The sequence below is a fragment of the Rhizobium esperanzae genome, assembly GCF_002204185.1.
Taxonomy (GTDB): domain Bacteria; phylum Pseudomonadota; class Alphaproteobacteria; order Rhizobiales; family Rhizobiaceae; genus Rhizobium; species Rhizobium esperanzae.
The window spans coordinates 168,827-224,652 of record NZ_MXPU01000010.1; the positions used below are offsets into that span (position 1 = coordinate 168,827).

58 protein-coding genes and 1 tRNA gene (2 of these 59 running past the window's edge) are annotated in these 55,826 nt (G+C 59.6%); 44 read left to right on the plus strand and 15 right to left on the minus strand.

Features of this window, described 5'->3' with window-relative positions:
* The 8 genes from B5E41_RS16745 to B5E41_RS16780 all read left to right on the plus strand — a co-directional run.
* Positions 1 to 729: the 3' portion of a CoA-acylating methylmalonate-semialdehyde dehydrogenase gene (locus tag B5E41_RS16745; protein ID WP_088395268.1), read on the plus strand. The gene continues 768 nt to the left of window position 1, outside the view; 729 of the gene's 1,497 nt are visible here — the last part of the coding sequence; its start codon lies off the left edge, out of view; its stop codon occupies positions 727 to 729.
* Between the two features lie 217 nt (positions 730 to 946).
* Positions 947 to 1,429, plus strand: a complete 483-nt coding sequence (gene rirA / locus B5E41_RS16750) for an iron-responsive transcriptional regulator RirA (protein ID WP_088395269.1) — start codon at positions 947 to 949, stop codon at positions 1,427 to 1,429.
* A gap of 334 nt (positions 1,430 to 1,763) precedes the next feature.
* Positions 1,764 to 3,359 (plus strand): ABC transporter substrate-binding protein, encoded by a 1,596-nt coding sequence (locus B5E41_RS16755; protein WP_088395270.1) that lies wholly within the window; start codon positions 1,764 to 1,766, stop codon positions 3,357 to 3,359.
* Between the two features lie 87 nt (positions 3,360 to 3,446).
* A complete protein-coding gene (locus B5E41_RS16760; RefSeq protein ID WP_088395271.1) occupies positions 3,447 to 4,451 on the plus strand; it encodes an ABC transporter permease subunit in 1,005 nt (334 codons plus the stop codon).
* A 9-nt stretch (positions 4,452 to 4,460) separates the two neighbouring features.
* Positions 4,461 to 5,351 (plus strand): ABC transporter permease subunit, encoded by an 891-nt coding sequence (locus B5E41_RS16765; protein WP_088395272.1) that lies wholly within the window; start codon positions 4,461 to 4,463, stop codon positions 5,349 to 5,351.
* Complete coding sequence (locus B5E41_RS16770; protein WP_088395273.1) at positions 5,351 to 6,367, plus strand: ABC transporter ATP-binding protein; 1,017 nt, start codon at positions 5,351 to 5,353, stop codon at positions 6,365 to 6,367. The genes B5E41_RS16765 and B5E41_RS16770 overlap by 1 nt, the downstream gene beginning before the upstream one ends.
* Complete coding sequence (locus B5E41_RS16775; protein ID WP_085858120.1) at positions 6,364 to 7,317, plus strand: peptide ABC transporter ATP-binding protein; 954 nt, start codon at positions 6,364 to 6,366, stop codon at positions 7,315 to 7,317. Before B5E41_RS16770 ends, B5E41_RS16775 begins: the two co-directional genes overlap by 4 nt.
* Before the next feature lie 25 nt (positions 7,318 to 7,342).
* Entirely contained in the window at positions 7,343 to 7,882 is a 540-nt protein-coding gene (locus B5E41_RS16780; RefSeq protein ID WP_088395274.1) for a gluconokinase, read from the plus strand.
* Here the strand turns inward: B5E41_RS16780 and B5E41_RS16785 are convergent.
* The 3 genes from B5E41_RS16785 to B5E41_RS16795 all read right to left on the minus strand — a co-directional run bounded on the left by B5E41_RS16785 (position 7,872) and on the right by B5E41_RS16795 (position 10,745).
* Entirely contained in the window at positions 7,872 to 9,119 is a 1,248-nt protein-coding gene (locus B5E41_RS16785) for an NAD(P)/FAD-dependent oxidoreductase (protein WP_088395275.1), read from the minus strand. The genes B5E41_RS16780 and B5E41_RS16785 overlap by 11 nt on opposite strands.
* A 73-nt stretch (positions 9,120 to 9,192) precedes the next feature.
* Positions 9,193 to 9,696 (minus strand): isoprenylcysteine carboxyl methyltransferase family protein, encoded by a 504-nt coding sequence (locus tag B5E41_RS16790; protein ID WP_088395276.1) that lies wholly within the window; start codon positions 9,694 to 9,696, stop codon positions 9,193 to 9,195.
* A complete protein-coding gene (locus tag B5E41_RS16795) occupies positions 9,693 to 10,745 on the minus strand; it encodes a type III polyketide synthase (protein ID WP_088395277.1) in 1,053 nt (350 codons plus the stop codon). The genes B5E41_RS16790 and B5E41_RS16795 overlap by 4 nt, the downstream gene beginning before the upstream one ends.
* Before the next feature lie 169 nt (positions 10,746 to 10,914).
* On the opposite strand from B5E41_RS16795, the gene B5E41_RS16800 reads away from it, so the two are divergent.
* The 3 genes from B5E41_RS16800 to B5E41_RS16810 are packed head-to-tail and all read left to right on the plus strand — an operon-like array spanning position 10,915 to position 12,898.
* Entirely contained in the window at positions 10,915 to 11,451 is a 537-nt protein-coding gene (locus tag B5E41_RS16800) for a tetratricopeptide repeat protein (protein WP_088395278.1), read from the plus strand.
* Positions 11,452 to 11,495: 44 nt separating this feature from the next.
* Positions 11,496 to 12,101 (plus strand): RNA polymerase sigma factor, encoded by a 606-nt coding sequence (locus B5E41_RS16805; RefSeq protein ID WP_088395279.1) that lies wholly within the window; start codon positions 11,496 to 11,498, stop codon positions 12,099 to 12,101.
* Entirely contained in the window at positions 12,098 to 12,898 is an 801-nt protein-coding gene (locus tag B5E41_RS16810; protein WP_088395280.1) for an anti-sigma factor family protein, read from the plus strand. Before B5E41_RS16805 ends, B5E41_RS16810 begins: the two co-directional genes overlap by 4 nt.
* Positions 12,899 to 12,926: 28 nt before the next feature.
* Here the strand turns inward: B5E41_RS16810 and B5E41_RS16815 are convergent, their stop codons facing one another.
* Positions 12,927 to 13,724, minus strand: coding sequence for a glycosyltransferase family 2 protein (locus B5E41_RS16815; RefSeq protein ID WP_088395281.1), 798 nt, complete (start codon positions 13,722 to 13,724; stop codon positions 12,927 to 12,929).
* A gap of 246 nt (positions 13,725 to 13,970) precedes the next feature.
* Between B5E41_RS16815 and rfbA the strand changes: the two genes are divergently transcribed.
* The 20 genes from rfbA to B5E41_RS16915 all read left to right on the plus strand — a co-directional run bounded on the left by rfbA (position 13,971) and on the right by B5E41_RS16915 (position 32,396).
* The gene (gene rfbA, locus B5E41_RS16820) at positions 13,971 to 14,882 is read left to right on the plus strand and encodes a glucose-1-phosphate thymidylyltransferase RfbA (RefSeq protein WP_012482745.1); all 912 of its coding nucleotides are present in this window, start codon (positions 13,971 to 13,973) and stop codon (positions 14,880 to 14,882) included.
* A gap of 22 nt (positions 14,883 to 14,904) precedes the next feature.
* Complete coding sequence (locus B5E41_RS16825) at positions 14,905 to 15,279, plus strand: sugar 3,4-ketoisomerase (protein WP_088395282.1); 375 nt, start codon at positions 14,905 to 14,907, stop codon at positions 15,277 to 15,279.
* Position 15,280: 1 nt separating this feature from the next.
* The gene (locus tag B5E41_RS16830; protein WP_088395283.1) at positions 15,281 to 16,387 is read left to right on the plus strand and encodes a DegT/DnrJ/EryC1/StrS family aminotransferase; all 1,107 of its coding nucleotides are present in this window, start codon (positions 15,281 to 15,283) and stop codon (positions 16,385 to 16,387) included.
* Complete coding sequence (locus B5E41_RS16835) at positions 16,384 to 17,259, plus strand: ABC transporter permease (RefSeq protein WP_088395284.1); 876 nt, start codon at positions 16,384 to 16,386, stop codon at positions 17,257 to 17,259. The genes B5E41_RS16830 and B5E41_RS16835 overlap by 4 nt, the downstream gene beginning before the upstream one ends.
* Positions 17,259 to 18,578 carry an ABC transporter ATP-binding protein gene (locus B5E41_RS16840; RefSeq protein WP_004677155.1) on the plus strand — a complete coding sequence of 440 codons (1,320 nt, stop codon included), beginning with the start codon at positions 17,259 to 17,261 and terminating at the stop codon, positions 18,576 to 18,578. Before B5E41_RS16835 ends, B5E41_RS16840 begins: the two co-directional genes overlap by 1 nt.
* Positions 18,575 to 19,555 carry an NAD-dependent 4,6-dehydratase LegB gene (locus B5E41_RS16845; RefSeq protein ID WP_088395285.1) on the plus strand — a complete coding sequence of 327 codons (981 nt, stop codon included), beginning with the start codon at positions 18,575 to 18,577 and terminating at the stop codon, positions 19,553 to 19,555. Before B5E41_RS16840 ends, B5E41_RS16845 begins: the two co-directional genes overlap by 4 nt.
* A complete protein-coding gene (locus B5E41_RS16850) occupies positions 19,548 to 20,261 on the plus strand; it encodes a nucleotidyltransferase family protein (RefSeq protein ID WP_088395286.1) in 714 nt (237 codons plus the stop codon). Before B5E41_RS16845 ends, B5E41_RS16850 begins: the two co-directional genes overlap by 8 nt.
* A complete protein-coding gene (locus B5E41_RS16855; RefSeq protein WP_088395287.1) occupies positions 20,254 to 21,099 on the plus strand; it encodes an NAD-dependent epimerase/dehydratase family protein in 846 nt (281 codons plus the stop codon). Before B5E41_RS16850 ends, B5E41_RS16855 begins: the two co-directional genes overlap by 8 nt.
* A 1-nt stretch (position 21,100) precedes the next feature.
* Positions 21,101 to 22,171 carry a radical SAM/SPASM domain-containing protein gene (locus B5E41_RS16860; RefSeq protein ID WP_088395288.1) on the plus strand — a complete coding sequence of 357 codons (1,071 nt, stop codon included), beginning with the start codon at positions 21,101 to 21,103 and terminating at the stop codon, positions 22,169 to 22,171.
* A 114-nt stretch (positions 22,172 to 22,285) separates the two neighbouring features.
* A complete protein-coding gene (locus B5E41_RS16865) occupies positions 22,286 to 23,302 on the plus strand; it encodes an N-acetylneuraminate synthase family protein (RefSeq protein WP_088395289.1) in 1,017 nt (338 codons plus the stop codon).
* A complete protein-coding gene (locus tag B5E41_RS16870; protein WP_088395290.1) occupies positions 23,299 to 23,976 on the plus strand; it encodes a cytidylyltransferase domain-containing protein in 678 nt (225 codons plus the stop codon). The genes B5E41_RS16865 and B5E41_RS16870 overlap by 4 nt, the downstream gene beginning before the upstream one ends.
* Positions 23,958 to 24,923: a PseG/SpsG family protein gene (locus B5E41_RS16875; protein ID WP_088395291.1), complete on the plus strand. Its 966-nt coding sequence runs from the start codon at positions 23,958 to 23,960 to the stop codon at positions 24,921 to 24,923. Before B5E41_RS16870 ends, B5E41_RS16875 begins: the two co-directional genes overlap by 19 nt.
* Positions 24,920 to 25,621: a WbqC family protein gene (locus B5E41_RS16880; protein WP_088395292.1), complete on the plus strand. Its 702-nt coding sequence runs from the start codon at positions 24,920 to 24,922 to the stop codon at positions 25,619 to 25,621. Before B5E41_RS16875 ends, B5E41_RS16880 begins: the two co-directional genes overlap by 4 nt.
* On the plus strand, positions 25,618 to 26,250 hold the full coding sequence (locus B5E41_RS16885; RefSeq protein ID WP_088395293.1) for a PIG-L deacetylase family protein: 633 nt from the start codon (positions 25,618 to 25,620) through the stop codon (positions 26,248 to 26,250). The genes B5E41_RS16880 and B5E41_RS16885 overlap by 4 nt, the downstream gene beginning before the upstream one ends.
* Positions 26,235 to 27,101 (plus strand): motility associated factor glycosyltransferase family protein, encoded by an 867-nt coding sequence (locus B5E41_RS16890; protein ID WP_176439420.1) that lies wholly within the window; start codon positions 26,235 to 26,237, stop codon positions 27,099 to 27,101. Before B5E41_RS16885 ends, B5E41_RS16890 begins: the two co-directional genes overlap by 16 nt.
* Positions 27,098 to 28,012 carry a TIGR04325 family methyltransferase gene (locus B5E41_RS16895; RefSeq protein ID WP_088395295.1) on the plus strand — a complete coding sequence of 305 codons (915 nt, stop codon included), beginning with the start codon at positions 27,098 to 27,100 and terminating at the stop codon, positions 28,010 to 28,012. The genes B5E41_RS16890 and B5E41_RS16895 overlap by 4 nt, the downstream gene beginning before the upstream one ends.
* Before the next feature lie 2 nt (positions 28,013 to 28,014).
* The gene (locus B5E41_RS16900; RefSeq protein ID WP_088395296.1) at positions 28,015 to 29,502 is read left to right on the plus strand and encodes a glycosyltransferase; all 1,488 of its coding nucleotides are present in this window, start codon (positions 28,015 to 28,017) and stop codon (positions 29,500 to 29,502) included.
* Positions 29,483 to 30,616 carry a CgeB family protein gene (locus B5E41_RS16905; RefSeq protein ID WP_088395297.1) on the plus strand — a complete coding sequence of 378 codons (1,134 nt, stop codon included), beginning with the start codon at positions 29,483 to 29,485 and terminating at the stop codon, positions 30,614 to 30,616. The genes B5E41_RS16900 and B5E41_RS16905 overlap by 20 nt, the downstream gene beginning before the upstream one ends.
* Complete coding sequence (locus B5E41_RS16910) at positions 30,616 to 31,428, plus strand: class I SAM-dependent methyltransferase (RefSeq protein ID WP_088395298.1); 813 nt, start codon at positions 30,616 to 30,618, stop codon at positions 31,426 to 31,428. Before B5E41_RS16905 ends, B5E41_RS16910 begins: the two co-directional genes overlap by 1 nt.
* The gene (locus tag B5E41_RS16915; RefSeq protein ID WP_088395299.1) at positions 31,425 to 32,396 is read left to right on the plus strand and encodes a glycosyltransferase family protein; all 972 of its coding nucleotides are present in this window, start codon (positions 31,425 to 31,427) and stop codon (positions 32,394 to 32,396) included. Before B5E41_RS16910 ends, B5E41_RS16915 begins: the two co-directional genes overlap by 4 nt.
* Positions 32,397 to 32,435: 39 nt before the next feature.
* Here the strand turns inward: B5E41_RS16915 and rfbB are convergent, their stop codons facing one another.
* The gene (gene rfbB / locus B5E41_RS16920; protein WP_088395300.1) at positions 32,436 to 33,491 is read right to left on the minus strand and encodes a dTDP-glucose 4,6-dehydratase; all 1,056 of its coding nucleotides are present in this window, start codon (positions 33,489 to 33,491) and stop codon (positions 32,436 to 32,438) included.
* A 184-nt stretch (positions 33,492 to 33,675) separates the two neighbouring features.
* On the opposite strand from rfbB, the gene gmd reads away from it, so the two are divergent.
* The 3 genes from gmd to B5E41_RS16935 all read left to right on the plus strand — a co-directional run bounded on the left by gmd (position 33,676) and on the right by B5E41_RS16935 (position 36,972).
* Positions 33,676 to 34,737 (plus strand): GDP-mannose 4,6-dehydratase, encoded by a 1,062-nt coding sequence (gmd, locus tag B5E41_RS16925; protein WP_064827000.1) that lies wholly within the window; start codon positions 33,676 to 33,678, stop codon positions 34,735 to 34,737.
* The gene (gene fcl, locus B5E41_RS16930; RefSeq protein WP_064800761.1) at positions 34,738 to 35,688 is read left to right on the plus strand and encodes a GDP-L-fucose synthase; all 951 of its coding nucleotides are present in this window, start codon (positions 34,738 to 34,740) and stop codon (positions 35,686 to 35,688) included.
* Between the two features lie 261 nt (positions 35,689 to 35,949).
* A complete protein-coding gene (locus tag B5E41_RS16935; RefSeq protein WP_088395301.1) occupies positions 35,950 to 36,972 on the plus strand; it encodes a class I SAM-dependent methyltransferase in 1,023 nt (340 codons plus the stop codon).
* 67 nt (positions 36,973 to 37,039) lie between these two features.
* Here the strand turns inward: B5E41_RS16935 and B5E41_RS16940 are convergent.
* Positions 37,040 to 37,113, minus strand: a tRNA-Gln gene (locus B5E41_RS16940).
* Between the two features lie 244 nt (positions 37,114 to 37,357).
* Here B5E41_RS16940 and B5E41_RS16945 point away from each other — a divergent pair.
* Genes B5E41_RS16945 through B5E41_RS16955 form a run of 3 tightly spaced genes read left to right on the plus strand, consistent with a single transcriptional unit; the run spans position 37,358 to position 40,052 of the window.
* A complete protein-coding gene (locus B5E41_RS16945; RefSeq protein ID WP_088395302.1) occupies positions 37,358 to 38,905 on the plus strand; it encodes a Ppx/GppA phosphatase family protein in 1,548 nt (515 codons plus the stop codon).
* A gap of 10 nt (positions 38,906 to 38,915) precedes the next feature.
* The gene (locus tag B5E41_RS16950) at positions 38,916 to 39,635 is read left to right on the plus strand and encodes an RlmE family RNA methyltransferase (RefSeq protein ID WP_064800779.1); all 720 of its coding nucleotides are present in this window, start codon (positions 38,916 to 38,918) and stop codon (positions 39,633 to 39,635) included.
* Between the two features lie 33 nt (positions 39,636 to 39,668).
* Positions 39,669 to 40,052, plus strand: coding sequence for a VOC family protein (locus tag B5E41_RS16955; RefSeq protein ID WP_088395303.1), 384 nt, complete (start codon positions 39,669 to 39,671; stop codon positions 40,050 to 40,052).
* Positions 40,053 to 40,056: 4 nt separating this feature from the next.
* On the opposite strand, the gene B5E41_RS16960 is transcribed toward B5E41_RS16955, so the two are convergent.
* Positions 40,057 to 41,481: a DHA2 family efflux MFS transporter permease subunit gene (locus B5E41_RS16960; protein WP_088395304.1), complete on the minus strand. Its 1,425-nt coding sequence runs from the start codon at positions 41,479 to 41,481 to the stop codon at positions 40,057 to 40,059.
* Positions 41,482 to 41,701: 220 nt separating this feature from the next.
* On the opposite strand from B5E41_RS16960, the gene B5E41_RS16965 reads away from it, so the two are divergent.
* The 3 genes from B5E41_RS16965 (at position 41,702) to B5E41_RS16975 (ending at position 45,016) form a co-directional block, all read left to right on the plus strand.
* A complete protein-coding gene (locus B5E41_RS16965; protein ID WP_088395327.1) occupies positions 41,702 to 42,694 on the plus strand; it encodes an MBL fold metallo-hydrolase in 993 nt (330 codons plus the stop codon).
* A gap of 280 nt (positions 42,695 to 42,974) precedes the next feature.
* Positions 42,975 to 44,459 carry an IMP dehydrogenase gene (gene guaB / locus B5E41_RS16970; RefSeq protein ID WP_088395305.1) on the plus strand — a complete coding sequence of 495 codons (1,485 nt, stop codon included), beginning with the start codon at positions 42,975 to 42,977 and terminating at the stop codon, positions 44,457 to 44,459.
* Positions 44,460 to 44,461: 2 nt separating this feature from the next.
* A complete protein-coding gene (locus B5E41_RS16975) occupies positions 44,462 to 45,016 on the plus strand; it encodes a hypothetical protein (protein ID WP_088395306.1) in 555 nt (184 codons plus the stop codon).
* Between the two features lie 8 nt (positions 45,017 to 45,024).
* Here the strand turns inward: B5E41_RS16975 and B5E41_RS16980 are convergent, their stop codons facing one another.
* Entirely contained in the window at positions 45,025 to 45,942 is a 918-nt protein-coding gene (locus tag B5E41_RS16980) for a LysR family transcriptional regulator (RefSeq protein ID WP_088395307.1), read from the minus strand.
* A gap of 92 nt (positions 45,943 to 46,034) precedes the next feature.
* On the opposite strand from B5E41_RS16980, the gene B5E41_RS16985 reads away from it, so the two are divergent.
* The 3 genes from B5E41_RS16985 (at position 46,035) to B5E41_RS16995 (ending at position 48,348) form a co-directional block, all read left to right on the plus strand.
* Positions 46,035 to 46,790, plus strand: a complete 756-nt coding sequence (locus B5E41_RS16985) for an SDR family oxidoreductase (RefSeq protein ID WP_088395308.1) — start codon at positions 46,035 to 46,037, stop codon at positions 46,788 to 46,790.
* A gap of 94 nt (positions 46,791 to 46,884) precedes the next feature.
* On the plus strand, positions 46,885 to 47,301 hold the full coding sequence (locus B5E41_RS16990; RefSeq protein WP_088395309.1) for an MAPEG family protein: 417 nt from the start codon (positions 46,885 to 46,887) through the stop codon (positions 47,299 to 47,301).
* Between the two features lie 405 nt (positions 47,302 to 47,706).
* Complete coding sequence (locus B5E41_RS16995; protein WP_088395310.1) at positions 47,707 to 48,348, plus strand: TetR family transcriptional regulator; 642 nt, start codon at positions 47,707 to 47,709, stop codon at positions 48,346 to 48,348.
* Positions 48,349 to 48,356: 8 nt separating this feature from the next.
* Here the strand turns inward: B5E41_RS16995 and B5E41_RS17000 are convergent, their stop codons facing one another.
* The gene (locus B5E41_RS17000) at positions 48,357 to 49,313 is read right to left on the minus strand and encodes a LysR substrate-binding domain-containing protein (protein ID WP_064800787.1); all 957 of its coding nucleotides are present in this window, start codon (positions 49,311 to 49,313) and stop codon (positions 48,357 to 48,359) included.
* 204 nt (positions 49,314 to 49,517) lie between these two features.
* Between B5E41_RS17000 and B5E41_RS17005 the strand changes: the two genes are divergently transcribed.
* Positions 49,518 to 49,817 (plus strand): YjiS-like domain-containing protein, encoded by a 300-nt coding sequence (locus B5E41_RS17005; RefSeq protein ID WP_088395311.1) that lies wholly within the window; start codon positions 49,518 to 49,520, stop codon positions 49,815 to 49,817.
* 85 nt (positions 49,818 to 49,902) lie between these two features.
* Here B5E41_RS17005 and B5E41_RS17010 read toward each other — a convergent pair whose 3' ends face one another.
* The 6 genes from B5E41_RS17010 to B5E41_RS17035 all read right to left on the minus strand — a co-directional run.
* Positions 49,903 to 50,772 (minus strand): DUF937 domain-containing protein, encoded by an 870-nt coding sequence (locus tag B5E41_RS17010; protein WP_088395312.1) that lies wholly within the window; start codon positions 50,770 to 50,772, stop codon positions 49,903 to 49,905.
* Positions 50,773 to 50,870: 98 nt separating this feature from the next.
* The gene (locus B5E41_RS17015; protein WP_088395313.1) at positions 50,871 to 52,244 is read right to left on the minus strand and encodes a glutamate--cysteine ligase; all 1,374 of its coding nucleotides are present in this window, start codon (positions 52,242 to 52,244) and stop codon (positions 50,871 to 50,873) included.
* A 146-nt stretch (positions 52,245 to 52,390) separates the two neighbouring features.
* Complete coding sequence (locus tag B5E41_RS17020; RefSeq protein ID WP_088395314.1) at positions 52,391 to 53,128, minus strand: 16S rRNA (uracil(1498)-N(3))-methyltransferase; 738 nt, start codon at positions 53,126 to 53,128, stop codon at positions 52,391 to 52,393.
* Between the two features lie 16 nt (positions 53,129 to 53,144).
* Complete coding sequence (locus tag B5E41_RS17025) at positions 53,145 to 54,644, minus strand: inorganic phosphate transporter (RefSeq protein WP_088395315.1); 1,500 nt, start codon at positions 54,642 to 54,644, stop codon at positions 53,145 to 53,147.
* Positions 54,645 to 54,706: 62 nt separating this feature from the next.
* Positions 54,707 to 55,216 carry an NUDIX hydrolase gene (locus B5E41_RS17030; RefSeq protein WP_088395316.1) on the minus strand — a complete coding sequence of 170 codons (510 nt, stop codon included), beginning with the start codon at positions 55,214 to 55,216 and terminating at the stop codon, positions 54,707 to 54,709.
* 357 nt (positions 55,217 to 55,573) lie between these two features.
* On the minus strand, positions 55,574 to 55,826 hold the 3' portion of the coding sequence (locus tag B5E41_RS17035) for a LysR family transcriptional regulator (RefSeq protein WP_088395317.1). The gene runs 644 nt beyond the window's last position; the window shows 253 of its 897 coding nt (coding positions 645-897); its start codon lies beyond the right edge, outside the window; its stop codon occupies positions 55,574 to 55,576.

Below are 55,826 nucleotides of genomic sequence, written 5' to 3' on the forward strand. Positions count from 1 at the left end.
ATGCCGGATGCCGACATGGACCAAGCCGTCAACGCGCTGATGGGCGCCGGCTACGGGTCGGCCGGCGAGCGCTGCATGGCGATCTCGGTTGCCGTCCCGGTCGGCGAGGAGACCGCCAACCGCCTGGTCGAGAAGCTGACGCCGAAGATCGAATCGCTGCGCATCGGCCCTTACACAGACGAGAAGGCCGACATGGGCCCGCTCGTCACCAAGGAAGCCTATAACCGTGTTCGCGGCTTGATCGACCGCGGCATCGAGGAAGGAGCCAAGCTCGTCGTCGACGGTCGCGACTTCAAGCTCCAAGGCTATGAAGACGGCTATTTCGTCGGCGGTTGCCTGTTCGATCACGTGACGCCCCAGATGGACATCTACAAGACCGAAATCTTCGGGCCTGTTCTCTCCGTCGTTCGCGCCCAGAACTATGAAGAAGCGCTGTCGCTGCCGATGAAGCACGAATACGGCAACGGCGTCGCGATCTACACCCGCGACGGCGACGCTGCCCGCGATTTCGCCTCGCGCGTCAATATCGGCATGATCGGCGTCAACGTTCCGATCCCGGTTCCGCTCGCCTACCACTCCTTCGGCGGCTGGAAGGCATCGAGCTTCGGCGACCTCAACCAGCACGGCACGGATTCGATCAAGTTCTGGACGAAGACCAAGACCGTCACCGCCCGCTGGCCTTCCGGCATCAAGAGCGGCGCAGAATTCGTCATGCCGACGATGAAGTAATCTGGACGATCACTCGACCTGCAATTCGGGGGCCCTGTGGCCCCCGTTTCATTTGAGCGTTGGCAGCCATTTTGGACTACAACCAGAAGACCACGGAGCAGGATTGACGTTGTGGCAAATGGCCTCATAAGCTGAATGCGAATTTCATATTTTGGAATTGTTCAAAACTGTCAAACCGCCTATATACGTCTGAACAGGCACGAGTCAGGAGATCGGCATGCGGTTGACGAAGCAGACCAACTATGCGGTTCGCATGTTGATGTATTGTGCTGCCAACGAAGGGCAGCTGAGCCGGATTCCGGAAATTGCCAAAGCCTACGGGGTTTCCGAACTCTTTCTTTTCAAGATCCTCCAGCCGCTGAACAAGGCCGGCCTGGTGGAGACGGTCCGCGGCCGCAACGGCGGCGTGCGCCTGGGCAAGCCGGCGGCCGAAATCACGCTCTTCGACGTTGTCCGGGTCACGGAAGACAATTTTGCCATGGCCGAATGCTTCGAGGATGATGGCATGGTCGAATGCCCGCTGGTCGACAGCTGTGGCTTGAACTCGGCGCTGCGCAAGGCGCTCAACGCCTTCTTCGGCGTGCTCTCGGAATATTCGATCGACGACCTCGTCAAGGCCCGTCCCCAGATCAATTTCCTCCTCGGTATCACCGGCGAGCACCACTACCGCAAGCCGGCGGCCGTTGCCCCCGCCGCCTGATTGCAAGAAACAGGTCTGACTTATGAACCCGCGGTTGCCTCGGCAATCGCGGTTTTTGTTTGCGGCGTCTGGTTGTGCTTAGGGATGCTGAAATGTCCAACATGCGCTGCTGAGAGGGCGCAATTATCCAAAATGCGACGAAATGCCGGACATTTTTGTCTGAAAATTTCCGAATGAGGCTGATTTTTGACGAAAAATTTCTAAAATTGTCCAGCTGGAAAAATTTTCTCCGTAGCCCGTTGCTTTCAGTAGATAAATGTCGTTCCATCGACCGTCGATCGGGATGCCTTTGTGGTCTCCAGACATCAAAAAAGAACAACCGGGAAACAATATTATGAAAAAGATCTCTGTCATGCTGGCAGCGACGGCCCTGATTTCGGTCATGGCGACGTCGGCCTGGTCCAAGACCCTTGTTTATTGCTCCGAGGGTTCGCCGGAAGGCTTCGACCCGAGCCTCTATACGGCAGGCACGACCTTCGACGCGTCCTCGCGCACCGTCTACAGCCGCCTCGTCGAATTCAAGCATGGCGGCACCGAGATCGAACCCGGTTTGGCCGACAGCTGGAGCGTTTCGGACGACGGCAAGGAATACACTTTCAAACTTCATCCCGGCGTCAAGTTCCATACCACCGACTTCTTCACGCCGACGCGCGATTTCAACGCCGACGACGTCGTCTTCTCCTTCGAGCGCCAGCTGAAGTCCGACAATCCGTGGAACAAGTATGTCGAGGGCGGTTCTTACGAATACGCCGCCGGCATGGGCTTCCCGGAACTGATCAAGTCGGTCGAGAAGGTCGATGACCTTACGGTGAAGTTCACGCTCAACCATCCCGAAGCGCCGTTCCTGGCCGACCTCGCCATGGACTTTGCTTCCATAATGTCGAAGGAATATGCCGACAAGCTTGCCGCGGACGGCAAGATGGCGCAGCTGAACCAGCAGCCGCTCGGCACCGGCCCCTACACCTTCGTCGCTTACCAGCCGGATGCCGTCATTCGTTACAAGGCGAACGAAACCTACTTCAAGGGCAAGGAAAAGATCGACGATCTGGTGTTCGCCATCACCTCCGACGCTGCGGTGCGTGCGCAGAAGCTGAAGGCCGGTGAGTGCCACCTGATCCCCTATCCGAACGCAGCCGATGTTCCGGAGCTGAAGAAGGATAAGAACCTGACGGTTCTCGAGCAGCCTGGCCTCAACGTCAGCTATCTCGCCTACAACACGCAGATGGCGCCGTTCGACGAGCCCGAAGTCCGCCGTGCGCTCAACATGGCGATCAACAAGCAGGCGATCGTCGACGCCGTCTTCCAGGGTGCGGCGACCGTTGCCAAGAACCCGATCCCGCCGACGATGTGGTCCTATAACGACGCCGTTCAGGACGAGAAATACGATCCGGATGCTGCCAAGAAGGCGCTCGCCGATGCCGGCGTCAAGGACCTCAGTATGAAGGTCTGGGCGATGCCTGTGTCGCGTCCCTACATGCTGAACGCACGCCGTGCCGCCGAACTGATCCAGGCGGATTTTGCCAAGATCGGCGTCAAGGTCGAGATCGTCACGCATGAATGGGCCGAATATCTGAAGCTTTCCTCCGACGTGAAGCGCGACGGCGCCGTCATCCTCGGCTGGACCGGCGACAACGGCGATCCCGACAACTTCATGGATACGCTGCTCGGCTGCGATGCCGTCGGCGGCAACAACCGCGCCCAGTGGTGCAACAAGGAATATGACGACCTGATGACCAAGGCCAAGCTGACCGCAGATGTCGGCGAGCGTACCAAGGCCTACGAGCAGGCGCAGCTGATCTTCAAGAAGGAAGCCCCCTGGGCGACTCTCGACCACTCGCTCGTCTTCGTTCCGATGAGCAAGAAGGTCTCGGGCTTCAAGATGGACCCGCTCGGCATTCACCGTTTCGACGGCGTCGACGTATCCGAATAACAAGAATAATGTAAAAATGCCCGGCAGAGCTGGGCACAGCCGGCGGTCAGGACCCTCCTGACCGCCGGAAACTATTGGACATCTGCCATGTTGCGCTTTTTCATCGGCCGCCTTGCGGTGCTGATCCCGACATTCCTCGGCGTTTCCCTGATTGCCTTCTCTTTCATCCGCCTGCTGCCCGGAGATCCCGTGATGCTGCTCTCGGGTGAACGCGTCATGGCGCCGGAGCGGCACGCCCAGATCATGCACGATCTCGGTTTCGACCGGCCCATGTATATGCAGTATTTCGATTATCTCGGAAAAGTGCTGCAGGGCGATCTCGGCACCTCGATCGTCACCAAGCGGCCGGTCCTCGGCGAATTCCTGACATTGTTTCCGGCAACGCTGGAACTGTCCTTCTGCGCCATCATCCTCGCCGTCTGTCTTGGCGTGCCCGCCGGCGTCTTTGCGGCCGTCAAGCGAGGCACGTGGTTCGATCAGAGCGTGATGGGTGTCGCCCTCGTCGGTTACTCCATGCCGATTTTCTGGTGGGGTCTGCTGCTCATCATCTTCTTCTCCGGCTATCTCGGCTGGACGCCGGTTTCCGGCCGTATCTCGCTGATGTATTTCTTCAAGCCGGTGACCGGATTCATGCTGATCGACAGCCTGCTGTCAGGTCAGAAGGGGGCCTTTTCCTCGGCCGTCAGCTATCTCATTCTGCCGACCATCGTGCTGGCGACCATCCCGCTCGCCGTGATCGCCCGCCAGACGCGCTCGGCCATGCTTGAGGTTCTCGGCGAGGACTATGTCCGCACCGCACGCTCGAAAGGTTTGAAGCCGCTGCGCGTCGTCGGCGTGCATGCGCTGCGCAATGCAATGATCCCCGTCATCACCACGATCGGCCTACAGATCGGTGTCCTTCTTGCCGGCGCCATCCTCACCGAGACGATCTTCTCCTGGCCGGGCATCGGCAAATGGATGGTCGATTCGGTGTTCAAGCGCGATTACGCGGTGGTGCAGGGCGGCCTTCTCCTGATCGCCGGCGTCATCATGCTGGTCAATCTGATTGTTGACGTCCTCTACGGCTTCATCAATCCGCGCATTCGTCACTAGGAGCGGTCCATGAGCACGGTCACCGTCAAAACCGGCCAGCCATCCGCTCTTGCGGAATTCTGGCATTATTTCTCCCGTAACAAGGGTGCCGTCATCGGCCTCGTTGTTTTCGTCATCATCCTCGTCGTTGCGATCTTTGCACCGGTTTTTGCGCCGCATGCGCCGAACGAGCAGAATCGAGAAGTGCTCTTGGCAGTGCCGGCCTGGATGGAAGGAGGCCACGCCTCCTTTCCGCTCGGAACGGATGCCGTCGGCCGCGATATCCTCTCGCGGCTGATCTACGGCGCGCGGTTCTCGCTCTTCATCGGCGTCGTGGTCGTCACGCTTTCAGTCATATGCGGCGTGCTGATCGGCCTCGTCGCCGGTTATTTCCGCGGCCGGATCGATACCGCCATCATGCGCCTGATGGACATCATCCTGGCCTTCCCGTCGCTGCTGCTCGCGCTCGTGCTGGTGGCGGTCCTGGGTCCCGGCCTTACCAATGCGATGATCGCGATTTCGCTGGTTAACCAGCCGCATTTCGTGCGGTTGACCCGCGCCTCGGTCATTTCCGAGCGTGAGAAGGAATATGTGATCGCCTCGCGCGTCGCCGGCGCGGGAACGCTGCGCTTGATGTTCAAGACGATCCTGCCGAACTGTCTCGGGCCGCTGATCGTGCAGGCGACGCTCGCCTTTTCGGCGGCGATCCTCGATGCCGCCGCCCTCGGCTTTCTCGGTATGGGCGCCCAGCCGCCGACACCCGAATGGGGCACCATGCTTGCCGAATCCCGCGAATTTATCTCGCGCGCTTGGTGGGTCGTAACGTTCCCGGGTCTTGCCATCCTCGTCACCGTTCTCGCCATCAACCTGATGGGCGATGGCCTGCGCGATGCGCTTGACCCCAAACTGAAGAGGTCGTGATGCCGCTCCTCGAAATCGAAAATCTGACTGTCGAGTTCCAGACGTCATCCGGTCTTTTCCGCGCCGTCGACGGCGTGTCGCTGTCCTGCGACAAGGGCGAGATCCTGTCGGTCGTCGGTGAATCCGGTTCGGGCAAATCCGTTGCCATGCTGGCCCTGATGGGCCTTCTGCCCTGGACCGCCAGGATCACCGCCGACCGCATGCAGTTCGACGGCCAGGATCTGCGCGGCATCTCCGCCCGCCGGCGCCGCCGGATCGTCGGCAAGGAGATGGCGATGATATTCCAGGAGCCGATGTCGAGCCTGAACCCGTGCTTCACGGTCGGCTTCCAGCTCGGCGAGACGCTACGCGTCCACATGGGCCTCAACCGGAAAGAGCGCCGCGAGCGGTCGATCGAGCTCCTGAGCCTCGTCGGCATTCCGGCGCCGGAGGACCGCCTGTCGAACTTCCCGCACCAGATGTCGGGCGGCATGAGCCAGCGCGTCATGATCGCCATGGCGCTCGCCTGCAATCCGAAGCTCCTCATCGCCGACGAGCCGACGACCGCGCTCGACGTGACGATCCAGGCGCAGATCCTCGATCTGCTCGTGCGCTTGCAGAAGGAGCAGGGCATGGCGCTGGTGCTGATCACTCATGACATGGGCGTCGTCGCCGAAACCGCCGAACGCGTGCAGGTACAATATGCCGGCCAGAAGGTCGAGGAGCAGCCGGTGAAGGCACTGTTCCGTGACCCGCATCATCCCTATACGGCAGCCCTGCTCGCCGCCCTGCCGGAGCGCGCTCAGGTCGGCCATCGTCTGCCTTCAATCGCCGGCGTCGTTCCCGGCCAGCACGGCCGCCCGACGGGCTGTCTCTTCGCCCCGCGCTGCGGCTATGCAACGGTCGAATGCGAGCGCGGTGTGGTGCGCCAGGGACCCGAACTCGGGCTGGCGTTGTGCAACTATCCTTTGAAGGACGGCAAACCGCTCGGGCACCGCGGCGTCATGGCCAATGAAACTGCAGGAGACCTGGTATGACAGGCGCTGTTCTCGAGGGCAGAGATCTCGCCCGTTTCTACACCGTCAACCGTGGTCTCTTCAAAGCCGACGCCACGGTCAAGGCGCTGAACGGCGTCAGCTTCAGCCTCCATTCCGGCAAGACGCTCGCCGTCGTCGGCGAATCCGGCTGCGGCAAGTCGACGCTCGCCCGTCTGGTCACGATGATCGAGGATCCGACGGCCGGCGAATTGCTGATCGACGGCAAGCCGGCGCGGGTCGGCGACCGCAGCCTGCGCAGCCAGGTGCAGATCGTTTTCCAGAATCCCTATGGCTCGCTCAACCCGCGCCAGAAGGTCGGTGCAATTCTGGACGAGCCGCTGAAGATCAATACCGATCTCGATGCCAGCGCCCGCCGCCGCAAGGTGGAGGAGATGATGGCCCGCGTCGGCCTGCGCCCGGAACATCACGGCCGCTATCCTCATATGTTCTCCGGCGGCCAACGCCAGCGCATCGCCATTGCCCGCGCGCTGATGCTGCGGCCGAAGGTGCTGGTGCTCGACGAACCGGTTTCGGCCCTTGACCTGTCGATCCAGGCGCAGGTGCTGAACTTGCTTATGGACCTGCAGAAGGAGATGGGTCTTGCCTATCTCTTCATCTCGCACGGCCTTTCCGTTGTCCACCACATTGCCGACGAGGTGATGGTGATGTATCTCGGCCGCCCGATCGAAACCGGTCCTGCCGCCGAAGTCTTCGCCCGACCGCGCCATCCCTATACGGCCGCCTTGCTGTCGGCGACCCCGATCGCCGATCCCGAGCGCGAGAAGAACCGCATCCGCCTGCAGGGTGAACTGCCGTCGCCGCTGAAGCCGCCGTCCGGCTGCCACTTCAATCCGCGCTGCTGGAAGGCGCAGGACTATTGTCGTCAGGTTTCTCCCGAATTAAGTGGAGAAGGCGCACAACAATACGCCTGTCATTTCCCGCTCGACTGAGCGGGAAGCCGCCGTGAGAGGAAACATGCAGGACGATCGGATCAACAGACCTCATGCGATCATTGTCATGGGGGTCAGCGGTTGTGGCAAATCCTCGGTCGGCGAGAAACTTGCTGAGGCCTTGCATCTGGCCTTCGTCGAAGGTGATGCGCTTCATCCGGCCGCCAATGTCGAGAAGATGTCGAAGGGCATTCCGCTGACCGACGAGGATCGGATGCCCTGGCTTGACCTGATCGGCAAACGGATGCAGGCCTCGCTGGAAAGAGGCGAGGGTATCATCGTCTCCTGTTCGGCGCTGAAACGTACCTATCGCGACAGGCTGAGGGCTGCTGCCGGCGGCAATCTGTTCTTCGTCTATCTCGAAGGATCCAAGGCGCTGCTGACGAAGCGCATGGGCGAGCGCAAGGGGCATTTCATGCCCATCTCGCTGCTCGAAAGTCAGCTGGCGACACTCGAGGTGCCGACAGGCGAACCCGGTGTCGTCACCGTCGATATCGACGATACGATCGACGGCATTGCGGCAACGGCCCTCAGCGGGCTCTCCACCCTCGGTGTCATGGCTTGAAGCGCTGCGGCGAGTAAGCCGAGATATCGATGAACGGCGTTTCGCCGCTGATGAGTTCCGCAAGCACGCGGCCGGTCACCGGCCCGAGCGTCAGTCCGTGATGGGCGTGGCCGAAGGCGAACCACAGGCCCTGATGGCGCGGCGCCTTGCCGATGATAGGCATCATGTCCGGCGTGCAGGGGCGCGCGCCCATCCATGGTTCGGGATCGAGCCTGCCTCCGAGAGGGAAGATCGTACGCGCCACGGCTTCGGCCCGGTCGAGCTGCACCGGCGTCTTCGGCGCGTCGAGCGTTGCGAACTCCGCCCCCGTCGTCAGGCGGATGCCGCGGCTCATCGGCGCCAGCAAATAGCCACGCTCGGCATCGAGGATCCAATTGTTGAGCACGGCATTGCCCTTGGCGGCATAATGCATGTGATAGCCGCGCTTGACGCCGAGCGGAAAGGAATAACCGAGCCGGCGCGTCGAGACGGCTGCCCAAGGGCCGAGCGCGAGGACCGCATCCTCGGCTTCGAGCGCGCCCTCGCTGGTCATGATCTTCCAGCCGGCGCCGAACTGGCCGAGCGAGGCGGCGTCGCCGGTGACGAAGCGGCCACCGAGGCTTTCGAAATAGCGGCGATAGGCCGATGTCAGCGCATGCGGATCGAGCACCGACCAGGGATCGCGCCAGCGGATGCCGCCGGCGAAACGGACGATCATATCGGGTTCCATGCGGGCGATATCGGCCGACGTCAGGCTGTCATAGGTCACGCCGAATTCATTCTGCCAAAGGGCGGCCTCCGCAAGGGCCTCGTCGCGTTTGGCCTCCGTCCGGAAGATCTTCATCCAGCCGTCCTTGCGGATCAGCGCCTGCGCCTGGGAGGCCTCGATCAGGTCCTTGTGCTCGGCAATCGAATTTTCGATCAGCGGCGCATAGGCACGGGTGATTGCCGCGTGTCGCCGCGCATTCGAATTCCACCAGTAACGGGCGAGAAAGGCGAGCTGGCTCGGCAGCGTTCTGAGATGATAATGCGCATCGATGCGGTTGTTGAGCGCATAACGCATGAGCAGCCCGAGCTGCTGGGGAAAGCCGTAAGGTGCCACCCCTTCGCGCTGGATCAGGCCGGCATTGCCGAAGGAGGTTTCGTTGCCCGGATCCTTGCGGTCGATCAGCATCACCTGCCGGCCGCGTCGCTGCAGATGGATGGCGGTGGACACCCCGACGATGCCGGCGCCGAGCACGATTGCGTTTTTCGTCATTCCCCCTGCATTCCGCTCTGTTATCGCAGTGAAAATGCCCCTGCCGATAGTGGCGTGCAAACGAAAATTCGCATCATTTCAAAATCATTGCGCTTTTTAGTGCGGCATTCTCGGCCTTTACGCGCACATGCAGGATCGCAGCGTTGAAAAGGGAAAAGACGATCGCATAGACGGGCAGGCCGAAGGTCAGCGGAAGGATGGCGATCTCGCCGACGACGACCACATAGTTCGGATGCCGCAGGAAACGGTAGGGGCCGGAGCTGACGAGCGGCACACCCGGCAAGATCACGATGCGTGTCGTCCAGCGATCCTTCAGCGTCGCCAGCACCCAGAGGCGCAGCGCCTGCAGCCCCATAAATATCGCCAACCAGAAGGGCTCGACCGGCCTGCCGGGCGCCAGCAGCCAGAGGCCAATGATCCAGGCCGCGTGCAGTGCCACCATCATGGGATAGTGCTCGGGCGCGACCTCTCTGGCACCTCTGGCACGAAGGGCGGCAGTGTTGCGCCGGGCAAGTACGAGCTCGCTCAGCCGCTGCAGCGTCACGAATGTCAGGAGCGCGATCGACGGCCACATCATGCCGCCCTCCGCAGCGTCACGCAGCTGGCCGAAAAACCCGGTCCCATGGCGATCATCGCCGCTCGCTCCGGCAGTCCGGCGCGGATTACCCGCTCCAGTACGAACAGCACGGTGGGCGAAGACATGTTGCCATATTCGGCAAGCACGCCTCGTTCGTGATCGAGCGTGCCGGGTGTCAGTGAAAGCGCGCTCTCCATTGCGGCCAGCACCTTCATGCCGCCGGGGTGGCAGATGAAACGGTCGATGTCTGCCAGTTCCAGCCCGTTTCGCGCCAGAATGGCCGTCACCGCCGGGGCGAGTTCCCGTTCGGCGAAGGGCGGCAAGGATTGCGCCAGCACGATGCCGAAGCCGCCATCGTCGATCTTCCAGCCCATGATGTCGAGCGTGTCCGGGAAGAGATGCTCGCCGGTTGATTCCACCTCGGCCAGCCCGCCTTCGCCGGCGCGGAGCACGCAGGCGGCCGCGCCGTCGCCGAACAGCGCCGTCGCGATGATGTTCGGCCGCGTCAGCTCGTCCAGCCGGAAGGCGAGCGTGCAAAGCTCGATCGAGACGAAAAGCACGACGGCGCCCGGCCGGCTGCGTGCCAGCCGCGCCGCGACGGCAAAGCCCGAGACGCCGGCGGCGCAGCCGAGCCCGAAGACCGGCACCCGCTCGATATCGGTTCTGAAGCCCATGCGGCGGGCAAGCTGCGCATCGAGGCTCGGCGTCGTAAAACCGGTGGAAGAGACGGTGACGATACAGTCGACATCACAGGCGCTGAGGTCCGCCCGGCGAAGTGCCGAGGCGGCCGCCTCGACGAAAAGGGCGCCCGCCACCTCTCCATAGGCCTGCATGCGGTCCTGCCAGCCATGCGTTTCGTCGAACCAGGCAAGCGGCCGCGCCGCATGGCGCTTGTTGATGCCGGCGCTGTCGAAGACGCGAGCTAAATGATGGAAATCCTCGAAACGGCCGGCAAACAGCCGGGCCGAGGCTTCGGCCGCCTGGTTTTGGAAGATGACATGTTCGGGCGTGGCGGTGGCGAGGCTGACGAGTCTGACGGTATCGGTCACGGAATTCTCCTTGTCGTTCCCGGCACAATGCTGAGAACACCCGGTCCCAATGATTTATTCGGCCTCGGGGACTTCACGAAGCAGTGATGGAGAAAATAGAGAGGCAGGCGAATAAAGCCCAGGGCAGCGGTGTTCTCTCCCCGCAACGTCACTCTCGAGGAGTTTTCCCATGACGATCACGACAGTCCGCATTGCTTCCGTCCTTCTCGGCGGCTGCCTTGCCGCTTCGCTCTTGTCCGGCCCGGTCTTTGCTGTCGGCAATGACAACAGCACGATGCCGACCTGCAAGAAGGGTGAGATCTACGACCAGAAGACCAAGAAATGCGTCAAGCAGCAGAGCGCCAATGTTTCGGACGAGAACCGTACCGACTATGCCTATTCGCTGGCCAAGGCCGGCCGTTATGAAGAGGCGCTTGCCATGCTCGATACGGTCAGGAACCAGAACAGCGCCGAGGTGTTGAACTATCGCGGTTACGCCACCCGCAAGCTCGGCCGCACCGACGAAGGCATCTCCTATTACCTGCAGTCGGTGAAGATGGATCCGCAATACGCCAAGGTCCGCGAATATCTCGGCGAAGCCTATGTCATCAAGGGCCGGCTCGATCTTGCCAGAGAGCAGCTGAACACGATCAAGACGATCTGCGGCACGGCTTGCGAGGAATATCAGGATCTGAACGCTGTCATCCTCGATCCATCGAAGATCTGAGAGTAGGCCACTGGCGGGAAATGGAGCCGGGAAAGGATATCCGAATGTCGGTCGCGGACGCTACATTTCCTGCCTATAGTCGCGCGAGAATGGAATCGCCGGTTTGTCAGGCGGTTCCAAGGGATGCAGGATCGGCGGAGGCGGCCATCGCGAGCGAAGCGGATATCAGGAGCGGTCTGACGGAAAACCTGGCCAGGCTCTGGCGTTATGGTCTCGTTCTCTCGCATCAGCGCGATGTCGCCGACGACCTGGTGCAGGCGACCTGCCTTCGCGCGCTCGAGCGCGCCGGCCAGTTCGTTCCCGGCACCCGGCTCGACCGCTGGCTGTTTTCGATCCTGCATTCGATCTGGCTGAACGAGATCCGCTCGCGCCGGGTGCGCCAGGGCCAGGGTTTCGTCGATGCCGGCGAGGCGCTGACGTTCGACGGCGCGCACGATACTGAAACGCATGTGATGGCGGGGCAGGTGCTGAAGCAGGTAGATGCATTGCCCGAGGCGCAGCGGACGGCCGTTTTCCTCGCCTATGTGGAAGGACTTTCCTATCGCGAAGTTGCAGGCATACTGGATATCCCGATCGGGACCGTGATGAGCCGGCTGGCAGCCGCCCGCGCCAGGCTTTCCGGCACCGGACCGGCAGGGGGACGGCAATGAGCACGAAACACACCATTCCCTCCGACGAGGACCTCACAGCCTTCATCGACGGCGAGCTGACCTCGGAAGAGACGGCCCGCATCGAGGCCATCGTCAAGGAAAACGAGAGCGTCGCCGAACGGCTGGAATTCCTGGCGCGCGCCAGTCTGCCGTTCGAGCAGGCTTTCGCTCCGCTCCTCTCCGAAGCCCCGCGGGAAAAACTGGAGGCGATGCTCGCTGCCATTCCTGCGCGCGAGGGCACAAGATCCGCCTCTGCGCCCGCCGCCACCCGCCGCCGCTTGCTCGGCGCGCTCGCCGCCTCGCTTGTGGCCGGCATCGCCATCGACCGCGCCGTCATCGTCATCGGCAAAGGTTTTTTGGCAAAGGACGAAAACAGCGAATGGCGCGCCGTGGTCGCCGACTATATCTCGCTCTATACCGCCGAAACGCTCGCCGGCCCCGTTCCCGGCAGGCAGGATCAGGCCGCCCAGCTCGCCAGTCTTGACGAGAAGCTCGGCCTGTCGCTCTCCCCGGAAGCCGTTTCGCTCCCGGGAGTCGATTTCAAACGCGCCCTGCTACTGCAATATGACGGTAGGGCGCTCGCCCAGATCGCCTATCTCGATCCCGAGACCGGCCCGATGGCACTCTGCATCGTGAAATCCGACGCGGGGCCGAAGGCGCCGGACCTTGAAAACCGCAAGGGAATGAATGTCGTCTACTGGTCGAATGCGACGCATGCGTTCATGCTGATCGGGCATGCTGCGGCGGACAGGATGACGGCGATTGCGGATGGGGTGCGGGGGAGGGTGGCGGTGTGACCGGCCGTTGGCGGCGGCTTTGAGCTGATCAGCCCTGCGATCGATTGCGCCTCAGGAACTGGCCTAGCCGGTTCACGATCTTAAAGGCCCAGAACATCGATATTGAGACCTTGAGGCCGTGGTCGGCAAGGGCGCGCAGCACCTCCTTGTTCTGACGCGATATATTTTGAACGTTCTTGTTCGTGGCGCCCCCTAAGCGCATTCTGACCAAGACTTGCGGGATATAGACTGTTCTGATCCGCGCGACTTCCAAGAATCGCATCATCAGCTCGACGTCGGCTGCAAGCCGATAACGCAGATCAAACCGCCCGAACCGTTCATAGATGGTGCGCCGAACATAGAATGTTGGATGCGGCGGGCACCACCCGCGCGCGAAGAAACCGGGTTTGAACGCACGGGATTTCCAGTAACGGACCTTGCGATCGATGTGCCGGTTGGAAACATAGACGAGATCACCATAGCAGCAGTCATATGCTTCATCATCCAGCGCGGCCGCCACGGTTCCGAGGGAGTCATTGCTCTCGAAAGTGTCGTCCGCATTCAAGAAGCCGATGATGTCGCCGCTCGCAAGACCAATCCCCTTGTTCATGGCCTCATAGATACCTCCGTCCACCTCGGAAAGCACACTGCGGTTCTCCGCCGGCGCCGAAGCGATAATGGCGAGCGTCGAATCTTGTGAGCCGCCATCAATGATGATGTGTTCGAAATTGCGGTAGGTTTGAGCGTCGATGGACCGCAAGGTATCAGCAATTGTCTGCTCGACATTCCAGCAAACGGTGATGAGGCTTATCCGGGGGGAGCTTGGATTGGCAGTATCTGCAGCCATCTAACGGTATCTTGCTCACATTTCAAAAGGCGATAGCACCAACCCGTATCAGACGGAAAGGCACTACCGCAATCGAGTACCGCAAGTTATCCTCGATCAACGCCTGATTGGTGAGCGGCGGCGGCTGCTCCTCTTGCTAAGTGCATTGCATGCGGCCCCATCTATCTGTAGTGAGCACTGTCGAATAGCGATATCACCACGATAAGCTCGTGAGTGCGCGTGGATTTACCGGTTGCAGGAGGTCTCTTGTCTTCGAATAAAAAACTGCGCAAGGGCATCTTGCTCGCCGGTGGCTCGGGCACCCGACTTCATCCGGCGACTCTCGCCATTTCGAAGCAACTTCTTCCGGTTTTCGACAAGCCGATGATCTACTATCCCCTGTCAACGCTGATGCTTGCAGGCATCCGGGATATCCTGATTATCTCCACGCCACAGGACACCCCACGTTTTGAACAGCTGCTGGGTGACGGCGCCCAATGGGGACTAAACCTCCAATATGCCGTGCAGGCCGCACCGGACGGAATTCCCCAGGCATTCTCGATCGGGAGGGAATTCATCGCGCGGGAGGCAACCGCTCTCGTACTGGGAGACAATATCTTCTACGGCAATCTCCTGACTCATGATTTATCCGGGGCTTCCGCGAGATCGGACGAAGCGACGATCTTCGCGTACAAAGTCCACGATCCCGAACGGTATGGGGTGGTGGAGTTTGACGGTGAGGGCAAAGTCCTCAGTCTGGAGGAAAAGCCGTCCAGGCCCCGCTCTTCTTACGCTGTGACGGGCTTATATTTCTACGACAATGACGTGGTTGACATTGCAGCCGGTTTGAAACCCTCGCCGCGCGGTGAAACCGAAATTACCGATATCAATCGGCATTATCTGTCGGCCGGCAGGCTGAATGTTGCCGTCTTGGGCAGAGGACATGCCTGGCTTGATACGGGCACGCACGATTCACTCCTTGAAGCCAGTCAGTTCATTGCCACCATCGAGCGGCGCCAGGGGCTGAAGATTGCCTGCCCCGAAGAAATCGCCTTTCATTTGGGATACATAGATGCCGAGCAGTTGCTAAGACTTGCGGCTCCACTTGAAAAGAGCTCTTACGGTCGATACCTCATCAGCCTGGTGCGGGAACCAGCTCCGCATTTCCCGCCCGGCTGACCCGCAAAACTGGAAACCAATCTTGTCTGCTTTTACTCTGCTTACGTTAAAGACGATGTCCGACGCACGAGGCGCGTTGACCGTCATGGACGGAATACTGCCATTTCCGGTCGTCCGGAGCTTCTGGATCTATGGTGCCGACGGACATAAACGCGGCGGCCATCGTCATCACAAGACTCGGCAGGCATTGGTGGCGATTTCGGGAAGCGTGATGGTTTTGATGGACGATGGAAAAGCCAGGGAAGAGATCACCTTGTCGTCACCGGACCAGTGCCTGCTGGTGGAGCCAAGGGACTGGCATGAAATGACCTTCGGTCCCGGTTCTATCCTGCTGGTTTTTGCCTCTCACGGGTACGATAAGGACGACTACATCGACACTCCCTACGAACGGCTCTGAGATGATTGAGTATGAAAGTCTTGCGCAAGCCAACCGCGCGCTGATGGAAGAGTTGGAGGCGGTTGCATCCCGTGTCATTCGTTCCGGATGGTACATACTTGGCAATGAGGTCTCCTCATTCGAAGCCGAATTCGCCGCCTTCGCGGAAAGCAAACATTGCATCAGCGTGGCCAATGGCCTGGATGCATTGATCCTGTCGATCGAAGCGCTCGAGCTGCCGAAAGGCAGCGAGATCATGGTTGCCTCCAACACCTATATAGCCACTATTCTGGCAATTCTTCGCGCGGGCCACAAACCCGTTCTGTTGGAGCCCGAGCGCGAAACCTTCAATATCGATCCGGAGCGCCTTCCGGCGGCGCTCACACGCAAGACGCAGGCAATCTGCGTGACGCATCTTTTCGGCAAAGCCTGTCGGATGACCGAGATCGCCGCGTTTGCAAGCGAGCACGGTCTCATGGTGATCGAGGATTGCGCGCAGTCGCACGGCGCGCGCTATGACGGCAAGCTGACCGGCACCTTTGGAATTGCCGGCTGTTTCAGCTTCTATCCGACCAAGAATCTTGGAGCTCTCGGAGATGCGGGCGCGATCGTCACCGATGATGACGAATTTGCAGATCGTTTGCGACACATGCGCAACTACGGCTCGAAGAAAAAATATGAGAACGTCTATATCGGTGTAAATTCCAGGCTTGATGAGATGCAAGCGGCATTCCTGCGGGTCAAGCTGCGTCACCTCGATGAGGTGACTGAACATAAGCGGGCACTGGCCGATATCTATTTTGCCAATCTGCCTGAATGGCTGGCGCAGCCGCTTCGTCGACCTGCCGAGTATGATGTGTTCCATATCTTCGGGATACGGCACCCGGCCCGCGACGAGTTGCGCCAGTGGCTGCTCGATAACGGGGTCAAGACCGAGGTGCATTATCCGATACCGCCGCATCGGCAGAAGGCCATGCAAGGCATTCTTTCCGGCGATTATCCCATTGCCGATGAACTGCATGCCACCGAGCTGAGCCTGCCTATTTCGGCCGGGCATAGAAAGGATGAGATCGAGCGCGTCTGCAGCCTTCTTGCGGCGCTCCCGGAAAAGCTGAAGTTGGCGGCATGACAGAGCACTTGAAGGGATCGACCTCCGCGCCCGAGGAGGTTTGGGACATCGTGATCAAGCCTTCGAAGGGCAATACACCGGATCTTGCGCTTGTCTGGCGATATCGCGACCTCATCTGGATGTTCTTCAAGCGGGATTTCACGACATTCTACAAGCAGACTGTTTTGGGGCCGGCCTGGTATATCATTCAACCATCGCTGACGGCGTTGACCTATTATGTCGTGTTCGGAAAAATAGCCAATCTTTCCACGGATGGCCTTCCGCCCTTCCTGTTCTACATGTCGGGCACGATCATCTGGAGCTATTTTTCCGTCTGCTTGGCCAATAACTCCGACGTCTTCTCGAAGAATTCCAATCTGTTTGGAAAGGTTTACTTTCCGAGACTAGTGGTGCCGGTATCCGTTGCAATGAGCGGCCTTGTCGCCTTTGCGATCCAGTTCCTGCTCTTGCTGACGGTTTCCATCGGGTTGAAAATTGCCAACCCCGATTTGGTCCTGAGCTATTGGTTCCTGCTTCTGACGCCATTGGTGCTGCTCTATATCGCAGTGCTGGGCATCGGTGCCGGGCTTGTCGTTTCGGCGCTAACGGTCCGTTTCCGCGATCTCGTCTACGCCGTCGGGTTCATGACGCAGTTGTGGATGTATGCTACGCCGATCGTGTACCCTTTCAGCCAGATTCCGGAACGGTATCATTGGTTTTACTATATCAATCCAATGACGACCCCCGTTCAAACCTTCCGCTGGGCGCTGTTTGATGCCCCCGCCTTGCCCGTCGGTCTCTGTCTTGCCAATCTCGCGGTGACTGTCGCAATCACCCTATGCGGGCTGGCGCTTTTTTCACGGGCGGAAGCCAACGCGATGGACACCGTCTGATGAACGATATCGTTATTCGAGCGGAGCACGTCAGCAAGCTCTATCGTCTCGGCGTGATCAATCACGGCACCCTTTATCGCGACCTTCAGAGCTGGTGGGCGAAGTGGCGCAATCTTCCGGATCCGAATGTTTCTGTGTCAGATTACGCGTCCGAGCGCGGCAAGCAATCCCGACTCAAAGGAGATCTCTTCCATGCGTTGGATGATGTCTCCTTCGAAGTTGGGCACGGCGAGATCGTTGGGATTATCGGCAGGAACGGGGCCGGAAAATCCACGCTGCTGAAGGTGATGTCGCGGATCACCATGCCCAATTCGGGTTTCATAGGAATAAGGGGCAGAATTGCCAGCCTGCTTGAGGTCGGCACCGGATTTCATCCGGAACTCACTGGCCGGGAGAACGTCTATCTCAACGGCGCCATCCTCGGCATGAGCCGTGCCGAGGTCAGGTCGAAATTCGATGAAATCGTCGAGTTTGCCGAGATTGGCGAATTCATCGATACGCCGGTGAAGCGGTATTCCTCCGGCATGTATGTGCGTCTGGCCTTCTCCGTCGCGGCCCATCTCGAACCGGAGATCCTCTTGGTCGATGAGGTGCTGGCCGTCGGCGACGTCAACTTCCAGAACAAATGCATGGGGCGGATGCAGGAAGTGACGAAGACCGGCCGAACGATCATCTTCGTCAGCCACAACATGACGGCGATCAGCAGCATCTGCCCGAAATCGATTTTGATGGCTGACGGCAAGGTCGCTGCAATGGGCGATACGGCAGATGTGATAAAGGCCTATCTCGATCGCCCTGAGTTCGGCGGCACGGCAAGTTACTCGGTCAATCCCGAGGATATCGACGGAAAGGCCGTCATATGTCGCGTTGCAGTATTGAACGAGAAGGACGAGATTTCCGAAACCGTGGAACTGTCGAAGGGTTTCTCCATCGAGGTCGAATACGAGTTGAGGGAACCTCTTTCCGGCCTCTCGGTCGGGATGCAGATCAAGATGGAGGACGGCTACACCACGCTCGTCAGCCTCTCCGATCCCGAGCTCGACGTCAGCCGCCTGGACGCCCGGCCTGCCGGTTACTATCGAGCCCGCGTGAAATTTCCCGGATATCTCCTCAACACCGGCACTTTTTACGTGCGATTGGGCATATCGAGTCGATTCTCGATATATTCCGTCGCCGAGGGTATTCGGTTTGACGTGGAGGATAATGTCGGAATTATCCAGATGCTCGGTCAACAGCGGAAGCCGTCGATTTCGGCGATACAGTTGCCTTGGGAGGTTGAGAAGGTCTTCCAGCGCGATTCTGAAGGTGTTTTGAAATGAAGAAGGCGCTTGTCACCGGAGCAGATGGGTTCATCGGCTCTCATCTTGTCGAGACGCTGGTGAGATCGGGTGTCGAAGTCCGCGCACTCTGCCAGTATAATTCGTTTTCCAGCTGGGGCTGGCTCGATCAGTCCGAATACCGCGGCAAGTTCGAGGTGATCCTCGGAGACGTCCGCGATCCCGCCCAGATGCGCTCCGTCGCCAAAGGTGTCGACACGATCTTTCACCTCGCCGCTCTGATCGCGATCCCCTATTCCTACCAGGCTCCCTCAAGCTACATCGATACCAATGTGCACGGGACCTTGAACGTTCTTCAAGGTGCGCTTGACGCCGGCGTCGGAAGAGTGATCCAGACCTCGACGAGTGAAGTCTACGGCACGGCGCGTTTTGTGCCGATCAGCGAAAGCCATCCTCTACAGGCGCAGTCGCCCTATTCGGCATCCAAGATCGGTGCCGATGCCATCGCTTACAGCTATCATTCGAGCTTCGATCTGCCGGTGACGATCGCACGGCCTTTCAACACCTATGGCCCGAGACAATCTGCCAGGGCAGTTATTCCGACAGTCATTTCCCAGCTTCTGAGCGGGCGGACGACGCTGAAGCTCGGCGCGCTTTCCCCGACACGGGATTTCAATTTCGTCCAGGACACCTGCGACGGCTTTCTGGCGCTCGCGGCTTGCGATGAGACCGTCGGCCGGACGGTCAATATCGGCTCCGGCAGCGAGATCTCGATCGGCGATACCGTTCGGCTGATCGCCGACATCATCGGTGTCAGCGTCGAGATCGAATGCGATGAACAGCGTTTGCGCCCGGCAAACAGCGAAGTGGAGCGTTTGTGCTGCGACAACAGCCTGATCAAGTCTCTCACGGGATTTTCGCCCAGCTATAGCTTGGAAGAAGGTCTGAAGGCGACTGTCGAATGGCTGCGTCAGCCGCAGAATCTGGCGAGATACAAGGCGGATATCTTCAATGTCTAGACGCGCGGTCATTCTGGCAGGCGGAATGGGAACGCGGCTGCGGCCTTACACCGTCGTGCTTCCAAAGCCGCTGATGCCGATCGGCGATTATCCTATTCTCGAGGTCATCATCCGTCAGCTGATAGCAGCTGGCTTCCAGCACATAACGCTTGCCGTCAACCACCAGGCCGAGTTGATCAAGGCGTTTTTCCAGGATGGCGACAAATGGGGCGTGCGCATCGATTATTCGCTCGAGGACGAACCGCTCGGCACCATGGGACCGCTGCGGCTGATCAAGGATCTGCCGGAGAATTTCCTTGTCATGAACGGGGACATTCTGACGGATCTGAACTATGCCGATTTTCATGACGCGCATGTCCGCGACGGGAATATATTCACGATTTCGTCCAAGACGCGCCAGCACCGCATCGATTACGGCGTGCTCGACACCGGCGAGAGCGGGCTGCTGACCGGCTTTCGAGAGAAGCCGACGGCCGAGTACAAGGTCAGCATGGGCGTCTATATGGTGTCGTCGGGAGCCGTCGAATACATACCTCAACGGGGCGCCTACGGCTTTGACCAATTGATGCTCGATCTTATGGCGGCCGGAAAGCCCGCCACTGTTCGAGATTTTGCGGGCTATTGGCTCGATATCGGACGTCCTGACGATTACGCCTTGGCGATCGAGCAGTTCGAATCCATGCAGTCCAGGTTCTTGAATGGTTGATGCGGTCGTCACCGGAGCTGGCGGTTTTCTCGGGAAGCGTCTGGCCGAAAGGCTCGAGCGGGACGGCTTCAATGTGCTTGCACTTGACCGGACGCATGGCGACATAAGCGAGGAGCGGATGTGGCAGGAGCTTCCCGCGGCCCATGCGCTGTTTCATCTGGCCGGCAGGACATTCGTTCCCGACAGTTGGACGCAAGGCCCGAGCTTCATGGCCGCCAATGTTCTCGGCACCCAGCATGCTCTGAACTGGTGCAAGCGGCACAAGGCGAAGCTCGTCTTCGCCAGCGCCTATGTGTACGGAGTGCCGGAGCGACTGCCGATCCAGGAAAGCGATCCGGTCAGGCCGAATAACCCTTATGCGCTGTCCAAGCATCTTGCCGAACAACTGTGTGAGTTCGCTGCCACACACGAGCAAATACCGGTCGTGGTCTTGCGGCTTTTCAACATATATGGGGCTGGGCAGCGCCCGGAGTTCCTGATACCGACGCTTCTGGACCGGATACGGGCGAAGCAGGACATTCAGGTCATGGACCTCAGCCCGCGGCGGGATTACGTCTTTGTTGACGATGTCCTGAGCGCCTTTGCCAAGGCCATAGACGTGCCGGAAGGTTACCACTGCATCAATATCGGCTCCGGCAAGTCGTATTCGGTGCAGGAAATAATCGATATCTTGCAAGAGGCCGCCGGCACTGCTCTACCTGTAGTGTCATCTTGCGCCGTTCGGCGGAATGAAATACCTGACGTGCGGGCCGATATTACACGGGCTCGCGCTGTTCTTGGATGGCGGCCGGAATGGGATCTGCCGGCCGGAATCCGCGAACTGATGAAGGAGTCGTAAATTGAACGAGCGTTACGTTCCGATCAACAAAGGCAACTACTCGATGGACACGGACGAGCGCGAAGCCGCGTTCGACAGATACCGTGGCGAGGGTTGGGAAGCCGAATACGCGGACTATCGTCGCAAGTGGTCGGAATATGCCCTGAACCAGCAGGTTTCGGATTATCCGCTGCTCGTCGATCTCGAGCTGGCGTCGATCTGCAATCTGCGCTGCCCGATGTGCTATACGATCAGCGACGAATTCAAGAAGAACGTCAACACGACCCGGATGGACTGGGACCTCTACTGCCGCATCATCGACGAGATCGGCGGCAAGGTTCCGGCGATCCGTCTATCGCTGCGCGGCGAAGCCACGCTGCACAAGCGCTTCGCCGACTGCGTGCGCTATGCCAAGGACCGCGGGATCAAGGAAGTCTCGACCCTCACGCATGGCTTCAAGCTCAACAGAGAGTATTTCGCCCAGCTCGTCGATGCTGGCATCGACTGGATCACCATTTCGATCGACGGCACCGGTGAGACCTACGAGAAGATCCGCAAGCCGATCAAGTTCGAGGCCCTGCTCGACAAGATCAAGGACATAAAGAAGTACAAGGAAGAGCGCGGTCTCCATCGCCCCGTTATCAAGGTGCAGGGTATCTGGCCGGCAATCCGCGAAAATCCGGATCTCTATTACGAGACCTTTGCGCCGCACGTGGATCTCGTCGCCTTCAATCCGCTGATCGATTACCTCGGCAACGATTCCGATATCGCCTATCTCGATAACTTCACATGCCCGCAGCAGTACCAGCGCCTGGTGATTGGTGCCGACGGATTGGTCATGAAGTGCTCGAACGACGAGGAGAACCGCGAGGTTATCGGGAATGCGAACACCGAAACCGTGCACCAGATCTGGCATGGGGAAAAAATGAACGCGGTGCGCGCTCTGCACAAGGAACCCCAAGGTTTCCTGAAGAGCGAGGTGTGCCGCAGGTGTTATCTGCCGAGACAGACCAATGACGAGACGGCCGAGATTTGCGGCCGGCAGGTCATTGTGCGGAATTACGTCGACCGGAACCAGGAAATCGGACAGTAATCGGCGGAATTCCACGCGCTACGGCCAGACGTCGCCAAGCCTATAGTTCAAGGGGCTGCGATCGCCGCGAGAGCGGGGCGGCTTTGCCGGTCGTGAATTACAGGGAGTAACAGGATGTTCCGGAATTACCGGCCTGATCGGTGCTATATCATCGCTGAGATCGGCGGAAACTTCACGACGTTTGATCAGGCAAGGCGCCTGATTGACGAGGCAAAGTCGGCGGGGGTGGATGCCGTCAAGCTCCAGACCTATCGCGCGGAGACCCTGTCGAGCCGCAACGCCATGTTCGATATGGAGAACACCGGCGTTACCTCGCAGTTCGAACTATTCCGCAAATACGAAATCGGTCACGAGCTTCACGAAGCGGTGTTTCGCTATGCCGAAGAGCACGGGCTGGACTGGTTCTCCTCGCCCTCGCACGAAACGGATGTCGATCTACTGGAGAAGTGTGGAGTCGGCGCCCACAAGGTGGGTTCGGACGACGCGGTCAACATTCCCTTTCTCCGTTATCTGGCAAAAACCGGCAAGCCGATAATCCTGTCGACGGGGATGTCGACGCTCGACGAAGTTCGGGGGTCCGTCGCCGCAATCAAGGAGGCCGGCAACGACAAGCTCATTTTGCTGCATGCCATCACGAGTTATCCGACGCATCCGGAAAATGTGAACCTGCGCGCAATGCAAACGATGATGGAAGCGTTTCCGGATCTCGACGTCGGTTATTCCGACCATACGCTGACCCCGGTCGCAAGCCTGTGCGCTGTCGCAATGGGCGCCCGGGTCATTGAGCGTCATTTCACCTATGACAAGGCCGCAGACGGCCCGGACCATATGCTTTCGGCCGATCCGGCGGAAATGAAATGGCTCGTCGACGCGATACGCGCCTTCGAGATCATGAAAGGCAGTGGCCGCAAGGAGCCGGCTGCGAGTGAAGCGACGACGAGGTTGAACAATCGCAAGAGCGTTGTCGTCAACCGACCGCTCAAGGCCGGCCATGTCATCTCCGTCGGCGACATTTCCGTCAAGCGGCCTGGAACAGGAATTGAACCGAAGCATTTCGACGCTCTCGCAGGACGGCGGGTCGCAAACGACCTCGATGCGGACGCGGTCCTCCAGTGGAGCGATCTGGCGTGACGCTTGGAATTATTATTCAGGCGCGGATGGGATCGACGCGGCTGCCGGGAAAAGTGCTTCGCGACATTTCCGGAAAGCCCCTGCTCGGACATGTCCTTGGTCGGCTTCAGATGTTGAAGCGCCCGGCCAAGGTTGTCGTTGCGACATCGTCCGCCAGCGAGAACGATGTTATCGAAGCCTGGTGCCTTGAGCACGGCGTCAGCTGCTTTCGCGGCGACGAAACCGATGTTCTCGATCGTTATTTTCAGTGCGCGAGATCGCTCGGGATGTCGGATATCGTGCGGTTGACCGCAGATAATCCTTTCACCGACATCGAGGAACTCGAGAGGCTGATCGATCTGCACCAAAAGCAGAGATTCGATTACACGCATGCCTTTGGCCAGTTGCCTATTGGCGTCGGCGCCGAGATATTTACCTTCGAAGCCCTGGCGCGCAGCCACCGCGAGGGGAAGCTGCCGCACCATCGCGAACACGTGAATGAATACTTCACCGATCGGCCCGAACTGTTCAAGATCGGTCGGCTCGATGTGCCCTCGGCCAAAATCTCTCCGCAGCTGCGCCTGACGGTGGATACCGAGGAAGATTGGAGCCGCGCCCGTGCACTCGCAGCGCAGGCGGGTGGGAATTGGCTCGGGACGGAAGAAGCGATCCGGCTATGTTCGTCTTCTGCATAGAAAGTTCACATGCACGCGGCATGGGTCATCTCTTTCGGTCGCTGACGCTCGCAGCGGAATTGCGCACCCGCGGTCATTCGGTCCGCTTTTTGGTGAACGATCATCCGAATTCCTTGAGAATCATCCGCGAGCGCGGTTTTGATGTGGCGCTTTATGATCTCGCCGCCGTGACGGGATGGGAGAAGGCTTTCCTCGAAGCCGCTGCTTCGTCTCCGATCTGGATCAACGATCGCCTTAACACCCAGCGGCTCCACAGCGAAACAATCAAAGGTTTGGGCGCCAAGCTCGTCACCTTTGATGATCGCGGCGATGGCGCGGAACTCGCCGACGTCAACATCTGCGCTCTCCTTTTTGAAAAGACCGAGGATCTGAGGGGCAAGGATGTTAGGCTGGGGGTGGAGTACATGATACTCAATCCTGAAATTGCGAGATATCGCAGAGTTCGGCAAGATCTTGCATCGATCCTCGTCACGCTCGGAGGCGCCGACACCTATGGCGTGACGGTTCGCGTCGCCAAATGGCTGAGCAGCAAGACTTTTCCTGTCACCATCGTCACGGGCCCGAGCTTCCAGCACATGGCGGAGCTTGAAGAGGTGGTCGCGACCGCCGCGCCGGATCGGTTCAGATTGCTGAACCAGGTGCCGTCGCTTGCGGCGGAGATGTACGGGCACGATCTGGCCATTACCGGTGGCGGCGTTACGCCCTTCGAAGCCTGCGCGGCCGGCCTGCCCTGCGTGGTGATCGCCAATGAACCTTTTGAAATCCCGGTCGGCCGGGCTCTTGAACAACTGGGGGCAGCGTTCTTCGCCGGACATCACTCGGAATTCGATCTCGGCATCCTGGAAAAGGCTATTCCCATCAGGCGCATGAGCGAGACTGCCATGACCAAGGTCGACCTTGGCGGGGTCGGCCGCGTCGCCGATTTGCTGGAAAGTTTGGCTGCATGACCATGACAGCGGTTATTCATCAGCCGGACTTCGCATCGTATCTCGGCTTTTTCCAGCGTTTCCTGAACGCCGACCTCTACATCGTTCTGGATCACGTTCAGTTCGTCCATGGCACGAGCAAAAGCTGGACGCACCGCGATAAGATAAAGACGGCGCAAGGCGATCGGTGGCTCACAGTCGGAATCAGGAAGCCGACTTTCGGCACGCCGATCAACGAGGTGGAATTGGCGCCGGGCAACGGATGGGCCGACCAGAACCTTTCCCTGCTTCGTGAAAACTATCGGAAGTCCGCCGGTTGGGGTGAGGTGTTCCCTCGCATCGAGGCTCTTTACGGCAAGCGGTTCGATCTGCTGGCCGATTTCAACATGCATTTCCTCGACGGCATCCTGGATATGCTTGAGATCACGATGCCGACAGTGCGGTCGAGCACCTTAAGCCCAGAGGGGCATAAGAACGAATTGCTTATCGAACTGCTGCGCAAGGTCGGAGCAACACGTTATCTCTCGGGTCTCGGGGCGCGCGGCTATATGCAGCCGGAACTATTCGAGGCAGCCGGAATCGAGATCGAATGGCAGCATTTCGTCCATCCGGTTTATCCACAGCCTTTCGGCGAATTCATGCCCTATCTCAGTATCCTCGACACACTGCTGAATTGTGGTATTGCAGGCACGCGTGATCTGCTCTGGAGTTGCAAATGAATATTCTCGCGATCGGTGCCCATTTTGACGACGTGGAGCTCGGCTGTGGCGGTGCCCTGGCGCGCCACGCGGCAAACGGCGACACGGTTTACGTCTATGTTGCAACCGTATCCGGCTTTTCCAATCAGTATGACCAGTCCGTGCGCAGCAGCCAGGTCGCCAGAGCCGAAGCGGATGCCGCGATGGAAATTCTCGGCGTCCACAAGATGTTTTGCGGCGAGTTCAAGACGCTGCAGATCGAATTTGTCGATCCGCTGAATATCGAGATCCTCAAGCTCGTACAGGATCTGAAAATCGACATGGTCTATACCCACTGGGTCGGCGACATCCACCATGACCATCTGGCCTTGTCGCGCGCATCGCTGCACAGCTGCCGTCACGTGCCGCGCCTCTTGATGTACCGCAGCAACTGGTATCATTCGACTGTGGATTTCAGGGGGAATTTCTACGTCGACATCACCTCTCACTGGGAGCAGAAGGAAAAAGCGATCCTTGCCCATGAATCCGAGATGGAACGCACAGGGCGGAAATGGGTGAGCTTCTTTCGCAATGAAGCCGAGAACGCCGGCCAGCGTATCGGTGTAAAATACGCCGAAGTCTTCGAGGTGGTGAAGTGGCTGCAGCCTTGAGGAAGATTTTGACCTTTGGCTCCATGCTGCTTCCCTACGGTGTGCATGAGCTGAAGCGCAGGCTTAAAAATCGTCACAAGTTATCTGCTGATGTCGCAAGATCATTGGCAGAAAATAGACAGCTTGCTGGTCTGCACGCGGGGCAGCGCTGTTTTATTCTAGGCAATGGCCCGAGCGTCAAGGGCTTGGATTTGTCGCGACTTCAAGGCCAAACCGTCATCACTGTTTCCAACGGCTATCTGCACTCCGATTTTGACAAGTTCCAGTCGCGTTATCATTGTGTTCCGCAAATTACCTACGGATTGATGACATCGGAGGACGTGGTCCGCTGGTTCGAGGAGATGCATTCGCATCTGGGAGGAGCAGAACTGTTCCTCAGTTCCACGGAAGCGGAGCTCGTTCGAAAACACAATCTGTTTCCAGGGCGACCAGTCCGGTATCTCATGCTGGGCGAAAGCTTCGACGAAAGACCATCAGTGGAAATCGTCGATATCTCCAAACCGGTGCCGCGTGTCGATTCAGTCCCGGTGATGGCCCTCATGATAGCGATGTATCTTGGTTTCAAAGAAATCATCCTGCTCGGCGTCGACCACGATCGCTTCCTGTCAGCAACCTATGAATACGCTTTCGACCTCAAGGTGCAAAAAGGAAAAGATTTCACCGTAAATGCGGACGGCACCCCGACAACGAACCGTCACGACGACTTTCAGCAGGCGGCGCGGCTGTGGCGACAATATAGAGCCATCGCAAATATCGCCCGAGCAAATGAAATCCGCATCTTCAATTCCACACCTGGTGGGGCACTGGACGAATTTGAGCGACGGCCGTTCCAAGCCTGGTTTGAAGAATGAGACGGCTTAAATTTGCGCTCCCGGGAATCCACTGTCTGCTTGAGGTGACGCGAGAATCGCCACAAGCGCGCGAACAGGAGATCAGGGCCGAATTCCGACGGCACAACATCACTTTCGACGGGCCTTACGATGACTGGCGTTCGGCAATGGCTGATTCAACCGGCTATGATGCGCCGGCCATTCTTGCAAAAGCCGTCGAAGCCACACGCGCAGTTGTTCAGGGCCGTGCCTCATATGAGCGGGACACTGTAATCTTCAAGGAAAGAAGCTACTCGCATCCGCTGCTTGCCTGGCTGCTCTATGTTGCATCCAGATCCGATGGTCGTTTGAGAGTGGTCGACTTTGGAGGCGCGCTCGGAAGCTCCTATTTCCAACACCGGTCAAAACTCGCTCATCTCGCGGAATTGAAATGGTGCGTCGTCGAGCAGCCTCATTTTGCAGAAGCAGGGCGAGCAGAATTTGAAGACGGGCCTCTGAGCTTTTCTCATAGCCTCGACGAAGCGATCGGTCTTATGAACCCTCACATCGTTCTGCTCTCGGGCGTGCTCCAGTATCTCGAATATCCTCATCAGCATCTTGAGAGCCTTCTTTCGAAAGGCGTCAAGTTCATCCTTGTTGACAGAACAACCGCGCAGTTCGATATCCCAGAAGCCCCTTTTGTGCAGCATGTGCCGGAACGCATCTATCGCGCGAGCTACCCCGTGTGGTTCTTGAACGCGCATGAATTGCAGGGCCGCTTCGCGAGGCATGGATACGAGGTGCTGGACAGTTTCCAGCCAGCTGGGACATTTGGAATAGCAACACCGCCGCCCTTGCAAGAATTGACGCGTTGGGGCATTGGCCTTACGCCAGCTCAGGGACAATACGAATGGTCGTATACTGGCTGGTTTCTTGAGAAGCCGGAAATCTAGCGATGCGCGTTAACGTCATTATCCCTGTCTTCAATCGTCTGGAACACACCCGGAAGGTGTTGGAGGCTCTGAGGAGACAAACTCTCGCGGACGCGCTGACGATCGTTGTTGTCAACGACGGTTCGACCGATGGAACGGCAGAATACCTGCAGTCGCAGGGCGATGTGGTCGAAATCCGAGGCGACGGCAATCTTTGGTGGGGGGGTGCCATCGAGGAGGGGCTGAAACACGTCCTTCCGTCTTGCAAGGCCGAAGATTATATCCTGTTTCTGAATAATGACACCTGGTTCGACGAAGATTATGTTGAAATTCTGGTGCAAACATCCAAGGCGAATGGCGAAGCCGCCGTCGGAAGCGTTATCCATGAAGAGGGGAAAGATCCACCTCTTGTGAGCATAGGACCTCGGATCAACATCAACAGGTTCGCGATTTGGGATCTCCTTTCGGAATTGAGCGAAGCGCAACAACGGTCGCCTGAGAGCCAATACCGCGTGGATGCATTGAGCGGTCGAGGTACTCTATATCCAGCCCTCTTGTTTCGGAAATATGGCGGTATGCGGCCACGCCTTTTGCCGCACTACATGGCCGATTATGAAATCGCGATGCGCTTTTCGCGCGCCGGAGTGCCTCTGATCGTCAGCACAAAAGCAATCGTCTATTCGCCGCCAGTATATGGAAACGACGTCTCCAGGCATTCATGGAAAAAACGATTGTTTGGCAGGCGCTCTCCTCACAACGTTTTTCAACGCTTGATCTTCTATTCGCTTGTCGGTTCACCGGTGCAGAGATTGGCCGCACCTTTCCGCATGGCCTATTTCTTTTACGCTCGTGTCCTTTTGGGAAGGATGACGACAAGCCTTAAAAAAATTGCCGTTTCCCTTGTGCGTGCAAGGCGGCTTAGCGAACTGAAACGTCACGGAGTAAGCGTTGGCCGCGATGTTGTGCTCTATGGCGCCCCTCTGTTGCAACGGCATCCTGACAGTGACATTCACGTCGGTGATCGCGTCGTCCTGTGTTCTGATTCCAGATTTACAGCGCTGGCTCTCAATCATCCGGTGAAGATAGCGACCATTCGCGCCGGATCGAAGATCAGCATTGGCGCAGACACTGGGATCAGTGGTGCAACCATCGTCTCGGCTGCACGGATTTCAATCGGCGCCGAAGTGCTGATGGGAGCCAACGTCACGATTTTCGACACCGACTTTCATCCGATACGCCCGGAAGGGCGCCGTCATTCGGATGCGGATATAAAAACTGCACCGGTGCACATTGGCGACAATGTGTTCATTGGCACCAACGCCCTGATCTTGCGTGGCACGGAAATAGGACGTGATAGCATTATCGCTGCGGGTGCGGTCGTCCGCGGAAATTTCCCCGAGGGGGCGATAATTGCCGGGAACCCGGCAAAGATTGTCGGTAGCGTCTATAGAACGTCCCAGCAACGTCCCGGTAGTCAAGCAGACGGTGAACATGAAAATAGCAATATTTGACACCTATTATGCGCGGTTTCTGAAGCAATTTTATGCGCGGCGGCCACAGCTCCGAAAATCGACTTCGCCAGAACAGACGAAAGCTCTTTTGGCCGCCGCATTCGGCACGTCCGATTTCTACTCGCGCCACCTGAAGGACCAGGGTTGCGACGTCATTGACATCATCGGCAATTGTGTCCCGCTTCAGTCCGCCTGGGCGCAAGAAAACAACGAGCCATTCAGCGCTTGGGCGATGAAACTGCCGCATCGGTTTTTCAGGCTGCCTTATGTTGGCGCACGCCTGGCGGCGCTCCCTGGCTTGCTGGAGGTCGCAATGGCCCGTGTTCGAGCATTCAAGCCAGATGTACTCTACTGTCAGGATCTCAGCTTCTTTCCGCCGCATGCCCTGATGGAGCTGAAGAAGACGGTGCCATTGATTGTCGGCCAGATCGCTTGTCCGCTGCCGCCGGGTGAGTTTCTGCGACCCTATGACCTTATTCTGACGTCTTTCCCCCATTTTGTATCCCGTTTTCATGAGATGGGGATAAAATCCGAATATTTCAGGATTGGCTTTGATACTCGGGTGCTCGATCTCCTTGGCGATATCAGGCGCGATGTGCCGGTGAGCTTCGTCGGCGGCATAAGCCGTCATCACGGCAAGGCCGTTCCCTTGCTCGAACATCTTGCCGATACCACGCCGATACAGTTTTTCGGCTACGGCGCGAAGACGCTCCCGCGCTCTTCTCCGATTCGCAAGCGTCACAATGGCGAAGTCTGGGGCCCGGATATGTATCGCGCGCTGGCGCGCAGCCGGATCACCGTCAACCGACACATCAATGTGGCCGAAAACAACGCCAATAACATGCGGCTCTATGAGGCGACCGGTGTCGGATCGCTGCTGATAACCGATAGGAAGGATAATCTCGGGGAGATTTTCGAGGTCGGCAAGGAAGTGGTTGCCTATTCCAGTGCTGAGGAAGCGGCAGAACTCGTCCGCTACTATATAGACCACCCCGACGAGGCCGATGCGATCGCGAAGGCTGGTCAGGCAAGGACGCTGAAGGACCACACCTACAAATCGAGAATGGAAGAATTGGTGCCGATCCTCGAACGATATCTGGAGAAACAGGGCTGATGTCGTTTCTGCGTACGAGTCTCAATCGCTTTCCAGGGGTGAAGAGCCAATTGAAGCGATTGCGTGAACGGCTGTTGCCGGCGACGTCGGTATCGTCCCGCTATGTCGAGATAGAGGTGGCTCGTCGAGACAGCGAGAGTTCGCGCCTTGCCGCATCTTGGAAAGCGAGTGATCTGCCCGCCCGTCAGAGAGCCCTCGTCGACCGCCAACTGAGGGAATACCGCAGCGGCGCTACCATTGACGTATTCGATGTTTTTACCGCCGCTTTGCGCAGCATCGACAATCTTCCGGCCAATGCTTCGCTGCTCGAAATCGGTTGTTCCAGCGGCTATTATTCCGAAGTGCTTGATGTGAGTGGCTTGCCGCTGCGTTATCGCGGCTGCGATTACTCCGACGCTTTCATCGATATGGCGCGCAGCATCTATCCCGGGCTGTCGTTCGACGTGGAGGATGCGACGCGGCTCAGCTATCAGGATGACGCTTTCGACGTCGTCGTCTCAGGATGTTGTCTGCTGCATATCCCCAATTATGACGCGGCGATCGCAGAGAGCGCCCGAGTTGCCAAGGAATACGTGATTTTTCACCGTACGCCTGTTGTCTATGGCGAGCCGACCAAGTATTTCCGCAAACAGGCCTATGGCGTCGAGACCATAGAAATCCATTTTTCCGAGCCGCAGCTATTGGACATGTTTCGGGTTCACGGCCTGCACGTCCTGGCGACGTTCACGCTAACCGAGAACGTGGATCCACACGACAGTCGCAAGGGCAATGCAATGCGCACCTATTTGTGCAGGAAACAAACCCAATCATGACGAACTATTTCTGTACCCTTTTCGACAACGGCTATCTCATCAAGGGAATGACCATGATGGAGAGCCTCGTCCAGTGGTGCCCCGGGGCGCATGTTTTTGTGCTTTGCATGGACCAGCAGACGCAGGAGATATTAACCGCTCTCAACAGGTCCTACATCACCTGCATTCCACTCGCCGATATCGAGACGCCGGAACTCCTGGAAGTCAAGAAATCGCGCGGCGTCGCCGAATATTGCTGGACCCTGTCTCCGTGTCTGCCGAGTTTCGTCCTGGCGCACCATCCGGAAATCGATTTCATCACCTATCTCGATTCCGATCTGCTGTTTTATTCACCGCTCAGGCCGATTTTCGACGAAATCGGCAATAGTTCCATCGCCATTATCGAACACCGTTTTGCTCCGCGGCTGCAGAATCGGGAAATTAACGGCCGTTTCTGTGTCGAATGGGTGAGTTTCCGGCGCGACGAAGAGGGAATGCGCTGCCTCACTCGCTGGCGCGAGCAGTGCATCGAATGGTGCTACTATCGCCTGGAAGACGGCAAGATGGGTGATCAGAAGTATTTGGACGAATGGCCGGATCTGTATCCGAATTGCCATATCATCGAGCATCCCGGAGCTGGGATCGCACCCTGGAACTACGAAAAGCTGCATTTTTCGCAGGATGCATCGGGCAGGATCGAGGTCGATGGTTCGCCTCTGATCTTCTATCACTTCCACCAGTTCCAGTTGCTGACCAATGGCATGTTCGATCGGTTGTCGGCTTTCTACACCGCCGTCTGCGAGGAACCTGAGGCTGCTTACAGGGTCTACGAACGCGCTCTGATGCAAGCCCTGAAGGCGATCAGAACGGTTTCTCCCGGCTTTTCCGGCGGCATTCGTCCCTTTTTCCGGGTTAAGGCGCGCAGATGGGTGCAACGCCATGTACCCCGGCCGGTCATAAGCTTCCTGCACCATTTCATCAGGTATTGACGTCCCGCCAGCGGGCGGAGCCTGCCTCTAACCAAGCTGTTATTGGTACTGCCGGTTGATCCACTGTCGATAGCTGCCGCTTGTGACGTTCTCTACCCAAGCATCGTTGGCGAGATACCATTCGACGGTCTTGCGAATGCCTGTCTCGAAGGTCTCACTAGGGCGCCAGTCCAGTTCCCTTTCTATCTTGGCCGCATCGATGGCGTAGCGGCGATCATGACCTGGCCGATCACGCACAAAGGAAATCTGGGCCTTGTAGCTCGCCCCGTTTGGCAGGGGCCTCAATTCGTCGAGAATTTCGCAGAGCGTATTGACGACCGACAGGTTCGTCAGCTCATTCCTGCCGCCGACATTGTAGGTTTCCCCGACTTTTCCTCTTTCCAGAACACGTCGAATGGCGCTGCAATGATCTTTGACGAACAGCCAATCGCGCACCTGCATCCCGTCTCCGTAGATCGGAATCTGTTTCCCTGAGAGGGCATTATGGATAACGAGCGGAATAAGCTTCTCGGGAAAATGATAGGGACCGTAATTGTTCGAACAGTTCGTCGTCAGAACGGGTAGGCCATAGGTGTGATGATAGGCGCGAACCAGATGGTCGCTTGCTGCCTTGCTCGCGGAATAAGGACTATTGGGTTCGTATTTGCGATGTTCGCTGAAAGCGGCCTCGTCGGGAGCAAGCGAACCATAGACTTCGTCCGTCGATACGTGAAGGAAGCGAAAGCTTTCCCGGAAGTCTTCATTCTGTGAGGCAAGAAATCCACGGATTGCCTCCAGCAGACGAAACGTGCCGACGATATTGGTCTGGATAAATTCTTCTGGGCCATGGATCGATCGATCGACATGACTTTCGGCAGCGAAATTCAGAATGGCGCGAGGCTGATGGGAACGGAGCAGTGCGTCGACAAGGTCGTAGTCCGCAATGCTGCCCTTGACGAAGACATGACGCGGATCACTCCAGATGGAGTTAAGGTTCTCAAGATTGCCGGCATAGGTGAGGGCATCGAGGTTGACGACCGGCTCATCGTGAAGCGCAAGCCAGTCGAGCACGAAATTCGCACCGATAAAGCCGGCGCCTCCCGTCACCAAGATCATGTTTTTCCCTTTGGACATCTGATAAATGGAAAGCTCTAGTCTCATTGCGCCAACCCGGCGTCAACCGAAGAGATCGACAATGCTGAATTTCGTTTGTCCCGGGTGTCGGTCACATTGGGGTTGCGCTGGTTCGGTCGTTTCCATAAACACCTCCCGAAGATTGCATCGAAAGACGACGTGAAAAATGACGAAAACCGCGCTTATTACTGGGGTAACTGGTCAGGACGGTGCCTATTTGGCCGAATTGCTTTTGAGCAAAGGCTATACAGTGCACGGCATCAAGCGGCGATCGTCGTCTTTCAACACCGGCCGCATCGAGCACATCTATCAGGATCCGCACGAAACTCATCCGCGCTTCATCCTCCACTATGGCGATATGATCGACTCGACCAACCTCCTGCGGATCGTGCAGCAGACACAGCCCGATGAAATCTACAACCTTGCCGCACAAAGCCATGTCGGCGTCAGTTTCGAAACGCCGGAATATACGGCGGATGCCGATGGTATCGGAACGTTGAGGTTGCTCGAAGCGATCCGCATCCTGGGTCTTGAGAAAAAAAGCCGATTCTACCAGGCATCGACATCAGAACTCTACGGCCTCGTGCAGCAAGTGCCGCAGAACGAGAAGACGCCGTTTTATCCGCGCTCTCCCTATGCCGCAGCCAAGCTCTATGCCTACTGGATCGTCGTGAATTATCGCGAGGCCTACGGCATGCACGCGTCGAACGGCATTCTGTTCAACCATGAAAGCCCGCTTCGCGGCGAGACCTTCGTTACGCGCAAGATCACGATGGCCGTGGCCGCCATCAGCCTAGGACTTCAAGACAAGCTCTTTTTGGGAAATCTTGATGCCCAGCGTGACTGGGGCCATGCGCGCGAATATGTCGAGGGCATGTGGCTCATGCTGCAGCAGGATAAGCCGGATGACTACGTCTTGGCGACGGGTGAGACGACGCGTGTCCGCCAGTTTGTCGAGTGGGCCTTCGCCGACGTCGGCATCACCTTGGAATGGAAGGGGTCCGGCGTCGACGAAAAGGGTTATGACTCTGCGTCCGGCGCTTGCCTTGTGGAAATCGATCCTCGATATTTTCGCCCGACGGAGGTCGATCTGCTGCTTGGCGACCCGACTAAGGCACGTCAGAATCTGGGCTGGCACCATAAGACGCCAGTTCGTGAGCTCGCCGCCGAGATGGTGCGCGAGGATATCAAGCACTGGAAGGCTCAGGGCGGCCGGAAAGAGGTCTGAGTGTACGACTTATCCAACAAGAAGATCTGGGTTGCCGGTCATCGTGGTATGGTCGGCAGTGCTCTTGTGCGCAGGCTTCAATCCGAAGATTGCACGGTCATCACGGCAACCCGCGCCGAGGTCGATTTGAAGCGGCAGGACCAGGTCGAGAAATTTGTTGAAGCAACCCGGCCTGACGCGATCATTCTCGCCGCTGCCAAGGTTGGCGGTATCCTTGCGAATGACAGCTATCCCGCAGAATTCATCTATGACAATCTGATTATCGAAACCAACCTCTTCGAAGCCGCCCATCGTGGTGGCGTAGACCGGCTTCTCTTCCTGGGCTCAAGCTGTATTTATCCGAAGCTCGCTCCACAGCCGATTCCCGAAGAGGCTCTGTTGACCGGGCCGCTCGAGCCGACCAACGAATGGTACGCGATCGCCAAGATCGCCGGTATTAAGCTCGCGGAAGCCTATCGCAAACAATATGGTCGGGACTACATTTCGGCCATGCCGACCAATCTATACGGCCCCGGCGATAATTTCGACCTGAACTCCAGCCATGTGCTGCCCGCGCTGATCCGCAAGGCGCATGCCGCGAAACTGCGCAAAGACCCGCAAATCGTCGTCTGGGGCACGGGAACCCCGCGCCGCGAGTTTCTTCACGTCGACGACTGCGCCGACGCCCTGGTGTTTCTGCTCAAAACCTATTCGGGCTCGCAGCACGTCAATGTCGGCTCGGGCACGGATCTCGAAATTATCGAGTTGACGCGTCTGGTCTGCCGCGTTGTCGGTTACGAGGGTGAGATCATCCACGATCTTTCCAAGCCCGACGGCACGCCGCGAAAGCTGATGAGCAACAAGAAACTGCAGGACATGGGCTGGAAACCGCGCATCTCGCTCGAGGATGGTATCCGAGCCACTTATGCCTGGTTTCTGCAGTTCGAAAATGGAGCCGATCCCGCGGCCTGATACTGGGCCGGCGAGGACCGGCATTTCTCCATTCCTGCGGCTGTCTTCGCGATTTCGCGGTGTCGCCAGCCTCCGATTGCCTCATGGGCACCCGGAGCATGTTCCGCAACAAGTGTGCGGCGGCCGGCAGAATAGCCCGGTCATCGAGGCGGGGAACCCGATAGGGTTAGCGCGGGGAGTATTGTAGAATGTGCGGATATACGCATAATTTCTGCGGCTGGCGCGCTGCCAGACACGATTGGGCGAGGCTCGGGGGATTCCATGGAAACAATCGTCGAGGACACCCATGCAGGCGTCGTGTCGCCCGAACTTGTGGTCGATGCACTGTTTGCATGCCGAAAGACGGCGGCGATCAGGGCGGCCATCGAGCTTGATCTCTTTACTCATATCGGCGACGGCAAGACGGCGGCAGGGCTGGCGGCGGCAACAAGCGCCTCGGAGCGAGGGGTGCGCATCCTCTGCGACTATCTCGTGGTCCATGGCTTCCTGACCAAGGACGGTGGACAGTACCGAATGACGCCCTCGACCAGAATGTTCCTCGATCGCAATTCGCCGGCCTATATGGGCTCTGCTGTCGAGTTTACCGCTGCACCCGAAGTACTGGACAATTTTCTGCGCGATCCGGCCGCCGTCGTGCGAAACGGCGGTTCGGCCGGTCTTGCGAATATGTCGACGGACAATCCCGTCTGGCTGAAGTTTGCGCGCGGCATGGGTTCTTTCACCGGGCTCAGCGCCAAAATATTGGCTGACGAAATCTCCGGCTGGCCGAGCCCTCCCAAAAAGGTCTTGGATATCGCGGCAGGTCCGGGCCTCTTCGGCATCGAAATTGCCAAGGCCTTTCCATCGTCGGAGATCGTCGCCGTCGACTGGGGCGCCGTCTTGGAGCTGTCGAGGCAGAATGCGGAAAAATCAGGCGTGGCGGAGCGTTACCGGACGATCGCCGGCAGCGCCTTCGACGTCGACTGGGGCGCCGGTTATGATCTCGTCCTGCTTCCGAATTTCCTGCACCATTTCGATTTGCCGACATGTGCCGAGCTGTTGCGAAAGATCACCGCGAGCCTTGCAGAGGATGGCCGGATCGTCGCGGTGGATTTCGTGCCGAACGAAGATGGCGTGTCGCCGCCTTTTCCCGCGGCCTTCTCCTGGGAGATGCTCGCCAGCACGCCGGCGGGCCAAGCTTACAGGCAAAGCGAACTGACCGAGATGGCAAGACTGGCCGGCCTCGCCGGCGTCACGGTCAAACCGATGCCGCCAACTCCGGCAAGCATCATAGTCTTTGAATAGCCGCAGCAAAAAGCCGTCTGTTCTATCTTGTCGACAGAACCGAGCTCATCTGAGATTGAAGACGAATTGGCTGGGGAACCTGGATTCGAACCAAGATCGACGGAGTCAGAGTCCGCTGTTCTACCATTGAACTATTCCCCAGCAGGCGAACCGGCGGGCGGTTCGGCTGGTGTGCGGCGCTTATAAACAAAAGCCCGGCGATTGCAAATACCTGTTTTGAAAAAAATCGGCCTTGTCAGCCAGGGCTGAAATTATTCCGCAAATCCCTCTCCCAAAAAAGAATTTGGTGATTTTGGCGGGCGCTGATATTCTTGCGGCAACGCAAAAATCGAACGAGCGCCTGCTGCATACCTCAGGGAGTTGCGCGGCGCGGTGGAAAAACAACGTGGAAGACCCCGAAGGCGGCGTAAAGCCGCAATTTGACGGGGCGTCGGCGGCAGGGCGCAGGGACGGCAAGAAGTCCAGGCGTCGCAAGGGCAAGCGCGGCGGGCAAACCCGCAGCGCCGCTCATCCCGCTTCGCATGAGCTCTCCGGCAGTGCCGGGCAGCCAGCGCGCCCCATGGACGATGCGGCCGGACATCCGGCTCGCAAGCGAAAGCGCCGCCGTCGCGGCGGTCAAGGCGCTTCGCAGGATAGTTCAGTTCAAAACCAGAAGGTGGAACAGGACGCGGCAGTCAATGCCGTCCGGCCCGGCAGCGAACAGGTGTCGAGCCGGCGCAACCGCCGGAAGCATCGCGGCAAGCGCGGGCTGCAGGGCCGGCCGCTGTCGTCGGCAAAGCCTTCCCATCTCCCGCTGCAGGAAAGCCGCGTCGAAGAAATGGCGCGCAGTGCCGTCCCGCGCGAGATGCAGAACGGCGCCGGCCGCAAAGGCCGCCAGGAGAGCAACGGTCACCAGGGGGATCGTCAGGCCGGCGAGCACGCATGGCCGGAAGAACTCTATGCCGCGCTCGATCTCGGCACCAACAATTGCCGTCTGCTCATTGCCCAGCCGACCCGGCCGGGTCAGTTCCGCGTCGTCGATGCCTTTTCCCGCATCGTGCGCCTCGGTGAGGGGCTTGCCGCCAGCGGCCGTCTGTCCGACGAGGCGATGGAAAGGGCGATCGAGGCTCTCAGGATCTGCGCCGGCAAACTCAGGAATCGGGAGATCCGCCGCATGCGGCTGATCGCCACCGAAGCCTGCCGCCAGGCGGTCAACGGCGAAGAATTCCTCGGCCGCGTCGTCGCCGAAACCGGCCTCGAGCTCGAGATCATCGACCGGGAGACCGAGGCGCGGCTTGCCGTTTCTGGCTGCTCCTCGCTCGTCGGCCGCGAGACCCGCTCCGTGGTCCTCTTCGATATTGGCGGCGGCTCGTCGGAGATCGCCGTCATCCGCATCGGCGATAATCGCTTCAGCCGGCTTGCCAATCACATCACCCACTGGACCTCGCTGCCGGTCGGAGTCGTGACGCTGTCGGAGCGTCACGGTGGGCGCGATGTCACGCCGGAACTTTTCGAGGGCATGGTGCGCGAGGTTGAAGCCATGCTCGGGAGCTTCGATTGCCCCGAGATCGAAATTGCCCAGACCGGCGATTTCCACCTGATCGGTACGTCGGGCACCGTGACGACGCTCGCCGGCGTCCATCTCGACCTGCCGCGTTATGACCGGCGCAAGGTCGATGGCATCTGGCTCTCGGATGACGAGGTCTCCGCCATGCAGGCGAAGCTTCTCTCTTGGGATTTTGAAAGCCGCGCGGCCAATCCCTGCATCGGACCGGACCGCGCCGATCTGGTGCTTGCCGGCTGCGCCATTCTCGAGGCGATCCGCCGCCGCTGGCCGAGCCCGCGCATGCGGGTGGCCGATCGCGGCTTGAGGGAAGGCCTGCTCACCGACATGATGGCCGATGACGGCGTGTGGCGGCGCAATCGCAACCGCCGCGGCCAACGGGCGAAATAAGGGGAAGGGCATGACAAAGGCACCGATCGCGGGAAACCGCACCGGCCGCAAGCTCGGCCAGCGCGTCAAGAACAAGAAGATGAAGGCATCCTCCCGCCAATGGCTGCAGCGCCACATCAACGATCCCTATGTGCAGCGCGCCCAGCTCGAAGGCTATCGTGCCCGCGCTGCCTTCAAGCTGTTGGAGATCGACGAGAAATACCACATCCTGCGCGGCGCCAGGCGCATCATCGATCTGGGTGCGGCGCCCGGCAGCTGGTCGCAGATCGCCGCCAAGGTCACCGGCTCGACGGATGAGGACGTGCGTGTGGCCGCGATCGATTTCCTCGAAATGGCCCAGCTTCCCGGCGTCAAAATCCTGCAGCTCGATTTCCTCGATCCGAGTGCTCCGGAAAAGCTGATGGAGGCTGTCGGCGGCACGCCCGATCTCGTCATTTCCGATATGGCCGCGCCAACCACCGGCCATCACCGCACCGATCATCTGCGCACCATGCATTTGTGCGAGGTGGCGGCCCATTTCGCCATCGAGGTGCTGGGCGAGGGCGGGCATTTCCTCACCAAGACCTTCCAGGGCGGCACCGAGCGTGATCTGCTCGCCATGCTGAAGCAGAACTTCCGGCAGGTCGTCCACGTCAAGCCGAACTCCTCGCGTGCCGAATCGGTCGAGATGTTCCTGCTCGCCAAGGGCTTCAAAGGCCGCAAGGCGGAAGCTGACGCAGAGCAGGCTTGATCTCGGGCAGATCCCGGCAGATGATGACGTCCCATGCTTCTTTACGTCACGCTCGGAACCAACGACCTTGACCGCGCAGGGCATTTTTATGATGCCGTTCTGCCCGTGCTCGGCTATCGCCGCCAACATTATTCGCAGGACGAGATCGGCTATTCGGCCGAGGGCGATACGCGCTGCCGCTTCTGGGTGGTGACGCCCTTCAACCGCCGCCGGGCGACTGCGGGCAATGGCGCCATGGTCGCGTTTGTGGCCGGAACGCGGGCGGCCGTCGATGCTTTCCATGCGGCGGCAATCGCGGCAGGCGCCGCCGATGAAGGCGGGCCGGGTCTGCGTCCCTACCATGCCCATTTCTATGCCGCCTATATTAGAGATCTCGATGGCAACAAACTCTCTGCCGTCTGCGAGAGCCCTGAATAGGGGCTCATTTGACTGCTTGCTGCTCGGCCTCGATCGCAGATGCCGTCACGCGTCTCGAGCGGTGGCCGGAAACGAGCGCGCCGGCGTTACGGTCCATGAGGATGAAGGGAATGGTGGCAATCAAGGTCAGCCCGGCGATGATGTAGAAGGCGAGGTGGAAATCGGCGACATCAAGCGACTCGCCTCTGAAATAGATCGAGCTTTCCAGGATCGCGGCTGCCACCGCGACTCCGAGCGCCAGGCTGATCTGCTGCATCACCGAGCTAATCGATGTCGCCTGGCTCGCCTGCGCATCGTCGATGTCGGCGAAGGCAAGTGCATTGACGCCGGTGAACATGAAGGAGCGGGAGAAGCCGCCGATGAGCAGCACGCTGATGATCACGAGATGCGGCGTTGCCGGCGTGAAGAATCCGGTGATGACGGTCACAAGCGTCGTCACCATGGCGGCGCCGACCAGTGTCGTGCGAAAGCCGGTGGCCGCGAAAACGCGCTTGGCCATGAATTTCGTGGTGATCGCCCCGATCGCCCCGGAAAAGGTAATGAGGCCTGATTGGAACGGCGTCAGCCCGAAGCCGAGCTGCAGCATCAGGGGTGTCAGGAACGGCATGGCGCCGACGCAGATTCGAAAGAGATTGCCCCCCATGGTCGAAGCCCGGAACGTCGGATTTTTGAACAGGTTGAGGTTGAGGATCGGCGCTGGGTGGCGCTTCGCATGGCTGATATAGAGGACGCCGCAGGCAAGGCCGATCAAGGTCGCGGTGATGCCGATGATCGGCGGCAGGGCCGGCAGGCTGACCACCGACAGGCCGAAGACGACACCCGCGGCTGAAAGCGACGTGAGCACGAAGCCGGTGAAGTCGAGCTTCGGCGGCGCCATCGCCTCCACCTCAGGCAGGAAGATCGTCGCCAGCCAGATGCCGATGATGCCGACCGGCACGTTGATCAGGAATATCCAATGCCAGCTGAAATAGGTGGTGATGAAGCCGCCGAGCGGCGGACCGGTGAGCGGGCCGACAAGGGCGGGAATGGTGAGCAGCGCCATGGCCGAGACGAGGTCGCTGCGCTGCGTCGTGCGCACCAGGATGAGACGGCCGACCGGCGTCATCATCGCGCCGCCCATGCCCTGCAGGAAGCGGGCAAGCACGAATTCGACGAGATTGGAGGAGACGGCGCAGAAGATCGAGCCAATGACGAAGACTGCTATGGCAAGGCGGAAGATCTTCTTGGCGCCAAATCTGTCGGCCATCCAGCCGCTGACCGGAATGAACACCGCCAGCGCCACCATATAGGAGGTCAGCGCCAGCTTCAGCGTGATCGGCCCGACATTGAGATCCGCGGCGATCGCCGGCAGAGCCGTCGAAATCACCGTCGAGTCCATCTGTTCCATGAAGAGAGCAACGGCAAGGATCAGTGGGACGATGCGGTTCATCGGCGGGAGCCTTGGGGACGCGAGATCAGGGCGGGAAAGGCCCGTGTTGTTTAGTCCTGCTTGACCGGCCTGCCAATCCCTCAATCGGTTTCGCTGCCACGTTTGGTTCACGTCTGCGTGAAGCCGCTTGTCCGACAAGCTCGCTTGTCAAGATTGACATATGTTGACTTCGCCGCAGCAAGGCGCCCGGCGACGGACCCGCGCGTCATGGGGGATGGATATGACAATTTCAACGCAAATGACGCGGCGCACGCTTTTTGCCGCAGGCCTGGGGCTGCTGGCGGCGCCAGCGATTTTGAGAGAGAAGACCGAAGCGGCCGCGACTGGAGAAAGCAGAAATATGGATGTAACGCCTCTGCCCGAGATCGATCAATTCAAGCTCGGTTCCTATAAATTCATCGTCGTCAGGGACGGTATCAATATCTCCGAAAAACCATATGAGACCTACGGCACCAATCAGGATCCCGAAACGGTCAGAGCCTTGCTGACCGCAAACTTCCTGCCTGCCGACAAGCTCCTGAACGGCTATGCACCTGTTCTCATCGATACCGGCTCGGATGTCATTTTGATCGACACCGGCTTTGGCGCCGCCGGCCGCGCCCGCGGCCTCGGAAAACTCGCCGAGGGCCTGAAAGCTGCGGGATATTCGGCCGAGGACGTCACGATCGTCGCGCTGACCCACCTGCATGGCGACCATATCGGCGGGCTGATAGAAAATGGCGCGCCGGCCTTCAGCAAGGCCCGCTATGTCATCGGCCAAGCCGAATATGATTTCTGGTCGAACACCGCGCGCGAGGGCACGCCGGCCGAGGGCGGCCACAAGGCCGTGCTCGCCAATGTGACGCCGCTTGTCGAAAAAGCCACCTTCATCAAGGACGGCGATAGCTTGGCCCCCGGCATAACGGCGATGCTGGCGGCCGGCCACTCGCCGGGGCATATGGTGTTCCACGCCGAATCCGAGGGCAAGCGCCTGGTGCTGACCGGCGATACGGCCAACCACTATATTCTGTCGCTGCTGCGCCCGGATTGGGAAGTGCGCTTCGATATGGACAAGGCGCAGGCGGCAGCCAGCCGCCGCAAGGTTTTCGACATGATCGCGACCGACAAGATCGCCTTCCTCGGCTATCACATGCCGTTCCCCGCGGTCGGTTTCGCCGAGAAGCAGGATGGCGGTTACCGCTTCGTGCCGAAGACCTATCAGTTCGACATTTGATCTATGCATGTCGCCCCGAAGTGTGCAGCGGTTCCGGGATAACGACATGCGTAAAAACAAAGAGCTAAAGCGCATCGCATGAATGAAGTTTGACGCGATGCGCTTTTGATGCATGGCTCCCATGACGAGCCCGGCGGCCACGCCGGGCTTTTTGCTATTTCCTTCCTGTCATAGACGTGTTACCAGCCCTCGCCAACTTCCAAGCAACTCATGCACACCGCCGGGGCGGACGATTCGTTTCCGGGCCGGGTCGCATTTTCTTAACTGAAGGAATTTGGCCATGGCCCGCATCATTGAAACGGCAACCGGCGCGGACGCGCTCACCTTCGACGACGTGCTGCTGCAGCCCGGCCATTCCGAGGTCATGCCCGGCCAGACGAATATCGCCACCCGCATCGCCCGCGACTTCGATCTCAACATTCCGATCCTCTCTTCGGCCATGGATACCGTCACCGAAAGCCGGCTGGCGATCGCCATGGCGCAGGCCGGCGGCCTCGGCGTCATCCACCGCAACCTGACGCCGGTCGAGCAGGCCGAAGAGGTCCGTCAGGTCAAGAAGTTCGAAAGCGGCATGGTCGTCAATCCGGTCACTATTGGTCCGGAAGCGAAGCTCGCCGAAGCGCTCTCCCTGATGAAGTCGCACGGCATCTCCGGCATCCCGGTTGTCGAGAAGTCCGGCCGCCTCGTCGGCATCCTGACCAACCGAGACGTCCGCTTCGCCTCCGATCCGGAGCAGAAGATCCACGAGCTGATGACCAAGGACAACCTGGTCACCGTCAAGGAAAACGTCGATCAGCAGGAGGCCAAGCGCCTGCTGCACTCGCACCGCATCGAGAAGCTGCTGGTCGTCGATGCCGAAGGCCGCTGTGTCGGTCTCATCACCGTCAAGGATATCGAGAAGTCGCAGCTGAACCCGAACGCGTCCAAGGATGCCCAGGGCAGGCTTCGCGCCGCCGCCGCCATCAGCGTCGGCGATGACGGCTTCGAGCGCGCCGAGCGCCTGATCGAGGCAGGCGTCGACCTCCTGGTCGTCGATACCGCCCACGGCCATTCGCAGCGCGTTCTCGATGCCGTCGCCCGCGTCAAGAAGCTGTCCAACTCGGTGCGCATCATGGCCGGCAACGTCGCCACCTATGACGGCACCCGAGCGCTGATCGATGCCGGCGCCGATGCCGTCAAGGTCGGTATCGGCCCGGGCTCAATCTGCACCACGCGCATTGTCGCCGGCGTCGGCGTTCCCCAGCTCGCCGCCATCATGTCGGCCGTCCAGGCCGCCCAGGATCAGGATGTGCCCGTGATCGCCGACGGCGGCATCAAATTCTCAGGCGATCTTGCCAAGGCGATCGCCGCCGGCGCTTCCGCCGTCATGATCGGCTCGCTGCTCGCCGGCACCGATGAGAGCCCGGGCGAGGTCTATCTCTACCAGGGCCGCTCCTTCAAGGCCTATCGCGGCATGGGCTCCGTCGGCGCCATGGCCCGTGGCTCGGCCGATCGCTATTTCCAGGCCGAGGTGCGAGACACGCTGAAGCTCGTCCCGGAGGGCATCGAGGGGCAGGTGCCCTACAAGGGACCGGTCTCGGCCGTCGTCCACCAGCTCGCCGGCGGCCTCAAGGCGGCCATGGGTTATGTCGGCGGCAAGGACCTGAAGGATTTCCAGGAGCGCGCCACCTTCGTGCGCATCTCGGGCGCCGGCCTTCGCGAAAGCCACGCCCATGACGTGACGATCACCCGCGAGAGCCCGAACTACCCGGGCGCCGGCCTCTGATCATGAAGGCGGGCAGCGCAATTCCCCTCTGGATCGTCGCGCTGCTCGCCGCCCTCTGCCTTGCCGTGCTCGCCTGGACGACCTTCGGCTTCGTCGTGCCCTTCAAGCACGAAACCGGGCAGGCGGTGCTCGACACCTATTTCGCCGGATACGACGAATCGGCCGTCTTACACATGCAGAAGCTGCTCGACGACAACGAGACGGCTGCAAAACTTCTGAGCGCCATGTATTTCGGGCCGGAATTGATCTTTCCGGCCTTGCTGACGGCGCTGCTGTTTCTCGCCTTCCTCAGGCTCGGGCCTCTCGACGCCTGGTTCGGACGATCGCTGCAGCCCCTGATTGGCAAAGCGATCTATCTGCTGCCGTTCGTCTACGGTATTGCCGACTATGGGGAGAACATCTCGAGCCTGTTCGCCTTCGGCGACGGTTCTTCCGCAGGCCTTGCCGCGCAGCTGCTGCCATGGATGACAAGGCTTAAATTTGCGAGCCTCGCCATCTCTTTCATCGTCCTTGCCAGACTGGCGATCGCCCGCTGGCTGTCGCCGGGCCAAGATTGAGGCGGTAGTCAGCTCCTCCGCCGCCAAACCGGATTTGACAGTCTCGCCATCATGAACTCGGCAAGGACCTCAAGCTTTGCCGGCCGGCTCCTAGCCGAAGGCGTGACGAAATAGAGCGCGCCGGTTGGCAGCGTCCAGTCGGGAAGGATTGGCGTCAGCTGGCCGTTTACGAGATAGTCATGCGCGAGAAACTCGGGCAGTTCGATGATCCCGAGGCCACGTAGCGCCATGGGCACCAAAGCCTGCGAATTTGTAGCCCTGAGCGAGCCGCTCGGCACGATGACCTCCTCCTTGCCTTTACTGTTGCGCAGGCGCCAGACATCCTGTCGCGCCCTGTAGGCGTATCCGAGGCAATGGTGAGCCGTTAGTTCACGGGGATGTTCCGGCACACCGTACTGCTCGAGGTATGCGGGTGCGGCGAGAATGTAGCGATCCACCGGGGTCAGCCTGCGTGCGACCAGCGACGAATCCGGCAGTACCGCAATTCTGAGCGCCGCATCGAAGCCGTCTCCCACAATATCGACGACGGCATCGCTCATATGCAGGTCGATGGAAATCTCCGGAAAGAGTTCGAAAAAGTCAGGCAGGATTGGGGCCAGCCAGCGTGTCCCGAAGTCCATCGGCGCGGCAAGCCTGATGAGGCCCTTCGGCCGGGTAGCGAGCTCCCGGGCGACGTCCTCGGCCATCTCGGCCTCAGCATAGATGCGTGCGGCGCTGTCGACCAGTCGCAGGCCGAAATCGGTCAAAGCGAGCTGCCGAGAGGTGCGGTTGAAGAGCCTTGCGCCCAGCCTCTGCTCAAGGCGGCTCACCGCCCGGGAAACCGTCGGCACGGAAACGCCGAGCATCTGCGCCGCCCGGACGAAAGAACGCTCCTCGGCGACCTTGGCGAACATCGCCAGCCCCTCGAAATCGGGAAATTTCGTCATTTCATTCCTGAAACAATGGTTTTCAATTCTTTCTATTCCGAAAGGATCCCTCCGTCCATCTCTCAGCTTCAGTCGAACCAAAGGAGACGACAATGACACAACGACTGAATGCAAAGATCGCGGTTATCACCGGCGCCACTTCCGGCATCGGCCTGGCAACAGCTAAGCGCTTCGTGGCTGAGGGCGCACGGGTCTTCATCACGGGCCGCCGCAAAGAGGTTCTCGATGCAGCAATTGCTGAGATCGGCGGCGGGGTCGTGGGAATTCAGGCTGATTCAGCCAATCTTGCCGATCTCGATCGCCTCTATGAGACGGTGAAGGCCGAGGCCGGAAGAATTGACGTGCTCTTCGTCAATGCAGGTGGTGGCTCCATGTTGCCGCTCGGCGAAGTCACGGAAGAGCAGTATGACGACACGTTCGATCGAAATGTGAAGGGCGTTCTCTTTACGGTGCAGAAGGCCTTGCCACTGCTTGCACGGGGATCATCGGTCGTCTTGACCGGATCGACAGCAGGCTCGACGGGCACTCCCGCCTTCAGCGTTTACGCTGCCTCCAAAGCCGCCTTGCGCAGCTTTGCGCGCAACTGGATCCTCGATTTGAAGGATCGCGGCATTCGGATCAATACGCTTAGTCCTGGTCCGACGGAAACGACTGGACTGGTCGAACTGGCCGGTAAGGACCCGGTCCAACAGCAGGGCTTGCTCAATGCGCTGGCGGCCCAGGTGCCAATGGGCAGGGTCGGTCGTGTCGAGGAAGTTGCCGCAGCCGCACTCTTCCTCGCCTCGGATGATTCCAGCTTCGTCACCGGTGCCGAACTCTTCGTCGATGGCGGCAGCGCTCAGGTGTGAACACGATAGCGATGCCAGGGCGAGCCGCTGGCATCCGCTTATCCTTTCCGCTAATGCTGCCAACGACATGCGAGCGGAAAGGAATCGGCGATAAATGACCGGCTATGAAATCTTCTGGCCACTCCTCGCCCATGTAGCGCTGGTCTACGGCCTTTATGCCCTTCTCGGGATGCGGCGCGCAAAGATGGTCCGCGCCGGCAAGATATCCAAATCGGATTATCGCGAAAATCGTGATGAGCCGGCCGAAAGCCTCGCCGTCAAGAACAGCCTCGCCAATCAGTTCGAACTGCCCGTGCTTTTCTACGCCTGCTGCGTTCTGCTCTATGTGACCGAGGCCGACAACCTTCCAGCCGTCGGCCTTGCCTGGCTTTTCGTCGCGCTGCGCTACGCCCACGCCGCCGTCCACGTCACCAGCAACGACCTCAGCTACCGCAGCCCGCTCTTCGCCGCCGGCTATCTCACGCTCGCAGCCATGTGGATCTGGCTCGCCGCCTGGATTGCAATGGGATAAGACCTTGCGGCTGCAGGCGTGCCGCTGGCGGCGAACGCTTTCGTCCTCGACGTCACCCTGAACGAAGGTGCTGGGCTCGGGATCAAATCGCGGAAGACGCACAGCAGCATCGGGTTAAGGCGACGCTGTCTGTGAGGTTCTAAAACTTCTGGACGGCCATTCGCTCGCAACGAACAGTCGCAACATCAGCGTCTTCCCGTCGAAGAGAATTCCACAACTATTTCAAGGGTTCTCTCGCCTGGCGCAACCGGCGGGAATGGCGGAACTCCCGATTTTCCGACGCGTTTGCCGATCGTTAAAATGCGAGCTTTTCCATTTACCGCTGATGAAGGCCTGCATGTCATATCCGCTCGACGCGGTGGTGGCAGATAGCCTCCGCCGCGAAACAATAAGAATGGGAACGACATGGGCGCGGAAAGCATGGATCGCATCGGCTTGCGCAGGAAGCCGAAGCAGGAGCGGAGCATCCAGAGGCTGGATCTTATCCTCGCTGCCGCCGCCAAAATAATCGCCCAAAAGGGTGTCAGCGCCATGCGGATGACGGAGCTCGCGGTCGCCGCCAAGGTGCCGATCGGCTCGGTTTACCAGTATTTCCCGGAGAAGGCAGCGATCGTCAAAGCCCTGTTCGACCAGCACGCTTCGGCGATCCAAGCGAAGACGGCAGCGATGTTCAGCGACGTGCAGTCACTCGACCAGGCCCTCGATCTCGTCTGCGCCACCATCGACTGGTACTACGAATCCTATCGCGACGATCCCGTTTATCTCGGCGTCTGGATGGGAACCGAGACCGATCAGGATCTGCTTCGGCTGAATATCGAGCATAGCAGTCGCGTCGCCGATATCTTCGATGACGCTGTACGCAGGCTGGCTCCCGACCTTTGCGACGAGGAAATGTTCGCGCGCACTTACCTTTTCAGCCACCTGATCGGCGCCGTCATTCGGCTTGCCGCCGTCAGCGAAGAGACTATAGCGCGGCGCATGCTCGGCGAGTGGAAACGCGTCATCCGCGCCTCCCTTTTTGTCGCGAGCGCGTCAAGCGCCGCGTAGAGCCATTCCTACCAGCTCGGCACCATATTCGCAGCCTTCAGCCGCGGATAAAGTCGCGCCTGGGCGGATTTGACATCCGCGTCCAGCCCGTCGTCGACGACAGCCGGCGTGATGTTATCGAGGCAGGCAGTGATATGGGCCGTGATTGCGTTCATCAGCGACAGCGAGACGCCCGGCCGCTTCATGATGCCGATCTGCACCGGCGGCAGCGCCGGGAAACCGTCGGCCTGGCTCAGCACCTTCATGCCCGTGCGCAGCGCCGATTCCGGCATCACCGACACCGCCATGCCGGCAAGCACGGCCGCAGCGACGACGGTGCAGGACCAACTGGTGAAGAGGATCTGGTGCTCGCGGCCGACGGCATCGAGCGCCGAGCAGGCAAGCTGGCGCCACTGGCAGTCGCGGCGGCCAACGGCAAGCGGCACCGGTGCGTCGTCGCGGATCGGATGGTTGGCCGAGCCGACCCAGCAGAGCGGCTCGGTTCTCACCACATCGGACATGCGCTCGCGCGGATTGTGGGTGACAAGGGCGATATCGAGCTCGCCCTTGTGCATGCGCTCGGCAAGGTCCATCGACGGTTCGCAGACGATGTAAAGCTCGACATTCGGATGCGTCTTGGCAAAACGGCCGATGATTTCAGGCATATAGCGGTCGGCGTAATCGTCCGGCGTGCCGATGCGCAGCGTCCCCTCCAGCCTGTTGTCGTCAAAGGCGGCGATCGCCTCATTGTTGAGGCGGATGATGCGCCGGGCGTAATTGAGCAGTTTTTCACCCTCGACCGTCAGCCGGTTGCCGCGGCCGTCCTTGATGAACAGTTGCTTGCCGATGCGCTCTTCGAGACGGCGCATCTGCATGGAAACGGCGGATTGGGTCTTGTAGACCCTGTCGGCGGCCTTGGTGAAGCTGCCGGAATCGACGATGGCGATGAAAGTCTGCAACTGGTCGAGATCAAGAGGCGCGGACATGGTTTCACCTATAAAGATAGCTGATGATAATCATTAGAAACATTCGTTGGACTGATCAATAGGTCTTTGGCATCTTCGGGATGCAAATCAAGCAAAGTGAAGGACAGACACCCTGCCTGTCCGAGCCGAATTCAGCCTGCTCCCTTCCGCACGACCTCGCGGCAGGGGTGGGTTGTTGCGTGCCCCGAAAGAAAGGAGAGTTCGATGCACACGACAGACCGGACACTAGAACTCGACTGCGGTAAGCTGGCCCCGACGTTTTTCCAGCGTCTGGCGGCAGGCCTCGCCCCGTTGACCTCCCTCTTTCGCGTGTTCCGCAATCGCATGGAGATCAACGGGCTGCATGATCTGAACGACACGCAGCTGAGGGACATCGGCCTCACCAGGGCCGACCTGACCTCGGCGTTCCTGGCCTCGACCTTTTTCGAGGACCCGTCGGAACATCTGACGCGCTCGGCGCGTAATCGTTGGCGCCTGCAGTTCTTCCGCTCCTGCGACGAGTAGGAGCGCGAGTTTCCCCGCAGGGTGATAGCCAATAGCCCTGCCGCTTGACCCGGTGATCGGCTTTCCCAGCCATCGCCGGGTCTTTTTATGTCTTGGTGTCAGGAGAGGGTTTCGGCCGGTAGGTTTCGAAAATCGCCTCCAGATTCTTCTGGTAGCTCTTCTGCACCTCAAGTCCGCTGTCGAACATGGCGTTTAGCATTTCGGCATAGCTGTCGCCATTGACCTTTGGCTCTTCCTTCGGCGCTGCCTGCGTCTTGGCTGCCGGCTTTTGAGCCGCCGGCTGCTGGCCAAGCCCACCCATCATCTCTTGGAAGGCCTTGGCGAAGGGATTGTCGAGGAAGGGGTTGGGCTGAGGCGTCGGCTGAGCCTTCGGCAGCGAAAACATCTGCTGCATCGCCTGCGTGAAGGGATTGTCGAAGATGCTGACTTCCGGGGCCGTTTTCGGCTTCGGTGCGAAGCCCGTGCTCTCCAACCACTTCTGGATGGTCTCGCCCATCGCGGTGTTGACGAAAGGATTGACCGGCGCGGCCATCTGGCCGGTCGTCTGCTTGAAGAGCCCGCCCATCAGTGTGTCGGCCAGCACCGGCAGCATCTGTTTGTAGATATCCTGGCCGATGCCGGTCATCTGGGCGGCCTGGGCTGCGATCGCCCGCGAAACCTCTTTGGAGCCGAACAGCTGGGCCAGGATGTTGTTGCCGTCGGAAATGCCCTCCGGCGTGAAGGCCCGGCTCATATCCTCGAAATATCGAGCATAGTTGCCGGAGGCGACGGCCTGCATCAGCCCGACGAAATCGTAGGGATTGCTGGTGCTGCGCTTCAGGCCGGCGGAAAAGGCCGGCATCAGCGCCGCCATGGCCTTGGTCGCCTGTTCCTGCGCCAGGTTGAATTGCCGGGCGACGGCCTCCATCGCCGCGCCGTTCTGCGCCTGCATCATCATGTCGAAGAGTGGCAGCATGGAGGTCCCTTTCCCCGAGTCGTGACGCGTTGTGACGTCACTATATCCGGAAATGGTAATGTGCAAACGGCTTTTTGCCAGAAGAGCTTAGGACGGTCTCAGTACTGATAGTCCTCGAAGACCGGTTCGACGGAACCCTGCCAGCGGCCGTGATAGAGCGACAGCAGATCCTCGGCGAGCGTCGCCTTCTTGGCAAGCACCTCGTCGAGCGGCGCAAGGAAGATGCTTTCGTCCTGGCCTTCGCCGTTAAGCTTGCCGCGCGCTTTGAGGCCGGCCTTCGATATGCCGACCACCTCGCGGGCCATCTCGAGCAGCGCGTGCCCGCGGAATTCAGCTTGCAACCCTTCGGCCGGAACGGCGTTGCGCAGGGCGCTGACCTCGGCAAAGCTCCAATCCTTCGTCAGCTCGTCGGCGGCCTCGAGCGCCGCATCTTCATAGAGCAGGCCGACCCAGAAGGCCGGCAAGGCGCAGATGCGCCGCCACGGGCCGCCGTCGGCGCCGCGCATTTCAAGGAACCGTTTCAGCCGCACGTCGGGGAAAAGCGTCGAAAGATGGTTCGTCCAGTCGCCCATCGTCGGCGAGGGATCGACGACCTCGCCCTTCAAGGCGCCGTTCATGAACTGGCGGAAGGTGACGTGCGTACAGTCGTGATAGCGCCCGTCACGGACGATGAAATACATCGGCACGTCGAGCGCCCATTCGGCATAGTCGCGGAAGCCGAAATCGTCGCGGAAGGTGAAATCGAGCAGGCCGGAGCGCTGGTTGTCGACATCGCGCCAGATATCGCCGCGCCAGGAGAGCAGGCCGTTCGGCTTGCCCTCGGTGAAGGGCGAGGATGCAAACAGCGCCGTCGCCAGCGACTGCAGCTTCATCGAGACGCGCATCTTCTTGCGCATATCGTCTTCCGACGAGAAATCGAGATTCACCTGGATCGTGCAGGTGCGATACATCATGTCGAGGCCCTTGGTGCCGACCTTCGGCATGTAGCGGGTCATGATCTCGTAGCGCGATTTCGGCATTTGCGGCGTTTCGGCGTAGGTCCATTTCGGGCTGCCGCCGATGCCGAGGAAGCGGATGCCCATTGGTTCGGCAATCTCGCGCAGCGTCGCCAGGTGCTGGTTCGATTCCCTGCAGGTCTGATGGATCGTTTCCAGCGGTGCGCCGGAGAGTTCGAACTGACCGCCGGGTTCGATCGAGATCGCGCCCATGCCGTTCTGCTCGGCAAGGCCGATGATGTTGCCGCCGTCCATGATCGGCTCCCAGCCGCTCTTTTTCTGCAGGCCGGTAAGCAGGGCGGAAATGCTGGCATCGCCGAAGTAGGGAACCGGGCTGTTGTCGGCGCGGAAGAAGGCGAACTTCTCATGTTCGGTGCCGATCCGGAAGCGCTCCCGCGGCTTATTGCCCGCGGCGATGTAATCGGTCAATTCCTGAACCGAAGAGAGCGGTGTCTGGTCGGTAGTGTCGCGGGCCATGCGGGGGTACCTGTATTCGAAAGGCGCCCAGGGGGCCGGGCAATTGGAAGGTGATTAGGACCCAAGCCACGTATGTTGCAAGTGAAATTCTTTCAACGACGCATCAAAAAAACAGCAGTGATTTCCGCGTCAACCCGTTTTCCCGATCACGTCCAGTCGCCGATCGCCGCCTGAACCACCGCCAGCGCCGCAACGGCCGCCGTATCGGCCCTGAGGATGCGCGGCCCGAGCGGAATGGCGGTAACGAAATCGAGGCTTCGAAGCCGCGCCCGCTCGTCTTCCGAAAAGCCGCCCTCCGGCCCGACGAGCAGAGCGAGATGCCTTTCCTGAATGGCTGCCAGCACCGGCAGCGGGTTTTGCCCGGCATCACCCTCGTCGCAATAGATGATGCGCCGCTCGCTCGGCCAATGGTCGAGCAGATCGGAAAGTCTCACCGGTTCGGCCACATCAGGGATGCCGAGAACGCCGCATTGCTCCGCCGCCTCGACGACATTGGCGCGCAGCTTGTCGAGATTGGTGATTTTGCCCTGCACGTGCTGGGTCATGACTGGCTGCAGCAGGCCTGCTCCCATTTCGACCGCCTTCTGCACGAGATAATCCATGCGCCCGATTTTGAGCGGCGCGAAGAGATAATGTAGATCGCAAGGCGCCGGTTGTGGCCGCGTCTGCTCGGTTGCCGTCAGCTGGATGCGTTTGCGTGTGGGGAAGGAGAGGGAGGCCTTCCACTCGCCGTCACGGCCGTTGAAGAGCAGGATCTCCGCGCCATCCCCCATTCTGAGCACGTTGGCGAGATAGTTGAACTGATCGGCATTCGCCTCGATGGCGGCGCCGGCAGAAAGCGGCGCATCGACGAAAAGCCGTTGCATGCGGAAATTGGCGCGCATTCAAAAACCCGAGGTGTCAGACAAAGAGCGCGAACATAACCCAATAAATCATCGCCGCAAGCGCTCCCGAAACCGGTACAGTGATGATCCAGGCCGCGATGATCGTCATGAAATGCGAGCGGCGCACGAGATAGCGCCGCCGTCTTTCATGAATGTTCGGCTCCTCCGGTTCATCCAGTTCCCAGCTGTCGGCCTTGCGCCTGATATAGGCGATGCGGCGCTTCGAACGGCGGGTATACCATTCGCGGAAGAAGCCGACGCCGAAGACGGCGCCGACGGCGATATGCGTGGTGCTGACCGGCAGGCCGAGCCAGGAGGCGACGATGACGGTGAAAGCGGTCGACAGTGCGACGCAGTAGGCGCGCATCGGGTTGAGCTTGGTGATCTCCTCGCCGACGAGGCGGATGAGGCGCGGCCCGAACAGCAGCAGGCCGACGGAGATGCCGAGAGCGCCGATCAACATCACCCAGAGGGGTGGATGGCCCACACCGCCGTCGCCGCCGATGCCGGCCGAATGGACGACTGCCGACAGCGGCCCGACCGCGTTCGAAACGTCGTTTGCGCCATGCGCGAAGGACAGCAGCGCCGCAGAGCCGATCAGCGGCAGCCGGAACAGCGCCCGCAGTGAGCTGTTGCGGTTTTCGAGATCCCGCGCCTGGGCGAGAACGAGCGGCCGAGCCGCAAGCCAGCTGACCAGCCCGATGCCGATGCCGATGAGAATGACGGTCAGGGGCGGGAACCGGCCCGGAGGCGACAGCTGCAGCACCATGTAGGCCATGAAGCCGCCGGCCATCGTCGCGACCAACACCGGCACCCATCGCCGCGCCGCCGCGATCTTGTCGTCGCGATAGATGATCAGGGTCTTGACGAGGTAAAGCAGCCCGGCGGCGATCAGCCCGCCGATCAGCGGCGAGGTGATCCAGCTCGAGGTGATCTCGATCATCACCCGCCAGTTCACCGGCTCCGTCCCGACGGCCGAGATGCCGGCGCCGATCACTGCGCCCACGATCGCATGAGTGGTGGAAACCGGCGCGTTCATCCAGGTTGCGAGATTGATCCAGAGGGCAGCGGCCATCAGCGCCGCCATCATGATCCAGCCGAGTATTGCCTCCGGCACCTCCACGGCATCGACGATGTTGGAGGAGATCGTCTTGACCACCTCGCCGCCGGCGATCGTGGCGCCGAGGACCTCGAAAATCGCGGCGATGACGAGCGCCTGGCCCATCGTCATGGCGCGCGCACCGACGGCCGCGCCGACATTGTTGGTCACGTCATTGGCGCCGATATTCATCGCCATGTAGCCGGCAAGAGCCGCTGCCGCCACGACGAGCGTGGCTCCCGGCCGATCGAACACATAGACCCCGGCAAAGAGCATGGTCAGGCCGACGAAAATCAGCCCCAGCCCCGGCGCCACCAGCCGTCGCAACACATGCTTGGCCACATCCTCGACATGAGTGATCTTGTCGAGGTCCTTGTCGAGCGTGCGTTTCGTGAGGACGGCAGGGCGTGGTGGCATTCTTTTTCCCAAGGATGAATCTGCTTCTACGCTGCCTTTCTAGCAGTGCAAGATGGCAGGATTCATTCCGCCGGGATTTGCTTCGCCGCTTTGGCCGAAAGCCTGTCGGTCAGCTTTCGCTTGAAGGCGAGGAACAGGTGGCGCAGCTCCGGTTCGCGCACGCGGCCGGCCGCTTCGTCGAACGAAACCCATTCGATGGTGCGTTCACCCTTTTCCTTGAAATTTTTCGCCATGCCGGTGACTTCAAGCGGATAGACCTGCACCTTGCAAGATACACGCACCCCATCCCGGAGCACCTTGGGATAGGTGTAGGCGCCAAGTGTTTCCATTTCGACTGAACCCTTGACGCCGGCTTCTTCCATGGCCTCCTGTGCGGCGACTTCGTGCGCACACTTGCCGTTCATCGGCCAGCCTTTGGGAATGACCCAGCGGCCGGTATCGCGGCTCGTCATCAGGAGAACCTCGAGCTTATCACCGTTCCTCACCCGATAGCAGAGCGCACCATATTGCTGTCGCGGCGGGCGCCGGAACATCAGTTGCACATCGGATGCCAGTCGGGCGAGAAGGGTCAATTGTCGGCTCACCTTTGTCGTTGATGTTAGGAATCGCTCATATACCTTGTATCACGGAAACCTTGCGCAAGCCAAAATTTGCGGCACGAACCGAACGCGATTTGTTTCTCCCTGTTTCATAAGGAAATCGAGCTGGGGCAGGCTAGAAAGAACCGTCACCTCCTGTCTCGAACGCGTCGCGTTGCACAGGTGTACAATATGATCCCGCCGTGCCTCCAAATCAATGGCGGGGGCGTTTGTTCCACCGGGATTTCAGATTTGGAGAACCGTGCCTCCCGTTGGCGCCGGTGGCGTGGCCGACATCGACCCAACGGTGCAAACGCCCGTCTCGATCCTTCGCGTTGACGTGAGGTGCTATCAGCGCTCCCAATAGGGAACCGGACCGTAAAGCTCGGTGAGATAATCGATGAACAGCCGCACCTTGGCCGGCAGGAACTGTCGGCTTGGATAGACGGCCGAAAGCGTGACATTGTGCGAGCCCTCATAGGCGGACAGCACCTGCACCAAGCGGCCGGCCTTGAGTTCCTCGCCGATATCCCAGGTGGAGCGAAGCGCGATCCCGAGGCCTGATATGACAGCCTCGCGGATCACCTCGCTGGAATTGGTGATC

Bases quoted from the DNA above. Each gene is read 5' to 3' on its own strand.
- rirA (WP_088395269.1), top strand. From the start codon at position 947: ATGCGGTTGACGAAGCAGACCAACTATGCGGTTCGCATGTTGATGTAT.
- B5E41_RS16755 (WP_088395270.1), top strand. From the start codon at position 1,764: ATGAAAAAGATCTCTGTCATGCTGGCAGCGACGGCCCTGATTTCGGTC.
- B5E41_RS16760 (WP_088395271.1), top strand. From the start codon at position 3,447: ATGTTGCGCTTTTTCATCGGCCGCCTTGCGGTGCTGATCCCGACATTC.
- B5E41_RS16765 (WP_088395272.1), top strand. From the start codon at position 4,461: ATGAGCACGGTCACCGTCAAAACCGGCCAGCCATCCGCTCTTGCGGAA.
- B5E41_RS16770 (WP_088395273.1), top strand. From the start codon at position 5,351: ATGCCGCTCCTCGAAATCGAAAATCTGACTGTCGAGTTCCAGACGTCA.
- B5E41_RS16775 (WP_085858120.1), top strand. From the start codon at position 6,364: ATGACAGGCGCTGTTCTCGAGGGCAGAGATCTCGCCCGTTTCTACACC.
- B5E41_RS16780 (WP_088395274.1), top strand. From the start codon at position 7,343: ATGCAGGACGATCGGATCAACAGACCTCATGCGATCATTGTCATGGGG.
- B5E41_RS16785 (WP_088395275.1), bottom strand. From the start codon at position 9,119: ATGACGAAAAACGCAATCGTGCTCGGCGCCGGCATCGTCGGGGTGTCC.
- B5E41_RS16790 (WP_088395276.1), bottom strand. From the start codon at position 9,696: ATGATGTGGCCGTCGATCGCGCTCCTGACATTCGTGACGCTGCAGCGG.
- B5E41_RS16800 (WP_088395278.1), top strand. From the start codon at position 10,915: ATGACGATCACGACAGTCCGCATTGCTTCCGTCCTTCTCGGCGGCTGC.
- B5E41_RS16805 (WP_088395279.1), top strand. From the start codon at position 11,496: ATGTCGGTCGCGGACGCTACATTTCCTGCCTATAGTCGCGCGAGAATG.
- B5E41_RS16810 (WP_088395280.1), top strand. From the start codon at position 12,098: ATGAGCACGAAACACACCATTCCCTCCGACGAGGACCTCACAGCCTTC.
- B5E41_RS16815 (WP_088395281.1), bottom strand. From the start codon at position 13,724: ATGGCTGCAGATACTGCCAATCCAAGCTCCCCCCGGATAAGCCTCATC.
- B5E41_RS16830 (WP_088395283.1), top strand. From the start codon at position 15,281: ATGATTGAGTATGAAAGTCTTGCGCAAGCCAACCGCGCGCTGATGGAA.
- B5E41_RS16835 (WP_088395284.1), top strand. From the start codon at position 16,384: ATGACAGAGCACTTGAAGGGATCGACCTCCGCGCCCGAGGAGGTTTGG.
- B5E41_RS16840 (WP_004677155.1), top strand. From the start codon at position 17,259: ATGAACGATATCGTTATTCGAGCGGAGCACGTCAGCAAGCTCTATCGT.
- B5E41_RS16845 (WP_088395285.1), top strand. From the start codon at position 18,575: ATGAAGAAGGCGCTTGTCACCGGAGCAGATGGGTTCATCGGCTCTCAT.
- B5E41_RS16850 (WP_088395286.1), top strand. From the start codon at position 19,548: ATGTCTAGACGCGCGGTCATTCTGGCAGGCGGAATGGGAACGCGGCTG.
- B5E41_RS16855 (WP_088395287.1), top strand. From the start codon at position 20,254: ATGGTTGATGCGGTCGTCACCGGAGCTGGCGGTTTTCTCGGGAAGCGT.
- B5E41_RS16865 (WP_088395289.1), top strand. From the start codon at position 22,286: ATGTTCCGGAATTACCGGCCTGATCGGTGCTATATCATCGCTGAGATC.
- B5E41_RS16875 (WP_088395291.1), top strand. From the start codon at position 23,958: ATGTTCGTCTTCTGCATAGAAAGTTCACATGCACGCGGCATGGGTCAT.
- B5E41_RS16880 (WP_088395292.1), top strand. From the start codon at position 24,920: ATGACCATGACAGCGGTTATTCATCAGCCGGACTTCGCATCGTATCTC.
- B5E41_RS16885 (WP_088395293.1), top strand. From the start codon at position 25,618: ATGAATATTCTCGCGATCGGTGCCCATTTTGACGACGTGGAGCTCGGC.
- B5E41_RS16895 (WP_088395295.1), top strand. From the start codon at position 27,098: ATGAGACGGCTTAAATTTGCGCTCCCGGGAATCCACTGTCTGCTTGAG.
- B5E41_RS16900 (WP_088395296.1), top strand. From the start codon at position 28,015: ATGCGCGTTAACGTCATTATCCCTGTCTTCAATCGTCTGGAACACACC.
- B5E41_RS16905 (WP_088395297.1), top strand. From the start codon at position 29,483: ATGAAAATAGCAATATTTGACACCTATTATGCGCGGTTTCTGAAGCAA.
- B5E41_RS16910 (WP_088395298.1), top strand. From the start codon at position 30,616: ATGTCGTTTCTGCGTACGAGTCTCAATCGCTTTCCAGGGGTGAAGAGC.
- B5E41_RS16915 (WP_088395299.1), top strand. From the start codon at position 31,425: ATGACGAACTATTTCTGTACCCTTTTCGACAACGGCTATCTCATCAAG.
- rfbB (WP_088395300.1), bottom strand. From the start codon at position 33,491: ATGATCTTGGTGACGGGAGGCGCCGGCTTTATCGGTGCGAATTTCGTG.
- gmd (WP_064827000.1), top strand. From the start codon at position 33,676: ATGACGAAAACCGCGCTTATTACTGGGGTAACTGGTCAGGACGGTGCC.
- B5E41_RS16935 (WP_088395301.1), top strand. From the start codon at position 35,950: ATGGAAACAATCGTCGAGGACACCCATGCAGGCGTCGTGTCGCCCGAA.
- B5E41_RS16950 (WP_064800779.1), top strand. From the start codon at position 38,916: ATGACAAAGGCACCGATCGCGGGAAACCGCACCGGCCGCAAGCTCGGC.
- B5E41_RS16955 (WP_088395303.1), top strand. From the start codon at position 39,669: ATGCTTCTTTACGTCACGCTCGGAACCAACGACCTTGACCGCGCAGGG.
- B5E41_RS16960 (WP_088395304.1), bottom strand. From the start codon at position 41,481: ATGAACCGCATCGTCCCACTGATCCTTGCCGTTGCTCTCTTCATGGAA.
- B5E41_RS16965 (WP_088395327.1), top strand. From the start codon at position 41,702: ATGACAATTTCAACGCAAATGACGCGGCGCACGCTTTTTGCCGCAGGC.
- guaB (WP_088395305.1), top strand. From the start codon at position 42,975: ATGGCCCGCATCATTGAAACGGCAACCGGCGCGGACGCGCTCACCTTC.
- B5E41_RS16975 (WP_088395306.1), top strand. From the start codon at position 44,462: ATGAAGGCGGGCAGCGCAATTCCCCTCTGGATCGTCGCGCTGCTCGCC.
- B5E41_RS16980 (WP_088395307.1), bottom strand. From the start codon at position 45,942: ATGACGAAATTTCCCGATTTCGAGGGGCTGGCGATGTTCGCCAAGGTC.
- B5E41_RS16985 (WP_088395308.1), top strand. From the start codon at position 46,035: ATGACACAACGACTGAATGCAAAGATCGCGGTTATCACCGGCGCCACT.
- B5E41_RS16990 (WP_088395309.1), top strand. From the start codon at position 46,885: ATGACCGGCTATGAAATCTTCTGGCCACTCCTCGCCCATGTAGCGCTG.
- B5E41_RS16995 (WP_088395310.1), top strand. From the start codon at position 47,707: ATGGGCGCGGAAAGCATGGATCGCATCGGCTTGCGCAGGAAGCCGAAG.
- B5E41_RS17000 (WP_064800787.1), bottom strand. From the start codon at position 49,313: ATGTCCGCGCCTCTTGATCTCGACCAGTTGCAGACTTTCATCGCCATC.
- B5E41_RS17005 (WP_088395311.1), top strand. From the start codon at position 49,518: ATGCACACGACAGACCGGACACTAGAACTCGACTGCGGTAAGCTGGCC.
- B5E41_RS17010 (WP_088395312.1), bottom strand. From the start codon at position 50,772: ATGCTGCCACTCTTCGACATGATGATGCAGGCGCAGAACGGCGCGGCG.
- B5E41_RS17015 (WP_088395313.1), bottom strand. From the start codon at position 52,244: ATGGCCCGCGACACTACCGACCAGACACCGCTCTCTTCGGTTCAGGAA.
- B5E41_RS17020 (WP_088395314.1), bottom strand. From the start codon at position 53,128: ATGCGCGCCAATTTCCGCATGCAACGGCTTTTCGTCGATGCGCCGCTT.
- B5E41_RS17025 (WP_088395315.1), bottom strand. From the start codon at position 54,644: ATGCCACCACGCCCTGCCGTCCTCACGAAACGCACGCTCGACAAGGAC.